The 41,784-nt window shown below is 63.4% G+C and carries 16 protein-coding genes; 7 read left to right on the top strand and 9 right to left on the bottom strand.

The genetic code is table 11. The features are described from left to right. Together PSEUDOMOFG3G_RS07205 and PSEUDOMOFG3G_RS07210 are read right to left on the bottom strand one after the other, a co-directional pair. The coding region (locus PSEUDOMOFG3G_RS07205) for a hypothetical protein (RefSeq protein WP_373685066.1) at positions 1-342 on the bottom strand (342 nt) is incomplete at its 3' end. A gap of 163 nt (positions 343-505) precedes the next feature. Next, on the bottom strand, positions 506-1,453 hold the full coding sequence (locus PSEUDOMOFG3G_RS07210) for an AraC family transcriptional regulator (protein ID WP_076383875.1): 948 nt from the start codon (positions 1,451-1,453) through the stop codon (positions 506-508). 202 nt (positions 1,454-1,655) lie between these two features. Between PSEUDOMOFG3G_RS07210 and PSEUDOMOFG3G_RS07215 the strand changes: the two genes are divergently transcribed. Next, positions 1,656-2,393, top strand: a complete 738-nt coding sequence (locus PSEUDOMOFG3G_RS07215) for an SDR family oxidoreductase (protein WP_047230449.1) — start codon at positions 1,656-1,658, stop codon at positions 2,391-2,393. A 96-nt stretch (positions 2,394-2,489) separates the two neighbouring features. Here PSEUDOMOFG3G_RS07215 and inhA read toward each other — a convergent pair whose 3' ends face one another. Then, complete coding sequence (gene inhA / locus PSEUDOMOFG3G_RS07220) at positions 2,490-3,176, bottom strand: isonitrile hydratase (RefSeq protein ID WP_139049517.1); 687 nt, start codon at positions 3,174-3,176, stop codon at positions 2,490-2,492. A 99-nt stretch (positions 3,177-3,275) separates the two neighbouring features. Here inhA and PSEUDOMOFG3G_RS07225 point away from each other — a divergent pair, with 99 nt between their 5' ends. Beyond that, entirely contained in the window at positions 3,276-4,268 is a 993-nt protein-coding gene (locus PSEUDOMOFG3G_RS07225) for a GlxA family transcriptional regulator (RefSeq protein ID WP_139049518.1), read from the top strand. On the opposite strand, the gene PSEUDOMOFG3G_RS07230 is transcribed toward PSEUDOMOFG3G_RS07225, so the two are convergent. Continuing rightward, positions 4,237-5,139: an alpha/beta fold hydrolase gene (locus tag PSEUDOMOFG3G_RS07230; RefSeq protein ID WP_139049519.1), complete on the bottom strand. Its 903-nt coding sequence runs from the start codon at positions 5,137-5,139 to the stop codon at positions 4,237-4,239. The two genes, PSEUDOMOFG3G_RS07225 and PSEUDOMOFG3G_RS07230, sit on opposite strands and share 32 nt — an antisense overlap. Positions 5,140-5,167: 28 nt before the next feature. Beyond that, entirely contained in the window at positions 5,168-5,545 is a 378-nt protein-coding gene (locus PSEUDOMOFG3G_RS07235) for a hypothetical protein (protein WP_139049520.1), read from the bottom strand. A gap of 604 nt (positions 5,546-6,149) precedes the next feature. Between PSEUDOMOFG3G_RS07235 and PSEUDOMOFG3G_RS07240 the strand changes: the two genes are divergently transcribed. Further along, the gene (locus PSEUDOMOFG3G_RS07240; RefSeq protein ID WP_139049521.1) at positions 6,150-6,512 is read left to right on the top strand and encodes a DUF6124 family protein; all 363 of its coding nucleotides are present in this window, start codon (positions 6,150-6,152) and stop codon (positions 6,510-6,512) included. Positions 6,513-6,665: 153 nt separating this feature from the next. Here the strand turns inward: PSEUDOMOFG3G_RS07240 and PSEUDOMOFG3G_RS07245 are convergent, their stop codons facing one another. From PSEUDOMOFG3G_RS07245 to tam, 4 genes are all read right to left on the bottom strand, one after another. Next, positions 6,666-8,489 (bottom strand): glycoside hydrolase family 15 protein, encoded by a 1,824-nt coding sequence (locus tag PSEUDOMOFG3G_RS07245; protein WP_139049522.1) that lies wholly within the window; start codon positions 8,487-8,489, stop codon positions 6,666-6,668. Next, positions 8,482-9,282 carry a glucose 1-dehydrogenase gene (locus PSEUDOMOFG3G_RS07250; RefSeq protein ID WP_076383881.1) on the bottom strand — a complete coding sequence of 267 codons (801 nt, stop codon included), beginning with the start codon at positions 9,280-9,282 and terminating at the stop codon, positions 8,482-8,484. The genes PSEUDOMOFG3G_RS07245 and PSEUDOMOFG3G_RS07250 overlap by 8 nt, the downstream gene beginning before the upstream one ends. A 107-nt stretch (positions 9,283-9,389) precedes the next feature. Further along, complete coding sequence (locus tag PSEUDOMOFG3G_RS07255) at positions 9,390-10,523, bottom strand: cupin-like domain-containing protein (protein ID WP_139049523.1); 1,134 nt, start codon at positions 10,521-10,523, stop codon at positions 9,390-9,392. Positions 10,524-10,599: 76 nt separating this feature from the next. After that, entirely contained in the window at positions 10,600-11,370 is a 771-nt protein-coding gene (gene tam / locus PSEUDOMOFG3G_RS07260; RefSeq protein WP_047230458.1) for a trans-aconitate 2-methyltransferase, read from the bottom strand. A 144-nt stretch (positions 11,371-11,514) separates the two neighbouring features. On the opposite strand from tam, the gene PSEUDOMOFG3G_RS07265 reads away from it, so the two are divergent. The 4 genes from PSEUDOMOFG3G_RS07265 (at position 11,515) to PSEUDOMOFG3G_RS07280 (ending at position 41,619) form a co-directional block, all read left to right on the top strand. Continuing rightward, positions 11,515-12,249: a thioesterase II family protein gene (locus PSEUDOMOFG3G_RS07265; protein WP_139049524.1), complete on the top strand. Its 735-nt coding sequence runs from the start codon at positions 11,515-11,517 to the stop codon at positions 12,247-12,249. A gap of 263 nt (positions 12,250-12,512) precedes the next feature. Continuing rightward, positions 12,513-24,863 carry a non-ribosomal peptide synthetase gene (locus PSEUDOMOFG3G_RS07270; protein WP_139049525.1) on the top strand — a complete coding sequence of 4,117 codons (12,351 nt, stop codon included), beginning with the start codon at positions 12,513-12,515 and terminating at the stop codon, positions 24,861-24,863. Beyond that, complete coding sequence (locus tag PSEUDOMOFG3G_RS07275) at positions 24,863-38,392, top strand: non-ribosomal peptide synthase/polyketide synthase (protein WP_139049526.1); 13,530 nt, start codon at positions 24,863-24,865, stop codon at positions 38,390-38,392. The genes PSEUDOMOFG3G_RS07270 and PSEUDOMOFG3G_RS07275 overlap by 1 nt, the downstream gene beginning before the upstream one ends. Then, positions 38,389-41,619, top strand: coding sequence for a non-ribosomal peptide synthetase (locus tag PSEUDOMOFG3G_RS07280; protein ID WP_139049528.1), 3,231 nt, complete (start codon positions 38,389-38,391; stop codon positions 41,617-41,619). Before PSEUDOMOFG3G_RS07275 ends, PSEUDOMOFG3G_RS07280 begins: the two co-directional genes overlap by 4 nt. Positions 41,620-41,784: the final 165 nt, after the last annotated feature.

Genomic DNA, 41,784 nt, shown 5'->3' on the forward strand with positions numbered 1-41,784 from the left:
AGCGGCAAGTGCCTGCCCAGGTGTGCGGTCGGAACCATCAGCGGCAAGTGCCTGCCCAGGTGTGCGATCCGAACCATCAGCGGCAAGTGCCTGCCCAGGTGTGCGATCCGAACCATCAGCGGCAAGTGCCTGCCCAGGTGTGCGGTCCGAACCATCAGCGGCAAGACTCTGCCCAGGCGTGCGGTCCGAACCATCAGCGGCCACAGGCTGCTGATATCCGAGCGTTTGCGTAAAGAAACGGTCCTGCTGCTGGCTGGGCAGGGCAAAGGCACTGACGCTCAGGACGAAAGTGGTAACGGCGATCAAGGAACTGAAAGTTTTCATGGCGATGACTCCGGTCATATCAAAAGGGGTTGAGTGCCGGGTCGTTCAGATGTCGCGATCTGCTGAACCCGTTGCAGCCCGGACGGTAGTCTTGCTGCATGGGTTCAGAGTAGGGGCGAGGAGGGGGACGCCGTTAGACGGATACTGCCCTTGGTTTGCCTGATCCTGTTTGTGTGCAGGATCAGGCGCGACTCATCTGCAAGGCCTCGGCACGTAGCCGGGCGATGTCCTTGCTCGGCGAGGCCCCGAATAGACGGCTGTATTCGCGGCTGAACTGCGAGGGGCTTTCATAGCCCATTTTGTAGCCGATTGACGAAACGTCGCTGTTCTCCGCCAGCAGCAGCCGTCGGGCTTCCTGCAGGCGCAGCTGTTTCTGGTATTGCAGCGGGCTCATGGCGGTCACGGCTTTGAAGCGATGGTGCAATGCCGAAGGGCTGAGATTGATCATTTGTGCCAGGCTATCGATGCTCAGCGGCTCGGCATAATGGTTGTTGAGCCACTCGATTGCGCGACTGATACGGTGGGTTTGCGTGTCGGGGATGGCAATTTCGTGCAAGCGCTGGCCCTGGGCACCCCGTAGCAGGCGGTAGAAAATTTCCTGTTGGGCCAAGGGCGCGAGCGTGGCGATATCGTCCGGACTCTCCAGCAGCCGCAGCAAACGCAACACCGCATCGAGCAGCGGCGCGTCGATGCGGTCCAGGAATAGTCCTCGATCGGTCCGTTGGGCCGGTACCCCAATGGGGCTTGCGTCGGCGATCAGACGGCAGATCTGCGCCGGGTCGATATCCAGGCGAATGCACAGGTAGGGGCGCTCGGGGCTGGCTTCGATCACCTGACCCGCCAGCGGCAGGGTGACCGAGACCACCAGGTAGTTGAGCGAATCATAGACGTAGCATTCATCCGCCAGCCGAACCTCTTTGCGCCCCTGGACGATCACGCACAAACCGGGCTTGTGGATCGTGTGCAGGGCTTCGGTGGGCTGGTCGCTACGGATCAGGTGCAAGGTCTCGATGGCGGTGGGATGAACGCCGAATTCCGGGGCGAAGCGCTTCATCAGTTCCGCCAGTTCGGTGCGGCGCTGGTTGACGCCGTCCTCAGGCGTTACGTGTATGGACGTAGATACCGACATGCCGATCTATCTCCCTGGCCAAATGGGTGGACCGCGCTAGTAAAGCCGATTGTGCGTCCGGCGACCAGAGGCGGTTTTATCGCTACAGGATCGTGCAAGGGCGCAGGAGGATCCGGCTAACCCAGACACGGATCTGCTCCCTAATCTGGACCTGTCAAAACGCTCCCATCGGGGGGCCATACATCCAGACGAGGAAACCATCATGTCCGCTATTCAAAACAAAGTTGTGGTGATCACCGGCGCCAGCAGCGGTATTGGCGAAGCCGCCGCACGTTTGCTGGCCGCCCGGGGAGCGCGAGTGGTGCTGGGTGCGCGACGCGTCGATCGCTTGCAGGCGCTGGTGCAGGAACTTGAAGCCGACGGCCAGCAGGCTGCTTGCAAAGCTGTGGACGTGACGCGCCGTGATGATGTGCAGAGCCTGATCGACTTCGCTGTCGAGCGATTCGGCAAGGTCGATGTGATCGTCAACAACGCCGGGGTCATGCCGCTCTCCAAACTCGAGGCGCTGAAAGTTGACGAGTGGGATCGCATGATCGACGTCAACATTCGCGGCGTACTCCACGGCATCGCCGCTGGTTTGCCTTTGATGCAACGCCAGCGCAGCGGCCAGTTCATCAACATTGCTTCCATTGGTGCCTACACGGTCAGCCCGACGGCGGCGGTGTACTGCGCCACCAAGTTCGCCGTGCGAGCGATTTCCGAGGGGTTGCGCCAGGAGGTCGGTGGTGACGTGCGGGTGACGGTGATTTCCCCTGGCGTAACCGAGTCGGAGTTGGCCGAAAGTATTTCCGATGAAGGCGGGCGCGCCGAGATGCGCGAGTTTCGCCGGATCGCCATTCCCGCCGAGGCGATTGCCCGGGCGATTGCCTACGCCATTGAACAGCCGGACGATGTGGACGTCAGCGAACTGGTGGTGCGCCCGACGGCCAGCCCGTTCTGAATTGAATCGATGCGGCAGGAGATTTTTCATGTCTTGTGTGGTGAGGGGATAAAACCCCTCACCACTTTTTTTGGGGGGCCTGATTGGCGTTGATCGTTATTGCAATGCCAATCGTGCCGCTGCCCGTTGAGTAATCTGCGAGCGCACCCGAAACGACTCTGCTGCGCGTCGGTTGGCTTCTGCCAGCACTTGGGACGGCGCAGTGTCCGGGCCGCCGGCGGTGAACGGCGGGGCAGGGGCGTATTCAAGCTGTAGCTGGACCAGCTCGGCGGTGTTCTGGTCGAACAGTTCGGCCGCCAGGGTCAAGGCAAAATCTATCCCGGCGGTGATGCCGCCACCGGTGAACAGGTTGCCGTCGCGTACCACACGGTCCTTGACCGGTGTGGCGCCCAGGGTTTGCAGCAGACTGTGATAAGCCCAATGGGTGGTGGCCCGTTTACCCTGCAATAAACCCGCCGCGCCAAGCACCAGCGAACCGGTGCACACGGAGGTGATGTACTGCGCGCGGGCCGCCTGTTGATTGATGAACGCCAAGGTCTGCTCATCTTCCATCAACGGCCCGACGCCGCTGCCGCCTGGGATGCAGATCACATCGAGCTTGGGGCACTTCTCGAACGTGGTGGTCGGTAGGAGTACCAGCCCGGTGCTGGCGGTGACTGGGGCCAGGTCTTTCCAGATCAGGTGCACCTTCACGTCTGGCAGCGAGGCGAGCACGTCATAAGGGCCGGTGAGGTCCAGTTGTTGAACCTGGGGGAATAACAGAAAACCGATCTGCAACGCCATGGCGCTTTCTCCTGAAGTGATGCCTGAGGGGGTGGACGGTTTAACTTTAGGCCCGTAGGCTCTGGCGTATACGCCAATAAGCCCACGAATTACGCCAATATGCCAAATCCACCGAAAACCGTTCATGTACTGGCCTTTGCCAACGTGCAGGTGCTAGATGTCACCGGGCCCTTGCAGGTTTTTGCTTCGGCCAACGACCTGGCACGCCAGCAAGGCTTGCCGTTGCCTTACGCCCCCACCGTGATTGCTGCCGGTGGCGGGGCGGTGATGTCGTCGGCGGGGCTCGCGCTTATGGCCGAGCCGCTGCCGAGCGAGGGTAGCGACACATTGCTCATCGCTGGCGGTTGGGGAGTGTACGAGGCGGCGCAGAACGCGGCGCTGGTGGCCTGGGTCAGGGACCATGGCCTGCGCTCGCGGCGCGTGGCGTCGGTGTGCACCGGGGCGTTCCTGCTGGCCGCCAGCGGTTGGTTGGACGGACGCCGAGTGGTCACGCACTGGACCCGTTGCGAACAACTGGCCAGGCAGCACCCGCAACTGCGGGTCGAACCCAACCCGATTTTTATCAACGACGGCCCGGTCTGGACTTCGGCGGGCGTTACGGCCGGCATCGACCTGGCGTTGGCCCTGGTGGAGGACGATTTGGGTCGCGCCATCGCCCTGGAAGTCGCCCGGCAACTGGTGGTGTTCCTCAAGCGCCCGGGCGGTCAATCGCAGTTCAGCGTGACCTTGTCATTGCAGAATCAGGGCAGTCGTTTTGACGATCTGCACGCCTGGATCGCGGAAAACCTCACCCAGGACCTGGGCTTGCCGAATCTGGCGGCAGAGGCGGGGATGAGCGAGCGCAGTTTCGTGCGTCACTACCGTGCCGACACCGGCCAGACGCCGGCGCGGGCGGTGGAGCTGATTCGCGTGGAGACCGCGCGCCGGCTGCTGGCCGACACAGCACTGCCGATCAAGCGGGTCGCGGTGCAATGCGGCTTTGGCAGCGAAGAAACCCTGCGCCGCAGCTTCCTGCGGGCCATGGGCGTGACGCCCCAGGCGTATCGCGAGCGTTTCGCGGTCAGCCCTCAAGCAGATCCAGCAATGCCCTGAGCGTGGCCTGGGGGGCTTCCTGGGGAATGTTGTGGCCGACACCGGCGAGCACTCGACGCTCATAGACACCGCTGAAATGTTCGGCGTCTTCGTCGAACTCAGGTGCAGGTCCAACGCCGTCATCGGCACCGCACAGGGAGATGCTCGGCACGCTGATGGCCGGTTGCGCGGTCAGTCGTTCCTCCATCCACTCCAGCGTCGGGTCGCCCGGTGCGTACATGAAGCGATGACGGTAGGAATGAATCACCACCTCGACGAAATCCGGGTTATCGAAGGACGGGGCACTGAGGGGATACAGCGCTGTGCCGCGTGTCCAGGTCGGTGACCACAGGCGCCAGAGCAACTGGCACAGTTCGCGCCGGTTCTGTGTCAGGCCCTCGACGCCCCGGGCGCTGTGGAAGTAATACTGGTACCACAATCTGTGCTCGGTCTCAGGGTCCAGCGGCTGAGTCGATCGGGGAATGTCCTGCACGTTATAGCCATCGCCGGTCACCAGGCAGCGAACCCGTTCGGGCCACAGCGCCGCCACGATGCACGCGGCCCGCCCGCCCCAGTCGTAGCCGCACAACGCGGCTTGGGGAATGGCGAGTGCCTGCATCAGGTCCAGCAGATCCTGGGCCAGCGCCGCTTGCTGGCCGGAACGCAGGATGCTCGGGTTATTGAACCGGGTCGGGCCGTAGCCGCGCAGGTACGGCACGATGACCCAATAGCCGCGCTGGGCCAGGGCCGGTGCGACTTCATCAAAGGCCCTGGGGTCGTAAGGGAAACCGTGCAGCAGGATCACTGGGGCGCCGCTGGCGGGGCCGTGCTCTTCGTAGGCGATGCGCAGCAGAGGCGTCACCGCGAAGTTGATTCTGGGCGCCTGGTTCATGTCGGTCTCCTGCACGGCTCGGTTGCCGTTATGCGGGTTCCTGATTCACATATTTGGCCCGATCCGGCGTGAAGGTCACGATCATGTTCGTGCTGGAGCAGGTCAGGGTGCGGTCCTGGGACAGATCGATGTCCAGGTCTTCACCGCGCAGGCCCTGCCATTGGGCGAGGTACTTGAGACAGCCGAACTTTTCGTTTTTCTTCAGGCTGCGGCTGACACCGCCTTTCCAGCCGAGCACCGGCAATTCACCGGCCAAGCAACGCTGCGCCAGCTCGGGAAACTTCAGCGCCCGGTCGCGGCCGATTTCCCAGCACTTGATCAGGCCCTTGTCCTGGCCTTCCCAGAGGTCTTCCCGGGTCAGGCCTGTTCGGGGCGGGGTGGTGATAGAGCGTTTTACATGGGTCATGTCAGATCCTTGAATCGGGTTTTGTCGGGCAGCTCCGCTGCACCCTTGAGTGCATCGATCTTAGGAGGGGTTTACAGGGCTGGCAACCTGAAACCGGCGGCAGCGATAGATGGAGAAATGTTGGTGCCCGCTTCTGTGGCGAGGGGATAAATCCCCGCTGGGCTGCGTAGCAGCCCCGAAAACGGTCAACTCGGTCTGTCTGGCAAAGTGGATTGGCCTATGGACGGGCTGCTACGCAGCCCAGCGGGGATAAATCCCCTCGCCACAAGGGTGTGGAGTTCCTACAAAAAAATAGGTGAACCGGAATTTTCCGACGAGTCGTGGCGGTTGCCGGTTCGGAAACGGCGGGGCTAGGCTGTGCCGGTCGCTGCAAAATCAGCGATCGGGTTTGGTCACCCGTCCAATGTCAGGCGCACACGCGCCAACCTCAGCATGTCGGCGCTTTTTTGTGTGCTTGTCGGTATGCTTTGCGGTGGGCTGTGCGCGGGGCACTTTCGAGTGCGCCGGGTGCCTGACTTCCCGGTTGACCAACCTGCGTATAGCCCACCACCCCTCGTTTGGTCACGAGGTGAGTGGGCTCAATTTCAAGTCAGGAGCTTCACAAATGGTCAAGATCACCCCCAACCCTCCACGCGCCGAAAACCTGTCCGCCTACACCACCCTCGACACCAAAAAACTCCGCGAAGCTGCTGACCGGGCGCTGAATGTTCACTTGTCTCCCCCAGCCAAACCCGACACCCAGGACGGCCAGATATTTTCAGTGGTCCCCGGCCTCAACACCGAATCCGTGCTGACCAGCCTCAGCGAAACCCTGGCTTCGGCCAACGCCATGGTCAGTGACCTGGCATTCGAGCTGGAAGGTTCCCGGCGGCATGTTGCGCTGGGGATTCAGCAGTTGATTGAGCTGGGTACGTTGCTGGCTGACCGTGCGTTGGATGACATTGAAGTGGCGGAGCCTACGCGATAGTCATTGCACCCTGTCCTCTGTGGCGAGGGAGCTTGCTCCCGCTGGGTTGCGAAGCGACCTCCCTTGTGTCCTGGAGATTTTGCGCCTGCTGCGCAGTCGAGCGGGAGCAAGCTCCCTCGCCACAAAAGATTTATGTTCATTCACACGTGCGACTCACGGCTGCCAATGCGTTTTGTCCCCGCTCAATTTGCGGTCCAGGAAACTGGCGGCGCTGATCAGCGCCAGGTGGGTCAAGGCCTGGGGGGTGTTGCCCAGGTGGTAGCCGTGGCTGTCGAACTCTTCGGCGTACAAGCCCAGCGGGTTGGCGTAGCGCAGCAGTTGTTCGAACTCCAGCTGGGCTTTTTCCACACGGCCGGCGCGGGCCAGGCATTCGACGTACCAGAACGAACACGCAGCGAACGAACCTTCAATGCCGCTGAGGCCGTCGACGGGGCTTTCGTCGTTGCGGTAGCGGTAGACCATGCCATCGCGCACCAGGTCTTTTTCAATGGCATCGAGGGTCGAGAGCCAGCGCGGGTCGCGGGCGCTGACGAAGCGCACAAGCGGCATCAACAGCATCGAACCGTCGAGGGCGGTGCTGCCCAGACGCTGGATGAAATGCTGTTGTTCCTCGCTCCAGAAATTTGTCCAGATGTCTTCATAGATGGCCTGGCGAGTCTGGTCCCAGCGGGCGAAAGGCGCGGGCAAGGAGCGTTTGACCGCCAGGCGGATGGCGCGATCGACAGCGACCCAGCACATCAGCCGCGAATGCAGGAAGTGGTGCTTCTCCCCGCGCATTTCCCAAATGCCCACGTCTTTGTCCTGCCAGATATCACAGACCTGATCGACCACATTGACGACGTGTTTCCAGCCCTGATGGGAAATGGCTTCGCCGTATTTGTTGACCAGGTACACCGCGTCCATCAATTCGCCGAAGATATCCAGTTGCACTTGTTTGTAGGCCAGGTTGCCGATGCGCACCGGCTTGGCATGACCAAAGCCACTGAGGTGGGGCAGCTCGACTTCTGGTAGCTCCAACCTGCCGTCCAGGCCGTACAGGATGTTGAGTTTGATCGGCTGATCGCAGCAGTCGCTGACCCGGCTCCGCAGAAAACGCATGTAGGCGTTGGCTTCTTCAACAAAGCCCAGGCGCATGAACGCGTAAACGGTGAAGGAAGCGTCGCGGATCCAGGTGTAGCGATAGTCCCAGTTGCGCTCGCCGCCACGGGTTTCCGGCAGGCCGAAGGTCGCGGCGGCAAGGATGGCGCCGTGTTTGCGTGAGGTCAGCAGTTTCAGCGCCAAGGCCGAGCGGTTGACCATTTCCCGCCAGCGCCCGCGATAGGTGGATTGGCCAATCCAGCCGCGCCAGAACGCCAGTGTTCGCTCCAGGCATATTGCGCTGATGTCATCCTGAAGCCGCGGGTCGTCAATCCCGCCCAGCAGGAACTCGGCGCTCTGGCCTTGTTCCAGCGTGAACTCGGCCACCGCCGCCCGGTCGTCCAGGGTCATGGCCTGATCGGAACACAAACGCAAGCCAGGTTGCCCCGGGGCTTCGAAGCAGATGTGATCGCCGTCACGGTGTGCGCTGGTGAGGCTGCGGGCGTAGTCGTGGCGTACCGCGCAGCGCATGCGAAACGTCGCGCTGCCGACGGTCATGCTCACTTTGCGGATCAATACCGGCAGGTCATCCTCGCTGTCGCCGATGGGCAGCAGGTCGGTGATTTCCACCACGGCGTCATCACTCAGCCAGCGGGTTTGCAGTACGTTGGTGTCAGGCAGGTAGATCTGCTGGCGACGGGCATTAGGCAGGTCCGGCGCCAGTTGAAAGATCCCCGCGTCCGGCGTGTCCAGCAGCGAGCAGAAAATCGAGGGGCTGTCGAATTCCGGCCAGCAGAAAAAGTCGACACTGCCTCGGTCATTCACCAGCGCAGCACTGCGCATGTCGCCGATGATGCCGTGGTTCTCGATGGGGCTTTGGGTTTCGTGATAGTCAGCCATTGCCGTGGAACCCCGGATAAAGGCTCATCCCGCCATCGATGAACAACGTGGTGCCTACCACGTAATCGGACAAGTCCGACGCCAGCCAGACCACCGCGTTGGCGACATCTTCCACATCGCCGATACGCCCGTAAGGAATCAGCTCCAGCAATTTCTGCTCCTGTTCGCCTTCAGTGACCTCGCGGTTGATGGCCGTGCGGATCGCGCCGGGCGCGATGCTGTTGATGCGGATGCGCTGGTGGCTGATTTCCTGGGCCAGACTCTGCATCAGCAGATGGACGCCGCCCTTGGAGGCAGCGTAGTTGATGTGACCGGCCCAGGGGATGCGCTGGTGCACTGAACTCATGTGAATGATTTTGCCGGCGGCCCGGGACACGCCCTGGCGAATGCCCTGCTGGTTGAAAATCCGCAGGGCGGCGCGAGCGCAGAGGAATTGGCCGGTCAGGTTGGTGCCGATCACGGTGTTCCAGTCCTCCAGGCTCATGTCGACGGCGGCGGCGTCTTTTTGCAGGCCGGAGTTGGCCACCAGGATGTCCAGCGTGCCAAAGGCTTCGACAGTCTGGGCGAACAGTCGCTCGACATCCGGCTCCTTCGACACATCGGCACCGACGGCGATGGCGCGTCCACCGTTGGCGTTGATTTCACGGGCCAGGTCTTGTGCCGGGCCGGCGCTGGAGTGGTAGTTGAGCACCACCGCGGCACCGGCGTCTGCCAATGCCCTGGCCGCGCCTGCACCAATGCCGGAACTGGCGCCGGTGACCAGGGCAACCTGTCGGGCGAGGGATATCTGCATGGTCTAGCACCTTGAGTTGAGGGCTTTACCTGCTGACTGGTATGAGGTGCGTGGAGTTCATTTGGGTGAAGCGATCTTCACAAAGGCAGCTCGCCTCAAGTCAGCGCTCACCAACCCCGCCCCGAATTCACCCAGAAGTTCACTGACAACGAAGTGGACACCGACTCCACCTGATGGAACCAGCCTTCAGGCAGGAACAGCAGATCCCCGGCCTCCAGCGTCACCCGCAGGAAGGTCACGTCACGGGCGCGGGGGAAGCGCTGGTAGTCCGGCGCGTCCGGGTTGAAATCGCAACCGTCCAGGCCGCCTTGGGGCGCCGTGGACCAGGTGCCGAGGGCTTCTCGGTGATGGGGGGCGGCGAGGGTGAAGATTTTCTGGCCCCAGACCTGGGCGAACAGGTTGTCGGTGTCGTCGCGGTGCAGCGGGGTGAGGGTGCCCTTTGGGCCGATCCAGATGCGTGGCGGGATGAACAGCGACGGGTCGAAGTAGGGCGGGTAGTTGATTTGCTCCATCAATTGCGCCGGCAGGATGTTGTTGCCCATGTAGGCTGGCGGCTCACCATCGGCGCCCTTGACCGCCGGGCTGTCCAGAGAAGTAATGAAATCGGCCATGGACGTGGAGCGGAAGTCCCGCTCGGTGGAGAAGGTTTTCTTCACGTAGTCGCCGTGGCGGGTGATGCCTTGCAGCTCGGCAAAATGCACCAGGGATTCTTCGCGGCTGAGCTTGAACAACGGCCAGTCCTGCAAGGCATTGCTGATGACCACCGGAATGCCATGGGGCAGGTAGCGCGCTTGAAACGCTTGCACCGACAGCTCGCTGCGCGGGCGACGCTCCACGCTGCGCTGGGTCGGCAGGCTGGCGGTGAGCTTTTCGCTGAAGCGCGGCGGGGTGGGATAACGCTTGTTCATGTCGACCTTTTCCACCGCGCCACTGCCGTGGCGGGCATGCTCGATGATCTGCGGCAACAACGTGGCCAGGCCCATGTTGCCGCCGATCTTCAGGCGTCCGCTGGCAAACAGCTCCTCGACATTGGCCAGGCCGGCCATGATCCCGAGAAAGTCCTTTTCCGCCACTTCAATGGTCACGTCGGGGCTGCTGTGCCGACCGGCCTGGGTGCGGCTGCTGGCTCTGACCTCGGACCAGTACGTCTGCTGGGGGCCGAACACGAATTGGAAAACACCTTCGATACCAACGGCGCCCGCGTTGGCGAACAGTTTGCCCAGAATGGTTTGCAGGTCCACGGCGGTCACTCTTGTGGGTTTTGGTCTGAGCAGGTAACGAGGGCCGGGACCGGAAATTTAACCCGCGCTGCTTCGTTTAGCGGGTCGCGACCATGAACACACGGGGGAAGGGCAGCAGTACCGTTCCATCGTCCATGGCCGGATAAGCCTGTTCAACGGCGTTGAGATACTGTTGCAGGTATTGCCCGCGTTGCACCTCATCCAGCGGGTCGAGAAACGGCCGCAAGCCGCTGCCCTTGAACCACTCCACCACGCCGGCGGCGCCCCCGGCCAGCGGGTGATGGTAGGTGGTGCGCCACACATCGACGCGGGTGCAATGGGGCTTGAGGATCGAGTAGTACAGGCTGGCATCGGCCACTTCCGTGCGCGTATCGGCGGCTCCGGCCAGTTGGCTGGCCCAGGGCCCATTGGCGGCGATTTCCCGCATCAAGCGGTGGGACGGCTGGTGCAGGGTGTCGGGCATCTGGATCGCCAGGTTGCCACCCTCGGCCAGTTTGCTGACCAGTGACGGCAGCAGGGTTGCGTGGTCAGGCAGCCATTGCAGCACCGCGTTGGCGAAGATCACATCGAAGGGGCCGGGTTCGTCCCATTGGCCGATGTCTGCGGTGTCGAAGGCCACTTCGGGCAGGCGCTGGCGGGCGGCCTGTATCATGTCGCTGGAACTGTCCAGGCCACGCACCGTTGCCCCGGGAAAGTGCTCCACCAATAATTCTGTGGAATTGCCGGGGCCGCACCCCAGGTCGATCACCGAGCGCGCCTGCCCCGGCGGGATGGCCGCCAGCAGGTCCCGGGCCGGACGGGTGCGTTCCTGTTCAAACGTGACGTATTGCTTGGCAGACCAGGTCATGGCGTTCTCCTTTGCGATGGGCGAGCCGAGATGCCGCCAGTATAGGGGGCGTGTGAGGCCATGGGGCAGGTACGGCGACACTGACTAATTCAGACTGTCGCCAGTTCGTTATCTTCCATACACAACTGATCGGAGAAAACCGCGGTGACTCAACTGACCTTGCTATGCCTGCCGTATTCCGGCGCCAGCGCCATGGTTTACAGCCGCTGGCGGCGCAAGGTGCCGCAATGGCTGCAGGTGCAGCCGGTTGAGCTGCCAGGGCGCGGGGCGCGTTTCGGCGAGCCGCTGCACACCGACATGGGCCCGCTGGCGATGCAACTGGCCCGGGAACTGCGCCCCACGCTCCAGGCCCCTTATGCGCTGTTCGGCCACAGCCTGGGCGCATTGCTGGCCTGCGAAATCGCCCATGCCTTGCGCGAGCTGGGTTGTCCGGAACCGGTAGCGCTGTTCGCCTCGGGCACCGCGGCGCCGACGATGCGCGCCGATTACGACCGCGGTTTTGCCACACCGAAAACCGATACCGAATTGATCGAACAACTGCGCACCCTCAATGGCACCAGCGAAGAAGTCCTGGCCAATGAAGAATTGATGGCCCTGACCTTGCCTGTGCTGCGGGCGGATTTTCTGCTGTGCGGGCGCTTCCAGCGGCGAACCCGAGCACCGCTCAAATGCCCGGTGCACGTGCTCGGCGGCACCACCGACAAGGCCAGCACCGAGCAACTGATCGGCTGGAGCCGGGAAACCTCCGGCAGCTTTTCGGTGGACATGCTGGCGGGCGGGCACTTTTTTATCCATGAGCACGAGGCCAGGGTGCTGCGCCTGATCAAGGATCAGTTGAGCGTGCATCATCGACGGTATGGGTTGGCAATCAGCGCCTGATGCACTGATTCACAAACAATCTGCTTTTGTGGCGAGGGAGCTTGCTCCCGCTGGGTTGCGAAGCGACCCCTACCAGGCGTCGGTTCTTTTGCGGCCGGGAGCTTCTGCGACTGCTGCGCAGTCGAGCGCGAGCAAGCTCCCTCGCCACGGATTTCCCTCTTTCCTGACCTCTATTCTCAAGCGCTAATTTTTCCGGTCTGCATTCGTTTTATAGGGACGACATGCCTTTGTGCCTTGTGCCCACTGATTCCGGATACCCAGAAATGAATGCTGAAGACGCCTTGAAACTTGCTCGCCGGTTTATCGGGTTGCCCCTGGACAAGCGCCGGATGTTCCTGGCGGCGCTGGACAAGGAGGGCGTCGAGTTCAGCGGTTTCCCCATCCCCCAGGGCGTTGAAGCCGAAGATCGCCAAGCCTTGTCCTACGCCCAGCAGCGCATGTGGTTCCTCTGGCAGCTGGAGCCCGGCAGCGCGGCCTACAACCTGCCGGGGGCGGTGCGGCTCAAGGGCGCGTTGAGCCTGACGGCGCTGGAGCAGGCCTTCGCCAGCCTCGTCGCGCGTCACGAAACCCTGCGTACGGTGTTCCAGCGTCAGGCGGACGATAGCCTGTTGCAAGTGCCGACCTGCGCGCCGCTGCTGATCGAGCAACAGGATTTCAGTGCCTTGCCGGCCGCCGAGCGCGAACGGGCAGTGGCCGAGGCGGCGCAGCAACAGTCACTGCTGCCGTTCGATCTGGCGGTCGGGCCGCTGCTGCGGGTCAAGCTGCTCACGCTCGACGAGCAGGACCATGTGCTGTTGCTGACCTTGCACCACATCGTCTCCGACGGCTGGTCGATGAACGTGCTGATCGACGAATTCATCCGTTGCTACGACGCCCATGAAGCGGGGCAGTCGCCGCAACTCGCGCCGCTGCCGATCCAGTACAGCGATTACGCCCTGTGGCAGCGCCGCTGGCTCGAAGCGGGCGAGCAGGCGCGGCAACTCGAGTATTGGCAGGCGCAACTGGGCAGCGAGCATCCGGTGCTCGAGCTGCCGACCGATCACTCGCGCCCGGCCATGCCGAGCTATCGCGGCAGCCGTCATGAGTTTGCCATCGATGCCGTTTTGGCGGAGCAACTGCGCAGCACCGCCCAGCAGCACGGCATCACGCTGTTCATGCTGTTGCTCGGCGCGTTCAACGTGCTGTTGCATCGCTACAGCGGCCAGTCCGATATCCGCGTCGGTGTGCCGATCGCCAACCGCAATCGCGATGAAATCGAAGGCTTGATCGGCTTCTTCGTCAACACCCAGGTGCTGCGCACCGAACTGGATGGGCAGACGCGGGTTGCCGATTTGCTGCGCGCAGTCAAAGAGACCGCACTCGGTGCCCAGGCCCATCAGGACCTGCCATTCGAGCGTCTGGTCGAAGCCTTGAAGCTGGAGCGCAGCCTCAGCCATACGCCGCTGTTCCAGGTGATGTACAACCATCAGCCGCACGTAGCCGACCTCACCACGGTCAGCACCGCGTCCGGGCTGGAACTCGGCATGCTCGACTGGCAGGGCCGCACCACCCAGTTCGACCTGACCCTGGACACCTACGAAAAGGCCGGCAAGCTGCACGCCGCGCTGACGTACGCCAACGACCTGTTCGAAGCGCCAACCATCGCGCGCATGGCCCGGCATTGGTTGCGTTTGCTGGCGGCGATGGTCGCCGATCCGTCGCAACGCATCGGCGAATTGCCGCTGCTCGACGCCGACGAGCACAACACCCTGGTGCACGGTGGCAATGCCACGGCCCAACGCTATCCGACCGATCGCTGCATGCATCAACTGATTGAAGCCCAAGTGGCGCGCACCCCGGATGCTCCGGCGTTGTTGTTTGGCGAACAAAGCCTGAGCTACGCCCAACTCGATGCCCGCGCCAACCGCCTGGCCCATCTGCTGCGTGAGCGCGGTGTGCGGCCGGACACGCTGGTGGGGATCTGCGTCGAGCGTTCGGTGGAGATGGTGGTCGGTCTGCTGGCGATCCACAAGGCCGGCGGCGCCTATGTGCCGCTGGACCCGGAGTACCCGCAGGATCGCCTGGCCTACATGATCGAAGACAGCGGCATCGCCTTGCTGCTGACCCAGCACTCTCTGGCGGCGGAGCTGCCAACCGATGGCGTCAGCGTGATTTTGCTCGATCAGCCGAGTGGCTGGCTCGACGGTTACAGCGAACGTCGCCCCGAGGTGACGGTTGATCCGTTGAGTCTGGCCTATGTGATCTACACCTCCGGTTCCACTGGCAGACCCAAGGGCGCGGGCAACAGTCACGCGGCTCTGGTCAACCGTGTGTGCTGGATGCAGCAGGCTTACGGCCTGGATGACAGCGATGCGGTGTTGCAAAAAACGCCGTTCAGCTTCGATGTGTCGGTGTGGGAATTCTTCTGGCCGCTGATGGCTGGTGCGTGTCTGGTGGTGGCCGCGCCGGGTGCGCACCGCGACCCGCTGCAATTGATCGATATCATCAACCGTTACCGCATCAGCACGCTGCACTTCGTGCCGTCGATGCTGCAGGCGTTTATCCATGAACCGGGCGTGCAAACCTGTGAAGGGCTAAGGCGCATCGTCTGCAGCGGCGAAGCCTTGCCGCTGGATGCGCAGAAACAAGTCTTCGCCAAACTGCCGAACGCCAGCCTCTACAACCTGTACGGGCCGACCGAAGCGGCCATCGACGTGACCCACTGGACATGCGTCGACGAAGGTGCCGATTGCGTGCCGATCGGTCGGCCGATCGCCAACCTGCGCACCCACGTGCTCGACGCGCAATTGGCGCCGGTGCCGTACGGCGTGCCTGGCGAGTTGTACTTGGGTGGTGCGGGGCTGGCGCGCAGTTATCACCAGCGCCCGGCGCTGACCGCCGAGCGTTTTGTACCGTGCCCCTTCCATGACGGCGCGCGCCTGTACCGCACCGGCGACCGGGTGCGCCAGCGTGCCGACGGGGTGATCGAATACCTTGGCCGCCTCGACCATCAGGTCAAGCTGCGTGGCCTGCGCATTGAGCTGGGCGAAATCGAAACCCGCCTGATGCAGCACCCGCTGGTGCGCGAGGCGGTGGTGTTGGTGCAGGACGGCAAGCATCTGGTGGGTTATCTGGTGCTGGAAAACACCCACCCGCACGAGCAGTGGCAGCAGGACCTCAAAGCGTGGCTGCTGGGCAGTCTGCCGGAATACATGGTGCCGACCTACCTGATGCCGTTGGCCGGATTACCGGTCACCGCCAACGGAAAACTGGACCGCAAGGCCCTGCCGCAACCGGATGCGGCGCCACAGCAGGCGTTCGTCGCGCCGCAGGATGCGCTGCAGATCGCGCTGGCTGAAATATGGCAGGATGTACTCGGGCTGGAGCGGGTCGGCCTCGAAGACAATTTCTTCGAGCTGGGCGGTGATTCGATCATCTCCATTCAAGTGGTGAGCCGTGCGCGACAGGTCGGTATCGGTATCAATCCGCGTGATCTGTTCCAGTACCAGACCGTGCGCAGCCTGGCCCTGGTCGCCAGCCTCGACCATCACAGTGCGGTGGACCAGGGGCCTATCACCGGCGAGGCTCTTCTCGGGCCGATCCAGCAGCAGTTTTTCTCGCGGCCGATGAACGCCCGTGAGCACTGGAACCAGTCGCTGCTGCTGACCGCTCGCGAGCCCTTGAATGGGCAATGGCTCGATGCGGCGCTGACGTGCGTGATCAATCATCACGATGCCCTGCGCCTGCGCTTTGTGCCGGGCGCGGACGGCTGGCGACAGAGCCACGGACCGTTGCTGCAAAGCGCTGATCTGTGGTTGCGCGATGCCCAATCCGCCGAGCAACTGAATGCGCTGTGCGACGAGGCGCAGCGCAGCCTCTCCCTGCAAGAAGGGCCGCTGTTGCGCGCCATGTTGGTGAATCTGGCCGACGGCAGTCAGCGGCTGGCGCTGGTCATCCATCACCTGGTGGTAGACGGTGTGTCGTGGCGGGTGTTGCTGGAAGATTTGCAGCAGGCTTACGAACAACTGGCGGCGGGTGGCGGCGTGACCTTGCCGGCCAAGACCAGCGCATTCCAGAGCTGGACCGCGCGTCTGAACGCCGAAGCGCCGCGCTTCGACGATCAGTTGGCCTACTGGAAAGCCCAGCACCAGGGCGCGCTGGACCTGCCGTGCGATCGGCCCCAAGGCAGCCTGGAAAATGCCCACGGCGCGAAGATCGAATGGCGTCTGGATGCCGAACTGACCCGACAATTGCTGCAACGGGCACCTGCTGCGTATCGCACCCAGGTCAACGATCTGCTGCTGACCGCGCTGGCCCGCACCATCACTCGCTGGAGCGGGCAGCCGGACACGCTGATCGAACTGGAAGGTCATGGCCGTGAAGCGCTGTTCGATGACATCGACCTGACCCGGACGGTGGGTTGGTTCACCAGCCTGTTCGCGGTGAAACTGACGGCCAGCGACGATCTCGGTGGGTCGATCAAGGCGATCAAGGAACACCTGCGCGGCGTCCCGGACAAAGGCCTGGGTTATGGCGTGCTGCGTCATTTGGCGGCACCTTCGGTGCGCGCCGAACTGGCGGACCTGGCGCCACCGCGCATCACGTTCAACTATCTCGGCCAGTTCGACCGGCAGTTCGATGAAGCGGCGTTGTTCGTGCCCTCCAGCGAAGGCAGTGGCGTCGCCCAGGACCCGACGGCACCCCTGGCCAACTGGCTGACCGTGGAAGGTCAGGTCTATGGCGGCGAACTGGCGATGAGCTGGGGTTTCAGCCGTGAGATGTTCGACCGCGCGACCGTGCAGCAACTGGTCGATCGATACGCCATTGAGCTCAAGGCGCTGATCGAACACTGCGCCAACCTGGTCACGCCGCAAGCCACACCGTCGGATTTCCCGATGGCGCCTGTCACTCAGGCGCAACTCGACGGGCTGCCGGTGCCGGCCGGCCAGCTCGACGATCTCTATCCACTGTCGCCGATGCAACAGGGACTGTTGTTCCACACCCTCTACGAGCAGGCCGCCGGCGAGTACGTCAACCAGTTGCGGGTGGACGTGCAAGGCCTGGACACCGAACGTTTCCGCGCCGCTTGGCAAGCCACCGTCGATGCGCAGGACATCTTGCGCAGCGGCTTCGTCTGGCAGGGGCAATTGCAGCAGCCGCTGCAGATCGTCCACAAAAAGGTGCAATTGCCGTTCACGGTGCTGGACTGGCGCGAGCATAGCGATCCGTCGCAGGCCCTTGCCGCGCTGGCCGATAGCGAGCGCGCGCAAGGTTTCGATCTGAGCCAGGCGCCGCTGTTGCGCCTGGTGCTGGTGCAGACCGGCGCCGGGCAATGGCATTTGATCTACACCTATCACCACATCTTGATGGACGGCTGGAGCAATTCGCAGCTGCTCGGTGAGGTGATGCAACGCTACAGCGGCCGCACGTCGGCCAGCGCCATCGGGCGCTATCGCGATTACATCGCCTGGCTACAACGTCAGGACGGGCAATTGAGCGAGGCGTTCTGGAGCGCTCAACTGGCGACTTTGCAGGAGCCGACCCGCTTGGCGCGAGTGATGTCCGCCAGCGAAATCCACAGCGGTCATGGCGATCACTTCCAGACCCTGGATGTCCCGCGCACCCAGGCCCTGGAACAGTTTGCCCGCCAGCAGAAAGTCACCCTCAATACCCTGGTGCAAGCGGCGTGGCTGTTGTTGCTGCAACGCTATACTGGTCACGACTGTGTGGCCTTTGGTGCCACTGTGGCCGGGCGTCCGGCGGACTTGCCGGGCATCGAGCAACAGGTCGGCCTGTTCATCAACACGTTGCCGGTGATCGCCGCGCCGCGCCCGGATCAGTCGGTCGGCGCCTGGCTGCAAGCGGTGCAGGCGCAGAACCTCAGCCTGCGGGATTTCGAGCACACGCCGTTGGCCGACATCCAGCGCTGGGCCGGGCAGGGCGGCGAAGCGCTGTTCGACAACATCCTGGTGTTCGAAAACTACCCCATCGCTCAGGCCCTGCAAGAAGGCGCCGGGCAGGGCGTGGTGTTCGGTGAGGTCACGCACCAGGAGCAAACCCATTACCCGTTGAGCGTTGCGGTGACCATTGGCCAGAACTTGGCGCTGCATTACAGTTTCGACCGGGCGCATTTCAGCCCGGCGGCCATCGCCGGCATCAGCGAGCACCTGTTGCAACTGCTGGAACGCTTCGCCGAATCGGCGGTGCGCAACCTGGGGGAAATCGCCTTGGCCGGCGCCGAGGAGCAGGCTCGGCAACAGGCGGCCAACCATCCGCAGCCATACCCGACCGACATTGCCGTACACCAGCGCATCGCCCATCTGGCAGCGCTAAACCCGCACAGCACGGCGGTGATCTTTGACGGTCAGCGTTTCAGCTATGGCGACATCGAGCGGCGGGCGAACCAATTGGCCCACGCACTGATGGCCCATGGTGTGGGCCCGGAAACGCGGGTCGGCGTGGCCTTGCCGCGCAGCGAAGGGGTGATTGTCGCGCTGCTGGCGGTGCTCAAGGCCGGCGGTGCTTATGTGCCGCTGGACACCGGCTATCCCCGTGAACGCCTGGCGTACCTGATCGAGGATTCAGGGCTGGCGTTGTTGCTCACCGACTCCCGGGTGTCGGCGCAGTTGCCGTTGGAAGGCGCCGCCCAGGTGCTGGAGCTCGATCGCCTGGACCTGAGCCAGCAACCGCTGAGCGCACCGTCCGTCCAGATCGACCCGCAAAACCTCGCCTATGTGATCTACACCTCCGGTTCCACCGGAAATCCCAAGGGTGTGAGTGTGGCCCATGGTCCGCTGGCGATGCACTGCCAGGCCATCGGCGAGCGCTATGAAATGCACAGCAGCGATTGCGAATTCCATTTCATGTCCTTCGCCTTCGACGGTGCCCATGAGCGCTGGCTCACCAGCCTGACCCACGGTGCCTCCTTGCTGATTCGCGATGACAGCCTGTGGACCCCGGAACAAACCTACAACGCCCTGCGCGAGCACGCTGTGACGGTGGTGGCGTTCCCGCCGGTGTACCTGCAACAACTGGCCGAACACGCCGAGCGCGAAGGCAACCCGCCGAAGGTGCGGATCTATTGCTTTGGCGGCGATGCGGTGGCCAACGCCAGTTTCGAACGGGTCAAGCGCGCCCTGAATCCAGATTTCATCATCAACGGCTACGGCCCGACCGAAACCGTGGTCACGCCGCTGATCTGGAAAGCGGGTCGTGACGAGGTGTGCGGCGCCGCGTATGCGCCCATCGGCAGCCGCATCGGCGACCGCAGCGCTTACGTGCTGGACGCCGACCTGAACCTGCTGCCCCAAGGCATGGCCGGTGAGCTGTACCTGGGCGGCAGCGGTCTGGCTCGTGGTTACCTCAACCGTCCAGGCTTGACGGCCGAGCGGTTTATCGCCGACCCGTTCAGTGCTGGTGGTGGCTTGCTGTACCGCACCGGCGACCTGGTGCGCCAGCGCGCCGACGGCACGTTCGATTACCTGGACCGCATCGACAACCAGGTGAAGATTCGTGGTTTCCGTATCGAATTGGGAGAAGTCGAAGCCAGCCTGCAAGCCCTCGAGGGCGTGCGTGAAGCGGTGGTGGTCGCCCAGGAAGGCAGCGCCGGCAGCGGCAAGCGTCTGGTGGCCTATGTGGTGGCCGATGAATCAATGGCTCCGCGTGCCGATTTCACCGAGCACCTGCGCGATCAACTCAAGGCTACCCTGCCGGCGCACATGGTCCCGGCCTATCTGCTGCTGCTCAAACGCCTGCCACTGACCCCCAACGGCAAGCTCGACCGCAAGAACCTGCCCAAGCCTGACGTCAGTCAATTGCAGCAACGCTACGTGGCACCGCGCAGCACCCTGGAGCAGCAACTGGCGTCCATCTGGCAGGACGTGCTCAAGCTCGGCCAAGTCGGCCTGCGGGATAACTTCTTCGAACTGGGGGGCGATTCCATCGTCTCGATCCAGGTGGTCAGCCGCGCCCGTCAGTCCGGTATTCACTTCACCCCCAAAGACTTGTTCCAGCACCAGACCATCGAAGCGTTGGCGGTGGTGGCGCGTTCGGGTGAAACCACGCAGGTCATCGATCAAGGGCCGGTGAGCGGTACGCTGACCCTGTTGCCGGTGCAACGGCTGTTCTTCGGGCAGGCGATCCCTGAGCGTCAGCACTGGAACCAGGCGGTGATGCTCAAACCCACGCACGCCCTGGATGCCCGCGTGCTGGCGCAAGCCTTGAGCGCGCTGGTGGTGCACCACGATGGCCTGCGCTTGAGCTTCAGCGAACGCAGCGAGGGCTGGCAGGCCACTTACCGGTCCCCGGCCAGCCACTGCGCAGAGCTGCTTTGGGCGGTGGACGTGCCTGACGCCCAGGCGCTGGAAAACATTGCCAACCGCGCGCAACGCAGCCTGGACCTGCAAGACGGTCCGCTGCTGCGGGCGGTGCTGGCGACGTTGGCCGATGGCAGTCAGCGGCTGTTGCTGGTGATCCATCACCTGGTGGTGGATGGCGTGTCGTGGCGGATTCTGTTCGACGATCTGCAAAGCGCCTACCGGCAACTGGCCGACGGCGGGATGCTGCAGTTGCCGGCGAAAACCACCTCGGCACAGGTCTGGGCCGAACGTTTGCAAGGTTATGCCCGCAGCGCGTCGTTGCAGGAAGAACTGGCCTACTGGCAGACCCGGCTGGAGGGTGTCGATGGGCGGTTGCCGATGGACAATCCCCAGGGCGGCCAGCACAACCACCTCGCGCTGACGGTACACACCCGGCTCGATGCTTCATTGACTCGCCAATTGCTGCAAGACGCGCCCAAGGCCTATCGCACCCAGGTCAATGATCTGCTGCTCACCGCTTTGGCCCGGGTCATGGTGCGCTGGACCGGCACCGACAGCGCGTTGATCCAGCTCGAAGGCCATGGCCGCGAAGCGTTGTTCGATGACGTGGACCTGACCCGCACCGTCGGTTGGTTCACCAGCCTGTACCCGGCCAGACTGACGCCGTCGATGGACCTGGGGACCTCTCTCAAGCAGATCAAGGAGCAGTTGCGCTCGATCCCCAACAAAGGCCTGGGTTTCGGTGCCTTGGCTCATCTGGCGGATAACCCGACGCAGGCGATCCTTGCCCGGCTGCCGGTACCGCAGCTGACCTTCAATTACCTGGGGCAGTTCGATGCCAGCTTTAGCGAAGCGCAAGGTGCCTTGTTCGTGCCGGCCAGCGAAGGCGCCGGCGATGAATTGAACGCCCAGGCTCCGCTGGCCAACGTCCTGGCGCTGAACGGCCAAGTGTTTGGCGGCGAACTGAACCTGGGCTGGACCTTCAGCCGCGAGCAGTTCAACGAAGCCACCGTTCAGGCCCTGGCCGACGATTACGCCCGCGAGCTGCAAGGCTTGATCGAACATTGCTGCCACGGCGAGCATGGCGGCGTGACGCCGTCGGACTTCCCCCTAGCCCGCCTGAACCAGCAGCAACTCGATGATTTGCCGGTGGCGACGGCGCAGATCGCCGACCTGTATCCACTGTCGCCGATGCAACAAGGGATGCTGTTCCATAGCGTCTACGGCGACGCCACGGGCGACTACATCAACCAATTGCGCCTGGACGTTGAAGGCCTGGAGCCGCAACGTTTCCGTCAAGCCTGGCAGGCGGCGGTGGACGCCCATGACATCCTGCGCACACGGTTTGTCTGGCAGGGTGACCTGCCAGATCCGGTGCAGATCGTCAGCAAGCAATTGGACTTGCCTTACCGCTTGCATGATTTGCGGGACGATGCGCAGCGCGATGAAACCTTGCAGGCCCTGGCCGAAGCCGAGCGTCGGCAGCTGGACCTGAGCGCGCCGGCCCTGTTGCGACTGCTGATCGTGCGGCTCGATGAGCAGCGCTATCAGTTGATCTACACCCATCATCACATCCTGATGGACGGCTGGAGCAATTCCCAGTTGCTGGGGGAAGTGTTGCAGCGCTACAGCGGCCAGAGCGTCTCGGTTCACGGCAGTCGTTACCGCGACTACATCGCCTGGCTGCAACGCCAGGATGGTGCCGCCAGCGAAGCGTTTTGGAAGCCTGCGCTGCAACGTTTGGAGGTCCCGACGAGGCTGGCCGATGCCGTTGCGCAGTCCGGGGAGGCCGACACGGGCTACGGCGATCACGTGCAGGTCCTGGACGAGACGCTGACCCGCCGTCTGGAAGCTTTCGCCCGTGCCTCGAAAGTCACCGTCAACACGCTGGTGCAGGCCGCGTGGCTGCTGCTGTTGCAGCGTTACACCGGCAAAGACACCGTGGCCTTCGGCGCGACGGTGGCTGGTCGTCCGGCGGACTTGCCCGGTATCGAGCAGCAGATCGGCCTGTTCATCAACTCCCTGCCGGTGATCGCCAGCCCTCGGGCCGAGCAGTCCCTGGACAGTTGGCTGCAAGCGCTACAAGCACAGAACCTGGCGCTGCGCGAGTTTGAGCACACCGCGTTGCTGGACATCCAGCGCTGGGCCGGGCAGGGCGGTGAAGCGCTGTTCGACAGTTTGCTGGTGTTCGAAAACTATCCGATTGCCCAGGCCTTGGAACAGGGCGCGCCGGATGGCCTGCGCTTTGGTCCGGCGGCCACCCAAGAGCAGACCAACTACCCGTTGACGCTGTTGGTGGGCCTGGATCGGCAGTTGTCGGTGCACATGAGCTACCAGCGGGCCAGTTTCGAACCCGCCACAGTGACGCGACTGGCGACCCATCTGGCTCAGTTGCTGGGCCAGATGACCGATAGCGGCGAGCGTTGCCTGGGTGAACTGTCGATGCTGGAGTTCGATGAGCATCAGCGTCTGACCCACGATTGGAACCCGGTTGATGCGCCCTTCGAACAAGCGCTGTGCATTCACCAGATGATTGCTCGCCAGGCCGAGGCCACACCGGATGCCCTGGCGGTGACCTTCGCCAATACCCGACTGAGCTACAGCGAAGTCGATGGCCGCGCCAATCGCCTGGCTCACCAGCTCATCGAAATGGGCGTGGGCCCGGAAGTGCGTGTGGGCGTGGCGATGCCGCGCTCCGAGCACCTGCTGATTGCCCTGCTGGCGGTGCTCAAGGCCGGTGGCGCCTACGTGCCGCTGGACCCGGATTACCCGGCCGAGCGCGTGGCCTACATGCTCGACGACAGCCGCGCGCGGGTATTGCTGACTGAACAATCGGTGGCGGCAACGCTGAGCGTACCGGCCGAAACCGCCGTGCTCATGCTGGATCAGCTCGACCTGGCGCACTACCCATTGAGCGCACCCCACACAACCGTGACGCCCGACAACCTCGCCTACGTGATCTACACCTCCGGCTCCACCGGCCAGCCCAAGGGCGTGGCGATTGCCCATCGCAACGTGCTGGCGCTGATCGACTGGTCCAGATCGGTCTACAGTCGCGATGACATTCAGGGCGTGCTCGCTTCGACCTCGGTGTGCTTCGACTTGTCGGTGTGGGAGCTGTTCGTGACCCTGGCCAACGGCGGTTCGCTGATCATCGCCCGCAACGCCCTGGAGCTGCCGCAACTGCCGGCCCGCGATCAAGTACGGCTGATCAACAGCGTGCCCTCGGCCATCGCCGCGTTGCAGCGCAGCGGCGAGATTCCGGCCAGCGTGCGCATCATCAACCTGGCCGGGGAACCGCTGAAGCAAAGCCTGGTGGACTCTCTGTACTGTGAGAGCGGCATTGAGCACGTCTACGACCTTTACGGTCCCTCGGAAGACACCACTTATTCCACCTGGACCCGCCGCACTGCCGGCGGCACGGCGAACATCGGCCGGCCCGTCAAGCACACCGCCAGCTACCTGCTCGACGCCAACCTGCAAGCGGTGCCCCAGGGCGTTTCAGCCGAGCTGTACCTGAGCGGCGCGGGCATCACCCGTGGCTACCTCGGCCGCGCCGCGATGACGGCCGAGAAGTATGTGCCCAACCCATTTTCCACAAACGGCGAACGGCTGTACCGCACGGGTGACTTGAGCCGTTATCGCGCCGATGGCGTGCTCGAGTATCAGGGCCGCATCGACCATCAGGTGAAGATCCGCGGCTTCCGCATCGAGTTGGGAGAAATCGAAGCACGGCTGCTGCAACAACCCCAGGTGCGTGAAGTGGCGGTGCTGGCCCAGGACGTGTCGGGCGGCCAGCAACTGGTGGCCTACGTGGTCGCTCCGTCCCTGAACCTGGATGACACCGAGGAGCAACGCGCACTGCGCGATGAACTCAAGGCCAGGCTCAAGGAGCACCTGCCCGACTACATGATCCCGACCCATCTGCTGTTCCTCGAGCAATTGCCGCTGACCCCCAACGGCAAGCTCGACCGCAAGGCCCTGCCGGCTGTGGACACTGGCTGGTTGCAGGCCGGTTATGTCGCTGCGGTCACTGAGCTTGAGCAGCAGGTCGCGGCGATCTGGGCACAGGTGCTCACGGTGCAGCGCGTGGGCCTGAACGATCACTTTTTCGAGCTGGGCGGCCATTCGCTGCTGGCAGTCAATGTCGTCTCGCGCATGGCGCTCGAACTGGGGTTGACCCTGACCCCGCAACTGATTTTCCAGCACCCCGTCCTGAGGGATTTTGTCGCGCAACTGGACACCGGGGACGCGCCAATCAATGAACAGAAACTCAGCAAGCTGCAAGCCCTGCTTGATGAAATGGAGGAAGTCTGATGGACAAGAGTGTTGCTTTGACGATTGCCAAGCGCTTTATCACTCTGCCGCTGGACAAACGTAAGCTGTACCTGGAGAAGATGCTCGAAGAGGGCGTCTCGCCGGCCAATTTGCCGATTCCCCAGGTCCGTCTCGGGTTCGAACACATCCCGCTCTCCTACGCACAGGAACGTCAATGGTTCCTCTGGCAAATGGATCCCCACAGCTCGGCTTACCACATCCCCAGTGCCCTGCGCCTCAAAGGGCAGTTGGACGTGCCGGCCCTGGAGCGCAGTTTCAACGCACTGCTCGAGCGCCACGAAAGCTTGCGCACCACCTTCGGCGAGAACGGCGAGCAGACCGTGCAGGTCATCCACCGGCACATGCCCCTGGGCATCGCCGTGCAGGCCTTGACCGCCGCTCCGTTGGCCAGCGAGGACGACGCCATCAAGGCGTTCGTCGAGGCTGAAACCGCACGCCCGTTCGATTTGCGCCAGGGGCCGTTACTGCGGGTTTCGCTGTTGAAAATCGCCGAGGACGACCACGTGCTGGCGCTGATCCAGCACCACATCATTGCCGATGGCTGGTCGATGCAGGTGCTGGTGGATGAGCTGGTGCGTCACTACGCGGCCGACACCGCCAGCCAGCCGTTGGCGTTGCCAGCGCTGAGTGTGCAATACGCCGACTATGCGATCTGGCAGCGTCACTGGCTCGAGGCCGGTGAGCGTGAGCGGCAGTTGGCCTATTGGGTGCAGACCCTGGGCGACGAACAACCGGTATTGGAGTTGCCCCTCGATCATCCGCGCCCGCCCGTGCAGAGTTTTCGCGGGGCGCGCCTGGACCTGAACCTGCCGCCGGAACTGGGCGCGGCGCTCAAGCAGTTGGCCCAGCGCGAAGGTGCCAGTCTGTTCATGGTCTTGCTGGCCTCGTTCCAGGCCTTGCTGCATCGCTACAGCGGCCAGCCGCAGATCCGCGTCGGCGTGCCGGTGGCTAACCGCAATCGGGTCGAGACCGAGGGCCTGATCGGCTTTTTCGTCAACACCCAGGTGCTCAACGCTCATGTGGATGGACAACTGCCGTTCGACCGTTTGCTCGCGCAGGTCAAGCAGTCGGCCATGGCCGCCCAGGCTCATCAGGACTTGCCGTTCGAGCAGTTGATCGAGGCCCTGCAACCTGAGCGCAGCCTCAGCCACAGTCCGATCTTCCAGGTCATGTTCAACCACCAGACCGCCAGCGACACCCAGGACCGGCAACTGCAACTGCCGCACTTGAACGTCGAAGACCTGGTGTGGGAAGGGCGCACCGCCCAGTTCGATCTGACCCTGGGCACTTATGAAACCGGGCAGGGTGTCGCGGCGGAGCTGACCTACGCCACCGACCTGTTCGAACCCCACACCATCGAACGCCTGGCCTGCCACTGGCTGAACCTGTTGCAGGGCATCGTCGATGCGCCGCAGCAGCGCATCGGTGAGTTGCCGCTGCTCGACACCGCCCAGCAGCGCCGCACACAGCAAGACTGGCACCGCGTGGTCGACCATGGCAGCGATGCCCTGTGCGTGCACCAGCGCATCGCCGAACAGGCGCGGATAACGCCTGATGCACTGGCGCTGAGCATTGATGGACAGGCCCTGAGCTACGGGCAACTGGATACCCGCGCCAACCAACTCGCCCACCGCTTGATCGGCCTGGGCGTGACGCCGGACCAGCCGGTGGGCATCGCGGTGCAGCGCAGCGCCGAGATGCTTGTCGGCCTGCTGGCGATTCTCAAGGCCGGAGGCGCTTATGTGCCGCTGGACCCGGCGTACCCCGAGGATCGCCTGGCCTACATGATCCAGGACAGCGGCATCGAGTTGCTGCTGACCCAGGCCCGCTTGCAGGCTCAACTGCCGATCCCGGCGACCCTGCGCACCCTGTTGCTGGACCAGCCGGACGCCGCGTGGCAGGCCGCACCGTCCACATGCCCGGCGGTGCCATTGACCACCGAGCACCTGGCCTACGTCATCTACACCTCCGGTTCCACCGGTAAACCCAAGGGCGTCATGGTCCGCCATGGCGCGCTGAGCAACTTCGTCACCAGCATGATCGCCCGGCCAGGCATCACGGCCAGCGATCGCATGCTGTCGCTGACGACGTTTTCCTTCGACATTTTTGGCCTGGAAATCTACGGGCCGTTGTCGGCCGGCGCCAGCGTGGTGCTGACCGGCCAGGACGTGCACCAGGATCCGCAAGCGGTGCTGGCGCTGATCGAGCGTCACGACGTGAGCGTGCTGCAAGCCACACCTTCGAGCTGGCGCATGTTGCTGGATCATGAGCACTCGGCGGTGCTGGCCGGTCGCACGTTCCTCTGCGGCGGCGAGGCGTTGCCCCTGGAGTTGGCGCAACGACTGCTGGCGCTTTCGCCGAAGGTCTGGAATCTCTATGGCCCGACCGAGACCACGATCTGGTCGGCGGTGCATCCGCTGAGTCTGGAAAACAGCCGTCCGTTCCTGGGCAAGCCGCTGGACAACACCGCCCTGTACATCGTAGGCAGTGACCTGACGCTCAACCCTCCGGGCGCCCCGGGTGAGTTGCTGATCGGCGGCGACGGGCTGGCCCGCGGCTACTTTCAACGTCCGGCGTTGACCGCCGAGCGGTTTGTGCCGGACCCGTTCTCCACCTCGGGTGAGCGGCTGTACCGCACCGGCGACCTGACCCGTTATCGGGCCGAAGGCGTGGTCGAGTACATCGGACGCATCGACCATCAGGTCAAGATTCGCGGCTTGCGTATCGAGCTGGGTGAAATCGAAGCCGCATTGCTGGCCCAGGACACTGTGCGGGAAACCGTGGTGGTGGCCCATGAAGCCCCGACCGGTGCACAACTGGTGGGTTACGTGGTGCCCGCGACCAGTGAAATAGCGGACGAGGCTTCGTTACGCGCTTCGCTCAAGGCCGCGCTCAAGGCGCAATTGCCCGAGTACATGGTTCCGGCGCACTTGGTGTTCCTGGCACAACTGCCGCTGACGCCCAATGGCAAGGTCGATCGCAAGGCGTTGCCGGCGCCCGATGTGGGCGAAGTGCAGCGGCATTACGTGGCGCCCCGCAGTCAGCGTGAGCAACAGGTGGCGGCGATCTGGCAGGAGGTGCTCAAGCTTGAGCGGGTAGGGCTGGAGGACAACTTCTTCGAGTTGGGCGGGCACTCGCTGCTGGTCACCCAGGTGGTGTCTCGGGTCCGTCGAGCGTTGGCTATCGAAGTGCCGCTGCGCAGCCTGTTCGAACACAGCACGTTGCAGGACTTCGTCAATGCTCTCGACGCCGGCCAAGGCGAGCAGGCGCCTGCGATGGTGCCGGTGACGCGTGACGCACCGCTGCCGCTGTCGTTTGCCCAGGAACGCCAGTGGTTCCTGTGGAAAATGGACCCCGACAGCGCCGCCTACAATATTCCGACTGCGCTGCGGATGCGCGGTGCGCTGGACAAAATCGCCCTGCGCCACAGTTTTGAAGCGCTGCTGCAACGTCACGAAAGCCTGCGCACGGAGTTCGTGGAGGACGATGGCCGCACCTGCCAGGTGATTCGCCCACAGGGGCAGGTCCACTTCGTCGAGCAACGCCTGGCAGTGGCTGACGAGGCCAGTATTCAGGCGTTCCTCGAGCAGCAGACGCAACGCCCGTTCGATCTGCTGAGCGAGGCGCTGTTGCGCGTGGCGCTGCTGGATGTGAGCGAGCAGGAGCACATTCTGGTCCTGACCGTGCATCACATCGTTGCCGACGCCTGGTCGTTGCAGGTGATGGTCGACGACCTGATGAGCCTGTATTCGGCGTTCATTCAGGAACAGCCTGCGCAGTTGCCGCCTCTGGCGGTGCAATACGCCGACTATGCCGTCTGGCAGCGGCAATGGATGGCCGCCGGCGAACGGGAGCGACAACTGGCCTACTGGACCGGGCAACTGGGCAGCGAGCAACCGCTGTTGGAGCTGCCCACGGACCATCCGCGCCCGGCGCAGCAAAGCCTGCGCGGCGCGCGTTTGCCGATTGTGCTGGATCGCTCGCTGAGCGACGCCCTCAAAGCCCTGGCCCGACGGGAAAACGTCACGCTGTTCGTGCTGTTGCTCGGTTCTTTCCAAGCGCTGCTACATCGCTACAGCGGTCAGGCCGACATCCGCGTCGGGGTGCCGATTGCCAACCGTCATCGCCTGGAAACCGAGCGGTTGATCGGTTTCTTCGTCAATACCCAGGTGCTGCGGGCCGAATTCCACCGTGATCTGACCGGCGCAGATTTGCTGCAACAACTCAAGCAGACAGCCATGGCGGCGCAGATGCATCAGGACCTGCCGTTCGAGCAATTGGTCGATGCCTTGCAACCGCAGCGCAACCTGAGCCACAGCCCGTTGTTCCAGGCCATGTTCAACCACCGCAACGAAACCGGTGCGGCACTGGCCAATGCCTTGCCGGGCCTGGCGGTCGAACCGCTTGGCTGGGAACAGCGCACCGCACAATTCGACCTGAGCCTGGATACCAGTGAGAGCCCGCAAGGCCTGCACGCCGCCCTGACCTATGCCACGGATCTGTTCGAGCCGGCCACCATCGAGCGCATGGGCCGGCATTGGCTCAACCTGTTGCAAGGCCTGGTGCAGGACCTGCATCGGCCCGTTGCGCAGTGGGCGCTACTGGACGCTGACGAACGGCGGCGGATGCTGCTCGACTGGAACGCGACGACGGCGCAATACCCCCTCGATCGCAGTGTGCACGGGTTGATCGAAGAACAGGTGCGGCGAACCCCGGACGCCCCGGCGCTGGTTTTCGGCGAGCAACGCCTGACGTATGCCCAGCTCAACACCCGGGCCAATCGCTTGGCTCACCGGCTGATCGAGCAGGGTGTCGGTCCGGATGTGCTGGTGGGCATTGCCGTGGAGCGTTCCGTGGAAATGGTGCTGGGGCTGTTGGCGATTCTCAAGGCCGGCGGTGCCTACGTGCCGCTGGACCCTGAATATCCACGGGAGCGCCTGGCCTATATGTTTGAAGACAGCGGCATCGGTTTGCTGCTGACCCAAAGCCACTTGCTTGAACAATTGCCGATCCCGCCGGGGCTGCGCAGCCTGGTGCTGGATCTGCCCGATGACGGGCTGCAAGCAGGCCTCGACGCCAATCCGCACGTCAGACTCGACGGCGAAAACCTGGCGTATGTGATCTACACCTCGGGTTCCACCGGCAAGCCCAAGGGCGCGGGTAATCGTCATTCGGCGTTGGTCAACCGGCTGTGCTGGATGCAGGACGCGTATCGGCTGGAGGCGGACGACAGCGTGCTGCAAAAAACGCCGTTCAGTTTCGACGTGTCGGTCTGGGAGTTTTTCTGGCCGCTGCTGACCGGCTCGACACTGGTGGTGGCCGCGCCGGGCGCTCATCGCGCCCCGACACAACTGATCGAACTGATCACCGCGCAGCGCATCACCACGCTGCACTTCGTGCCGTCGATGTTGCAGGCTTTCCTGCAAGACCCACACGTGGCCGAATGCACCAGCCTGAAACGCATCGTGTGCAGTGGTGAAGCCTTGCCGGTGGATGCGCAGCAGCAGGTGTTCGCCAAACTGCCGAACGCCGGCCTGTACAACCTCTACGGTCCGACCGAGGCGGCCATCGACGTGACCCATTGGACCTGTGTCGAGGAGGGGCGCGACAGCGTGCCGATCGGTCAACCGATTGCCAACCTGGGCACCTGCATCCTCGATGATGAACTGTCACCGGTGCCAGTAGGGGTGATCGGCGAGCTGTACCTGGCGGGCGAGGGCCTGGCCCGTGGTTACCATCGACGTCCGGCGCTGACGGCCGAGCGGTTCGTGACCGGCCCCTTCGGCAATGGTCAGCGCCTGTATCGCACCGGCGACCTGGCGCGCTACCGCGCCGATGGCGTGATCGAATACGCCGGGCGGATGGATCATCAGGTGAAGATCCGTGGCCTGCGCATCGAGTTGGGTGAAATTGAAGCGCGCCTGGCCGAGCACGACGACGTGCGTGAAGCCGTTGTCATCGCTCAGGACGGGAGCTTGCTGGTGGCCTACGTGGTGCCGGCGCGCGCCGAGTTGCTGGCCGCCGAAGACATCGTTCGCCAGACACTGCAAGGTCATCTCAAGGAGCATTTGAGCCAGGCCTTGCCCGACTACATGGTGCCGCAGCACTGGTTGTGGCTGGAAAAAATGCCCGTCAGCCCCAACGGTAAACTGGAGCGCAAGGCGCTGCCCAAGGCCGATATCACCGCCAACCCCAAGGCTTACATCGCACCGGTCACCGCCATCGAACAGGCGTTGGCCGGTATCTGGCAAAGCGTGCTCGGGCGCGGGCAAGTGGGGCTCAGCGACAACTTCTTCGAGCTGGGGGGCGATTCGATTGTCTCCATCCAGATGGTCAGCCGGGCCCGTCAGGCAGGCATCCATTTCAGCCCCAAGGATCTGTTCATACATCAGACCATCCAGGGTCTGGCCAGCGTGGCGACCCTGGGTGACAGCGGGCTGGCTATCGATCAGGGGCCGGTGACGGGAGAGACGCTGCTGCTGCCGTTCCAGCAATGGTTTTTCGACCAGCCCATGGCCGAGCCTCATCACTGGAACCAGTCGGTGCTGCTCAAGGGGTTGCGGCCTTTACACGCCGGGCATCTGGAGCAGGCGTTGCAGGCATTGGTTGCCCATCACGATGCCTTGCGCCTGGCCTTCAGGCGTGAGGACGACGCCTGGACCGCTCGCCATCAAACACTCGCTGAACAGCAGGCGATCTGGCGTCGCTCACCGCTGTTGTGGACGGCTGAGGTGGCAGATGCCCCGGCGCTGGAGCGCCTGGCCGAACAAGCCCAGCGCAGCCTGGACCTGGAAAGCGGCGCGTTGTTGCGCGGTGTCCTGGCGAACCTGGCCGATGGCAGCCAACGGCTGTTGCTGGTGATCCATCACCTGGTGGTGGACGGGGTGTCCTGGCGCATTCTGCTGGAAGACCTGCAACAGGCTTATGAACAATTGCAGGCCGGCCAGACCCCGAAACTGCCGGCCAAGACCAGCGCCACCCAGGCCTGGGCGCAACGCTTGAAAACCCATGCGGGCAGTGCAGCGTTCCAAACCCAGATGGCGTACTGGCAAGGGCAACTTGAGGGCGCTCGCGGCGATTTGCCCTGTGACCGGCCGCAGGGCGAACTGCGCAGGTGTCATGGGGCGCAGGTCCAGACGCAGCTGGATAAAAACCAGACCCGCCATCTCTTGCAGCAAGCGCCAGCGGCCTATCGCACTCAGGTCAACGATCTGCTCCTGACGGCCCTGGCCCGGGTGATCGGTCGCTGGACCGGGGAGGCCTCGACCTTGATTCAGTTGGAGGGCCATGGCCGCGAGGCTCTGTTCGATGACCTGGATTTGAGCCGCAGCGTCGGCTGGTTCACCAGCCTGTTTCCGGTCCGGTTGACACCGGCCACGACCACCGAGGATTCGATCAAGGCCATCAAGGAACAATTGCGCGCGATACCCGACAAGGGCCTCGGATTCGCCGTGCTGCGCTACCTGGGTGATGAGTCGACGCGGCGTGCCCTGCAGGCGTTGCCGGTGCCACGCATCACCTTCAACTATCTGGGCCAGTTCGACAGCGGATTTGCTGATGACGCCGCTGGGCTGTTTGTTCCGGCCGGCGAACCGGCGGGCGCGCCACAGAGCCCGCTGGCGCCGCTGGACAATTGGCTGACGCTCAATGGCAGCGTCTACGCGGGCGAATTGAGCATCGACTGGACATTCAGCACGCAGATGTTCGATGAGTCGACGATCCAGGCGCTGGCCCTGGATTACGCTCAGGAGCTGCAGGCGTTGATCGAGCACTGCTGCCAGACCCGGCATCAGGGCTTCACACCGTCGGACTTCCCGCTGGCCGGGTTGACTCAGGCCCAGCTGGACACGTTGCCGCTGGCTGCGCGGCAGATCGAAGACATCTATCCGTTGTCGCCCATGCAGCAAGGCATGCTGTTCCATACGCTGTATGAGCAACAGGCCGGCAATTACATCAATCAACTGCGTGTTGATGTCGCAGGCTTGGACGTCGAGCGCTTCCGCCAGGCCTGGCAGGCGGCCATGGACACCCATGAAGTGCTGCGCAGCAGTTTCGTCTGGGACGGTGATTTCAAGCGGGCGTTGCAGGTTGTACACAAGCAGATGGAGGTTGCATTCCTGTTCCACGATGGAGGCGCCGCAGCGAATCCATCCCAGGACCTGGACGCCCTGGCGTTGGCGCAGCGCCAGCAGGGTTTCGAGCTGGATGCGGCGCCGCTGTTGCGCTTGCTGGTGGTGCGCGTGGCAGAGGACCGCTATCACCTGATCTACACCAGCCATCACATCCTGATGGACGGCTGGAGCAACTCGCAGTTGCTGGGGGAAGTGTTGCAGCGCTACAGCGGCCAGGCACCGGCCCGACCGTCTGGACGTTATCGGGACTACATCGACTGGTTGTCGCTTCAGGACCCACAGGCCAGCGAGCAATTCTGGACGGCACAACTGGCCGAACTGGACGAGCCGACCCACCTTGCGGGGGCCTTTGCCCGGGACCATCGCGGCGAGGCAAGCGACGGCCACGGCGAATATGAGCAGGTGCTCGATACCCATGCCACGGCCCGGCTGCATGCCTTTGCCCGCGAGCAGAAAGTGACGGTCAACACACTGGTGCAAGCGGCCTGGCAGCTATTGCTGCAACGTTGCACCGGGCAGTCAGTGGTTGCCTTTGGCGCCACCGTGGCCGGACGTCCCGCGCATATTCCCGGCGTGGAGCAACAGATCGGTCTGTTCATCAACACCTTGCCGCTGGTTGGCAGCCCGCGGGCGGAGCAGAGCATCGGCCAGTGGTTGCAAGAGGTCCAGGGGCGGAACCTGAGCCTGCGCGAGCACGAACACACGCCGCTGTTCGACATCCAGCGCTGGGCCGGGCAGGGCGGTGCGGCGCTGTTCGACACGTTGCTCGTGTTCGAGAACTATCCGGTGTCCCAGGCGTTGCAGCAGGGCGCCCCGGACACGTTGCGCTTCGGTGAAGTCGCCAATCATGAACAAACCAACTATCCACTGACCCTGGCGGTGAACCTGGGTGACACGCTGTCGTTACTCTTGAGCTACAACCACGCCAGCTTCGCGCCAGACGACATTGTCGGTATCGGCCAGTCCCTGCGTTATCTGCTGGAGCAGATGGTGCTCGGCGGCGAGCGCTCGGTGGGGCAACTGTCGTTGCTCGATGCAGGACAGCACCGGGTTCAGCAGGCTTGGAACGCCACCACGACGCCGTACCCGCTCGATTGCAGCGTGCAGCGACTGATTGAAGCGCAGGTGGTCAAGACGCCTGATGCTTGTGCCCTGGTATTTGCCGGGCACCGGCTGAGCTATGCGGCCCTCAATGCCCAGGCCAACCAACTGGCCCATGTACTGATGGAGCAAGGCGTCGGGCCGGATGTGTTGGTGGGTATCGCCGTGGAGCGTTCGGTGGAAATGGTGGTCGGCCTGCTGGCGATCCTCAAGGCCGGTGGCGCCTACGTACCGCTGGACCCTGAGTATCCACAGGATCGCCTGGCCTATATGTTCGAAGACAGCGGCATTGGCTTGTTGCTGACCCAGCGCCACTTGCTTGAACAATTACCGCTGCCGGCGGGCCTGCGCAGCCTGGTGCTGGATCAGCCGGGCGACTGGCTGGCTGGCCGCAGCGAGGCCAATCCGGTGGTCGAACTCAGCGGCGAAAACCTGGCCTATGTGATCTACACCTCCGGTTCCACCGGCAAACCCAAGGGTGCGGGCAACCGGCATTCGGCCCTGGTCAATCGGTTGTGCTGGATGCAGGAGGCCTATCAGCTGGACGCGAGCGACCGTGTGCTGCAAAAAACACCGTTCAGTTTCGACGTATCGGTCTGGGAGTTTTTCTGGCCATTGCTGACCGGTTCGACCCTGGTCATGGCGCCACCGGGTGCCCACCGCGATCCGGAGCAACTGATCGAGCTGATCACCACGCAGCAGATCACCACCTTGCACTTCGTGCCTTCGATGTTGCAGGTGTTCATGCAAGATCCCGCAGTCGGCAGTTGCCGGAGCCTGACGCGGATTATTTGCAGTGGTGAAGCCTTGCCGGTGGACGCCCAATTGCAGGTGTTCGCCAAGTTGCCGGCGGCCGGTCTGTATAACCTGTACGGTCCCACCGAAGCGGCCATCGACGTGACCCATTGGACGTGCGTGGACGAGGGCCGCGACGCGGTGCCGATCGGTCAGCCGATTGCCAACCTGAGTACGTTTATCCTCGACCACAACCTTTCACCGTTGCCGGTGGGGGTGACGGGCGAGTTGTACTTGGGCGGTGAAGGCCTGGCTCGCGGTTACCATGCTCGCCCGTCGTTGACGGCTGAGCGCTTCGTCACCAGCCCGTTCGGAGACGGCTCGCGCCTGTACCGGACCGGCGATTTGGCGCGCTACCGTGCCGACGGCGTCATCGAGTACGCCGGGCGCATGGACCATCAGGTGAAAATCCGTGGCCTGCGCATCGAGTTGGGGGAGATCGAGGCGCGGCTGGCCGAGCATGCGCAGGTCCGCGAAACCGTAGTGATCGCCCAGGACGGTGCGGTGCTGGTGGGCTATGTGGTGCCACAGCGTCAGGCGTTGTTGAGTGCCGAAGACGACATCCGCCACGAATTCGAGCAGGCATTGAAGGCCCACTTGAGCCAGCATTTGCCGGACTACATGGTCCCGCAGCACTGGGTATTGCTTGAGCGCATGCCGGTGAGCCCTAACGGCAAACTGGAACGCAAGGTGCTGCCTCGGTTCGACGCCAGCCAGTCGCAGCAAGGCTTCGTGGCGCCGGAAGGGGCGCTGGAGCAACAGATTGCCGGTGTCTGGCAAGAGGTGCTGGAGCTGGAACAGGTTGGTCGCAACGACCACTTCTTCGAGCGCGGTGGTCACTCATTGCTGGCGACCCAGGCCGTTTCACGCTTGCGCAAGCTGACCGGCTATCCGCTGAGCCTGCGTGACCTGTTCGATCATCCGCAGCTCAAGGCGCTGGCGGCACTGATGGCCGGCACCGTCGATGGACCGGTCCGGGCGGGCGATTCCCGTGGGGTGCGGCTCCAGGCCCATGGGCCACGCCGTTCCGCGCCGCTGTCGTTGGTGCAGCGACGTTTGTGGGTTGCCGAACAATTGTCCGGCGGCACTTCGGCGTATGGCATGCCCATGGCGCTGCGCCTGTGCGGCGAGTTGTCGGTGGAGCGTCTGATGAGTAGCTTTGCCGACGTGGTACGCCGTCATGACGTATTGCGCACTGCGTATCGCCAAAACGAAGAAGGGGATCCGGTGGCGCTGATTGCCGATGAGGTCCGACTGGACTTCCCGGTGATCGACCTGTCTGGTCTGTCGCCCAGTGCCCGGCAGGAACAAGTGGCCCAGGCGACGCTGGAAAATGCCCGCACCCCGATCGATCTGGAGCAGGCGCCGCTGCTGCGCGGGCGGATCCTGCACCTGGGGCCGACCGAACATGTGTTGCTCTACGCCATGCATCACATCATCTCCGATGGCTGGTCGATGGGGCTGCTGATCAACGAACTGGTGCAGGTCTACGAGGCATCCCTCAAGGGTGAGCCGATGCCGTTGGCGCCCCTGGAGATTCAGTACCATGACTTCGCCTTGTGGCAGCAGGCGCTGGAAGAGCAGGGCGTACTGGCGCGTCAGGCCGACTACTGGAAACATCGGCTCAGTGGCTACGAGGGGCGCCTGAACCTGCCGCTGGCCCGCCCTCGGGGCCAGACCGCCTCCTATGACGGCGATGCGCTGCAGTTCCAGCTTCCCACCGGGCTGACCGGAGCCTTGCGCCGGTTGTCCAGCGAAGCCGGGGTCACGCTGTACAGCACGCTGCTGGCGTCCTTCCAGGTGTTATTGCATCGGCTCTGCGCTGCGCAAGATCTGGTGGTTGGCGCCGACGTGGCGGGTCGTGAACAGCCGGAGCTGGAGCGGCTGATCGGTTTCTTCGTCAACGTGCTGCCCCTACGTTCGCGCTTGGACGCCGATGCCACGTTCGCAAGCTTTTTGGCGCAAACCCAGGACAACCTGCTTGGCGCCCTGGAGCATCAGGACTTGCCGTTCGACCAGATTGTCGAAGCCTCAGGCGTGCCACGACACAAGGGCATGAATCCCTTGCTCCAGGTGTTGTTCGTGATGAACAACGTGCCGGTGCGCACCCGCTCCATAAAGGGGTTGAGCGTGGAATTGCTGCCGGCGTTGGAGACCCATTCTAAATTCGACATGGCGTTGTTCGTTGACGAAGAAGAAGGGCAATTGCGCGGCACTTGGCAATTCGCCACAACCTTGTTCGGACATGAGCACATTCAGCACCTGATTCAGGCCTGGACCGCCCTGTTGGAACAGATCGTCGCTGATCAGGACATTCAATTGGGAGCTTTCAGCATGCCAGTCGACAACTTGGCGGCCGCCGCCAAGCCTGCCACCGTCCCGGGGCCCAAGGCCGATAAGCTGGGCAAGTTTCTCAAACGCTCGGTGACACCGCTCGCCAAGCCTCGACCGGCGCGGGTGCGTGAATCACTGGTGGCAGCACCGCAGCGATTCCCGTTGATGCTGGAGCCGGGTGAACCCCAGCTGGATGTCATCGAGTGGATTCATCAGAACCGGCCGCTGATCGAGCAAAAGCTGGCCGAACATGCGGGCATTCTGTTCCGCGGTTTTGAACTGGATGGCATCCAGGGCTTTGAAGCGTTCGCCGAAGCGATCCAGCCCGGCCTTTATGGTCAGTACGGCGATTTGCCGAAGAAGGAAGGGGGCAAGAACACCTACCGTTCCACGCCGTACCCGGAGCGCAAGATGATTCTGTTCCACAACGAAAGCTCCCATCAGGACCGCTGGCCGCGCAAGCAAATGTTCTATTGCGAGCAAGCCGCGCCTGTGGGCGGTGCGACTCCAGTGGTGGATTGCCGGTTGATGTACGAAAAACTGCCGTCGGACCTTCGCGAGAAGTTCGAAGACAAAGGGCTGCTGTATGTGCGCACCTTCACCGACAAACTCGACGTGTCGTGGCAGCACTTTTTCAAGACCGAGGACCGCCGCGAAGTTGAGGCCCGGTGTCGGGCGGGCGGTATCCAGTGGCGCTGGCTCGACAACGACGAGTTGCAGACCCGCACACCGGGGCCGGCGATCATCACGCACCCGATCACCGGGGAGAAGTCGTTCTTCAATCAGGTGCAATTGCATCACATCTATTGGCTGGAGCCGGATGTGCGGGAGGACCTGCTGTCGATGTTCGGTCTGGAGCGCATGCCTCGGCATGTGTATTACGGCGATGGCACACCCATTGAGGATGAGGTGATGGCGCGCATCGGTGATTTGTATGAAGCCTGTGCGGTGCGTTTCGACTGGCGCAAGGGCGACGTGATCCTGCTGGACAACATGTTGGTGGCCCACGCCCGCGACCCGTTCGAGGGCCCCCGCAAGATCGTGGTTGCCATGGGCGATATGTATGAGCGCAGCGCGCTGGAGGGCCAGGCCGATGCCGGGACGGCCATCCAGGGCATCCGCAACCTGGAGGAAACCGGAGCATGAACGAGGTATTGATGGACCAGCAGGATCCCGGCTTTGCCTTGACCCCCGAGCAACAAGCGATGCTCGAGCAACTGTCGAGCACGGCGACCTGTGGCGAGGCATTGCGTTGGCTGAGCGTGGTCATCGGCGGCGATCTCGATCCGCAGCGGTTGCAGATCGCCTTCGATACGCTCCTGGCGCAGCAGCCAATGCTGCTGGCGCGGTTGGACAAAGTGGCCGGTTTCCACGGTTTGCGTCAGGTCGCCAGCGGCGCCGCTCGCTTCCCGCTGACGATACAGGCAGGCGAGCAACGGACCGAGGATGTCCAGGCGCAGATCAAGGATTCGCAGGGCCGTGCTTTTGTGGTGGGCGAATCGCCAAACGTCCAGGCCGTGCTCTATCGTCTGGCGCCGCAGCAATGGCAACTGGTGCTGGGCATCGCCCGTTACAGTGCCGATGCGCAATCGCTGAGTCTGCTGCTGGAGCAAATCCAGCAAGCGTACGCCGCAGTTCAGCCACCGGAAGACGAAGCGCCGGGCGAGTTTGCTCAGTACCTGGAATGGCGCAGTGAGGTGGTGCTTGATGAAGATGCCGCCACCGGGCGAACCTACTGGCAGCACTACCTGCAAGGCGTGCAGACGGACATCGCCACGCCATGGTTGGCCGCGCGCAGCGCCGGCAGTGAGGCGGGGGCCGCCGATACCTGTGTGTCGCTGACCCTGGAACCGGCCCAGCGCGACGCGTTGCAACGGTTGGCCGAGCAGCTCGGTCAGCCGCTTTCCATGGTGTTGCAAGGCGCGTGGTGGGTGTTGCTGGGACGTTTGAGTGGCCTTGAGCAGGCGCTGGTGGGCGTGCGTCATGACAGCCGTGGCGACTATGAATACTTCGCCCATGCCGTGGGGGTGTTCGAGAAAACCCTGCCGCTTAGCGTTTCATTGCCTGCCACCGTGTCGTTCAGCGAGTGGCTGGACGAGCTGGCGGGGCGCCTGGAAGCCCATCGCACCTGGCAGGAATACTGGGCGCCGGAACTGTCGCCTGAGGCGGCGCGGCCGGCCTACGGCTTTACGCTGGGGCAGGTGAACCGTGCCAGCAACAGTGGCGGCCTAAACTGGGCTGTTGCAGAGTCCGTGCGGGTGCCGGCAGATCCATTCGAGTTGCTGTTGCAGGTGCAATTGAACGCTGCCCAGCAGCTTGCCGCGGTCAATCTGCATTACGCCAGCTCGCGTTACTCGCCAGCCTCGGCCAGCGCCGTGTTGGAACAGTACGGCGTGCTGTTGGCGTCGATCCTTGCCGCTCCACACACCGCATTGGCGCGGCTCGATCTGTTGAGTCGCACCGCAGAGCAGCGCTTGCTGGCAATCAACCCCGCCATGCACGCGTTAGCTGATGGCCGTTATCTGCCGCAGCGCATCGCCGATCTGGCGTCGCATACACCGAACGCCATTGCCCTGACCGACGCCCGTCAGCAAATGAGCTACGGCCAGTTGCAAGCCCGGGTCGACAGCATGGCGCAGGGCCTCAAGCAGCAAGGCGTGGGCGCCGGTTCGATGGTCGCGCTGGCGTTGCCGCGCTCGGTGGATCTGGTGATTGCAATGCTGGCGAGCTGGCGCCTTGGTGCGGCGTATCTGCCCCTTGATGTGCAGTGGCCCCAGGCGCGTCAGGCGTTGATGCTGGAACAGGCCGGCGCGGCGTTGTTGTTGACCGATGCGGCGCATCTGCCGGCCTGGCAGGATCAGCCGTATAAGGCGCTGACCGCGGCTGAGCTGAGCCATCCGGCTACGCCACTTCCCGTGCTCGCCACCCAGGGCAACGATATCGCCTATGTGTTGTTTACCTCCGGCTCCACCGGTGTGCCCAAAGGCGTGGTGATCGAGCATCGGCAACTGCTCAACTACACCGCCCAGGCCAGTCAGGCGCTGGGGCTTGCCCAGTGCAAGAACGTCGGTTTCAGTTCCAGCGTGGCGGCGGACCTGGGTAATACGGCGTTGTTTGGCGCGTTGTTCAACGGCGCGACCCTGCATGTGGCCAGCGATGAGCAGATGCAGGACGGCGTGTTGTTTGCCCAGTACCTGCAACAGCAGCAGATCGACTGCTTGAAAATCGTGCCCTCGCACCTCTCGGCGCTGCTCGACGGTGAACGGGCGCTGCTGCCGGGCACCCTGGTGCTTGGCGGTGAGCCGATTGCGCCGACCTTGGTCGAGCGCATCGCCCGGTTGCGCAGCGATTGCCGGGTGTTCAACCACTACGGGCCGACCGAAGCCACGGTGGGGGTAATGATTCATCCGCTGTCACTGAACGGCGCGGCCGGCGACTGTTCGGCGCTGACCCAGGTGCTGGGCAACAACCAGGTTTACGTGCTGGACGCCGATCTGCGTCTGGCGCCGGTGGGCGTGCTGGGTGAGGTGTATCTGGGCGGAGCGCAGTTGTGCCGGGGCTATCTGAATGCCGAGGCCGATGCGCAGGCGTTCATCCAGAGTCCCTTTGATCCGGCGCAGCGGTTGTATCGCACCGGTGACCTGGCGCGTTATCGGCCGGACGGGGCGATCCAGCTATACGGACGGCGCGATCAGCAGGTCAAGGTGCGTGGGTTCCGTATTGAACTGGCGGAGATCGAGGCCGTGCTTGTGCGCATGCCACAGGTGGCCGAAGCATTGGTGTTGCCGGCAGCGTCGGCCGAGCAGGGGCTGTTGGCCTTTGTCGTGGCGCAGCAGGGACTGTCGACGGGCTTGCTCGACGCCGCGCGCGCTGAGCTGAGCGCCCGCTTGCCCAGCGTGATGGTGCCGCAGCACGTGCATCTGATCGAACGATTCCCGCGACTGGCCAACGGCAAGATCGATCGCCACGCACTGCAGCAGTTGGCGGTGGCTACAGCGGACGATGAAGACGCCGCGCCACGCGATGCGCTGGAGCAATTGCTCGCCGCGCGCATGGCTCAGTTGCTTGGACTTGAGCGATTGGGCATCGATCGCGACTTCTTCGCCGCCGGAGGTCATTCGTTGCTGGTGATCAAACTGGTGGCCGGTATTCGCAAGTTGTTGCAGTGCGAAATTCATCCGGGACTGGTCTTCGATCATCCGACCGTGGCGTCGTTGGCCCTGGCCTTGCGGGCGCTGGAGAGCAGTCCGGGGCAATTGGAAAAAATGGCCCAGGTGCGCCTGCGCATGGAGGCGATGAGTCCCGAGGAAAAGGCCCTCCTGACCGAACAGGCTCGGCAGCTGCAAGCCGCCAAGGCTGCGCAAGGCAGCTGACATGGCATGAACAAAAAGGCCTTTTTTAAGTTCTCGTTCCCCCGCTCTGCGTGGGAATGCATTCCGTGACGCTCTGCGTCACCTTCCAGGGGCGGAACGCGAAGCGTCCCTGGCGGCATTCCCACGCGGGAGCGTGGGAACGATCGAAAGGCAACTGACACTCGC

The organism is Pseudomonas sp. FG-3G (assembly GCF_901007645.1).
GTDB classification, from domain to species: domain Bacteria; phylum Pseudomonadota; class Gammaproteobacteria; order Pseudomonadales; family Pseudomonadaceae; genus Aquipseudomonas; species Aquipseudomonas rhizophila.

Excerpts from the sequence above, each read along its gene's own strand:
- PSEUDOMOFG3G_RS07250 (WP_076383881.1), bottom strand. The coding sequence starts at position 9,282 with ATGCAGATATCCCTCGCCCGACAGGTTGCCCTGGTCACCGGCGCCAGT.
- PSEUDOMOFG3G_RS07210 (WP_076383875.1), bottom strand. The coding sequence starts at position 1,453 with ATGTCGGTATCTACGTCCATACACGTAACGCCTGAGGACGGCGTCAAC.
- PSEUDOMOFG3G_RS07275 (WP_139049526.1), top strand. The coding sequence starts at position 24,863 with ATGGACAAGAGTGTTGCTTTGACGATTGCCAAGCGCTTTATCACTCTG.
- PSEUDOMOFG3G_RS07235 (WP_139049520.1), bottom strand. The coding sequence starts at position 5,545 with ATGACCCATGTAAAACGCTCTATCACCACCCCGCCCCGAACAGGCCTG.
- tam (WP_047230458.1), bottom strand. The coding sequence starts at position 11,370 with ATGACCTGGTCTGCCAAGCAATACGTCACGTTTGAACAGGAACGCACC.
- PSEUDOMOFG3G_RS07225 (WP_139049518.1), top strand. The coding sequence starts at position 3,276 with ATGCCAAATCCACCGAAAACCGTTCATGTACTGGCCTTTGCCAACGTG.
- PSEUDOMOFG3G_RS07245 (WP_139049522.1), bottom strand. The coding sequence starts at position 8,489 with ATGGCTGACTATCACGAAACCCAAAGCCCCATCGAGAACCACGGCATC.
- PSEUDOMOFG3G_RS07280 (WP_139049528.1), top strand. The coding sequence starts at position 38,389 with ATGAACGAGGTATTGATGGACCAGCAGGATCCCGGCTTTGCCTTGACC.
- PSEUDOMOFG3G_RS07230 (WP_139049519.1), bottom strand. The coding sequence starts at position 5,139 with ATGAACCAGGCGCCCAGAATCAACTTCGCGGTGACGCCTCTGCTGCGC.
- PSEUDOMOFG3G_RS07240 (WP_139049521.1), top strand. The coding sequence starts at position 6,150 with ATGGTCAAGATCACCCCCAACCCTCCACGCGCCGAAAACCTGTCCGCC.
- inhA (WP_139049517.1), bottom strand. The coding sequence starts at position 3,176 with ATGGCGTTGCAGATCGGTTTTCTGTTATTCCCCCAGGTTCAACAACTG.
- PSEUDOMOFG3G_RS07270 (WP_139049525.1), top strand. The coding sequence starts at position 12,513 with ATGAATGCTGAAGACGCCTTGAAACTTGCTCGCCGGTTTATCGGGTTG.
- PSEUDOMOFG3G_RS07215 (WP_047230449.1), top strand. The coding sequence starts at position 1,656 with ATGTCCGCTATTCAAAACAAAGTTGTGGTGATCACCGGCGCCAGCAGC.